Origin of the sequence: Enterobacter cloacae complex sp. ECNIH7 (assembly GCF_002208095.1) — a bacterium.
In the GTDB taxonomy this organism is placed as follows: Bacteria; Pseudomonadota; Gammaproteobacteria; order Enterobacterales; family Enterobacteriaceae; genus Enterobacter; species Enterobacter cloacae_M.
The window spans coordinates 2751397-2809067 of record NZ_CP017990.1 but is presented as its reverse complement, the minus strand read 5'-3'; the positions used below and the strand labels follow the sequence as shown (position 1 = coordinate 2809067).

The window sequence follows — 57671 nt, the reverse complement described above, 5'->3', positions numbered from 1 at the left end:
GATGGTCGCCATCAGGAGCGGCAGGCGATCCGGCCCCTCGGGCAGGCCCGTCGCATTGTAGCCGCTCACCAGGCCGCACACCGGCACGCGCGCGGAGGTATTCAGTAACGGCAGCACGGCGTCAAATACTTTCCCGCCGACGTTTTCATAATAGACGTCAATCCCGTTCGGGCAGGCGCGTTTCAGCTGTTCGGCAAAGTCGGCCGCGTGGTGATCCAGACAGAGGTCAAACCCGAGGACCTCAACGGCATGGCGGCATTTTTCAGCCCCACCGGCGACGCCGACCACCCGGCAACCTTTAATTTTACCGATCTGCCCGACGGTCGCGCCAACCGGGCCTGTCGCCGCGGCGACCACCAGCGTTTCGCCCGCTTTTGGCTGCCCGATATCCAGCAATCCCATATAGGCGGTAAAACCCGGCATGCCCAGAATACCCAGCGCCCAGGAAGGATGTGACGGATTTTCGCCCAGCTTCACCAGGCCGCTGCCGTCCGAGAGTTCATATTCCTGCCAGCCGCTGTAGCCCAGCACCCACTCCCCGGCTTTGAAGTCGGGATGATTTGACTGCTCAACGCGGCTAACCGTTCCCCCCACCATCACCGCGCCCAGCTCAACCGGTGGTGAATAGGATGGCGCATCGCTCATGCGCCCCCGCATGTAAGGGTCCAGCGACAGCCAGACGGTGCGCAGCAAAAGCTGTCCCTCAGCCGGGGCGGGAACAGGCTGCGTTTCGAGACGAAAATTTTCCGCGACCGGCGCACCCTGAGGACGAGAGGCCAGCACCCAGCGGCGATTTTGCGAAACAGGTTGATTCATCGGGATCTCCTTCTGGTACAAATGTCATTACAGCCTGGCTCACGATCGGCGTTATCGCATTAGCATTACGAGGCAGACTGGTTAAGCCGTACAACCAGATAGATGCAGGTTTCATTCGTTTCGTTGATGAACCTGCAGTCATTTGGCGGCCCCAGCTCGAGACAGTCTCCGGCGTGCATTTCATGGCGCGTATCGCCCTCCAGAAACACCAGCTCGCCGGACTGGAGCCAGATAAGCTGACGTGCCAGCGCATAAGAAGAGGCAGGCATCGGAACATCGCTGCCCGCGGGCAGTTCAACCTGAACAAGGTCGATGGGCAGATCGGTGCGGGGAGAAACATGGCGGCGGAGATAGTGCGTCTGCGGATCTCGCCAGACGGGCTGGTTTGCAAGGCGCAGCAGCTTGCCCTCCTGCATTTCGGCCCGGGCAATAAGCGTTGACATGCTGATGCCAAACGCGCCGGACAGGCGAGCAAGCAAGGTGGCTGTCGGGCTGCTGTCTCCGCGTTCAATCTTGTGGATCATCGCGCGCGAGACCCCTGCCCGGTCAGCAAGCTCGCTCAGGGACCATCCGCGAGACTCGCGTTCAAGGCGAATTCTTGCGCTAATCCGTTGATTCATCGTGTCTGTTATGGTGTTCATGACGTCATACTATAGTGTATGAAAGGCATTTCAATGGGCTTTTGATAACAAAAAAATATGGCTTATGCCGTAGCGTTCGGGCTATACGGTTGTGTAATATCGTAGGAATAACGTAACACTATAGTGAACAACACACAGAGGGTTAATCATGATCGTTCGTCATGCCTGCAAGGAAGACTGCGCTGCGATAGGCGAAATCTACAACCACGCGGTGCTGCATACTGCCGCGATCTGGAACGATAAAACCGTCGATACCGATAACCGAATCGCCTGGTTTGAGGCGCGCACGCTCGCGGGTTACCCGGTTCTGGTGAGTGAAGAGGACGGTGCGATCACCGGTTACGCCTCTTTCGGCGACTGGCGCGCCTTCGACGGTTTCCGTCATACGGTTGAGCATTCGGTCTACGTCCACCCGGACCATCAGGGCAAAGGCATTGGCCGCACGCTGATGATCGCGCTGATAAACGAGGCCCGCGCCATCGGTAAACACGTAATGGTGGCCGGCATTGAAGCGCAAAACCATGCCTCGATTCATCTCCATGAAACGCTTGGTTTTGTCACCACGGGGCAGATGCCGCAGGTGGGAACCAAGTTTGGCCGCTGGCTGGACTTGACCTTTATGCAGCTGCAGCTGGACGAGCGCAGCGATCCGGACGCTATCCCATGAATCAGTCACTGACGCTGGCGTTTCTGGTGGCGGCGGGAATTGGACTGGTATTGCAAAATACCTTAATGGTGCGTATCACCCAGTCCTCCTCCACCATTCTTATCGCGATGCTGCTGAACTCTCTGGTCGGCATTGTGCTGTTTGTCAGCATTCTGCTGCTGAAACAGGGCGTCGCCGGATTCAGCGAGCTGGCCGCAACGGTACGCTGGTGGACGCTTATTCCGGGGCTGCTGGGGTCGTTTTTCGTGTTTGCCAGCATCAGCGGGTATCAGAACGTTGGCGCGGCGACGACTATCGCCGTGCTGGTGGCAAGCCAGCTGATTGGCGGGCTGGTGATGGACGTGCTGAGGAGCAACGGCATTCCGCTCCGCGCCCTCATTGGCCCGGCGTGCGGCGCGGTGATGCTGGTCGTCGGGGCCTGGCTGGTGGCGCGACGCCAGTTTTGATCGTTACAGTATGGTGCCGCCTTTGGTCAGCTGTTCCTCACGCGCGTCCAACTCCTCTTTATGCTGCTTACCGTGGTGCGAAATCGCGGTACGCAGACGCTGCTGCTGGGTGTAGCGTTCTTCACGGCTGAGATCTGCGTCATCGCTTAATTCGATCAGCAGTTCATTCATGTGGGTAATCACGCTCTCTTCGATGGCGGCATCGACACGGGTGGTAACTTCGCTTAAATGTGACATTGTCACTCCTTGTCATGTGCCCGGTGGCGCTACGCTTGCCGGGCCTACGGGTGCCAAATGTAGGCCGGGTAAGGCGTAGCCGCCACCCGGCGATAAAACGCTTAGTTCAGCTTCGCTTTGGAGAAATCGCTGCCCATCAGGCTCACGCTGTATCCGGTCACGTTGCTGCGGGTTGCATAGAACGTTTTCCCGTTTGCCAGTGCGATCCACGGCGCCTGCTGGTAGAAGATCTCCTGCGCCTGGCCGTAGAGTTTCGCGCGCTCGGCCGGGTTGCTGGTCAGCTTCGCTTTTTGCACCAGAGCATCATAACCCTTATCGCACCAGCGCGCGGCGTTTGATCCGGTTTTAATGCTGTTGCAGCCCAGCAGCACGTCGGCAAAGTTATCAGGGTCACCGTTATCGGACATCCAGCCAAACAGCGCGGAGTCATGTTCGCCTTTACGCATTCCGGAGAGATATTCACCCCACTCGTAAGAGACAATTTTGGCCTTCACGCCGACTTTCGCCCAGTCGCTCTGGATCATCTCTGCGATACGGCGCGAGTTCGGGTTATAAGGACGCTGAACCGGCATTGACCACAGCGTGACTTCCGCCCCCTTCTCCAGCCCCGCCTGCTTCAGCAGCGCTTTCGCTTTTTCAGGATCGTAGCTGTAGTCCTTCAGGTCTTTATTAAAGCCCAGCATATTTGGCGGGATCGGCGATTTTGCCACCGTACCGGATCCCATAAAGACCGCATTGACGATCGCCTTCTTGTCGGTCGCGTAGTTAAGCGCCTGGCGCACCAGCACGTTATCAAACGGTTTTTTCTCGGTGTTGAACGCCAGATAGCCGACGTTCAGCGCATCGACCGAGTGCAGCGTCAGGTCTTTGTTGTTCTTGATGGCGTCAAACTGAACCGGGGACGGTGCAGGAATGATCTGGCACTCGTTGGTCTGCAGCTTCGCCAGGCGGGTTTCCACATTCGGCGTAATGGAGAAGATGAGATGCTTCGTCGGCACCTCGCCTTCCCAGTAGTTCGGATTAGCGACATAGCGGATCAGCGAATCCACCTTGTACTGCTGCAGCACATAAGGCCCGGTGCCAATCGGCCAGGTGTCTACGTTTTCAGGCGTGCCTTTTTTCAGCATCGCGTCGGCGTATTCGGCGGAAAGAATTGAGGCGAAATCCATCCCCCAGTCGGCCAGAAACGCGGCGTTGGGCTCGCTGAGGGTGAACTGAACGTGATAATCGTCGACCTTTTTCACGTCCTGAATCAGCTTATCGAGCCCGACATCGTTAAAGTATTCGTAGTTGCCCTGCGACACGTTGTGATACGGGTGTTTAGGGTCTTTCTGACGCAGAACAGAGAAAATAACGTCATCGGCGTTAAAGTCGCGCGTCGGTTTGAAGTATTTATTGCTGTTGAACTTCACCCCTTTGCGCAGGGCAAAGGTATACGTCTTACCGTCCGGCGAAATCGTCCAGGACTCCGCCAGCGACGGAACCGGTGTGTTTTTCACCGGGTCGAAATTGATCAGGCGGTTGTACAGTACCTGAGAGCTGGCCACAAAAGACGGGCCAGAGCTGGCGATTTGCGGGTTGAAGGACTCGGGAGACGCTTCAGAACAGTAAATAAGGGTGTCGTTTTTTGCCGCCCATGCGGCACCGGCTGGTAACAGCGCGCTCAGCGCAAGGGCGAGCAGTGTTTTCCCTGTAGACATGGTTATAACCCTGACAGTTTTATTATATAAGACAGTAATAACAGCACAGGCGATATGACCTGGCAAATAACGAAACACTATCAGGTTATTCTAAAGCCGCGTTTTTTGCTGTTTTAACAGCCAGCACCCCAAAAGGTGATTTGCCTTAAGGGCCATTATTCGTCAAGCACAACCGTCACTTTCTATGCCGCAAGAAATCGGTCCTTTTAGCGTCTCTTCCCCCGTTTGGTTGCTTCCTCGTTTCGTTAAAGTAACGGTGTGAAGAAGTATATGGGATCAAATCGTGGCAAAAACTCTTTTACGCAGCGGTAACCTGGATGACTTTCAGGCCGTTGGCGGCGGCGGACAAGCCGTTTTTGAATCAGCGTTACAAATCCGGGAAGCGCTCCGGTTGCGCAAACAACAGGCCATCGTCGACTGTCTGGCTATTCCTCAGGTCAACGACAGCGGTGACCGCGTGGACTGGTATTCCCCCGTCGAAGGGAGCGTAACCAGCTGGAAAGCGGCCGATGAAGATGACCGTTATCGCGCCCTGCGCTATCTGGAAAACACGCTCGCCAGCGTTGAGTCGTTAAGCAAGAAATGCCTCCAGTCGCCCAAAACCGCACAGCAGCTTTTTGGTTCTCTGCTGTCAAAGGCGTTTCAGTTCCCGGGTGAAAACTTCCTGTTCCTGGTGGACGGAAAGCCGGTCATCAGCTTCTGGGGGTTTGTAAACCTGAACGAAAATGCGCGCGAAGATGTCCTCGACTGCCTGCGTGAATCGCTGGTCCCTGAGCCCGCCCCCGTTGTGATTGAAGATCCTGAACCCGAGCCTGAGCCAGAACCGGTTGTGGCCTTCGAACACGCCGACGAGCCGCTGATCGCCCCTTCCACGGTGGTGCGCATCACGCCGGAGGAACTGTATGAGCCCGAACCGACCCCCGTCGTTGCGCAACCCGTTCAGGAACCGGCTGTGCCGATCGTCGCGAAAAAGCGCCGCGTTCCCCTGTGGACGCTGCCGGTTGCCGCGGTGATCGTTGCCGCCGTTGCCGCCCCGCTGCTGTGGCCAAAACAGTCGCCTTCCGCTGAGCCCGCCCCGGTGCCCGCCCCTCAGCCCGTAGAGATTGCGCCAAAGCCGATCAAAGCGGTTGAGCCGCTGGCCATGAAATTACCGCTGCATCAGGCAGAGGTCCTGGCAAGCAAAGAAAAAGAGCCTGCTCCCGTTCCTGCACCACAGCCCGCCCCGGTGGTGATTGTCGCCATCCCGAAAGACGCCATGGTGATGGAAGCGAATCAGGTGAAAGCGGGATCGACGCGTTTCCTGAACGGTACCTGGCGTGCGGTTCTGGACGTGAAAGATCCGGTCACCGGCAAGCCGCCGTCAATGCGCTATCAGATCCAGAACAATAAAGGCTTCGCCCGGGTTGTCCATGGCGACAACGTTGTCTGCCGCGCGGAGGTCTTCTCCGGCCTGCACAGCAACGGCGAGCTGATGATTAAAAGTCGCGGTACTGCCCGCTGCACCGACGGCTCCCGCTACCCGATGCCGGAGGTTGCCTGTAAAGCAGGCGCCAGCGATATCGCAGAATGTCGCGCCCGTTATGATGCCAATACCGTCGTTCCCCTGACGTTCAAGAAAGCAGGTGCCTGATCCTATGCTGGTTAATCTTTGCGACTATAAACAAAGCGTCACGCTTATTGCCAACAGCGGCGTACAGTTCCTTGATTTCGGTCTGACGCCGCAGGACACCGCCAGCAACGGGCGCTTCGTACGTAAAACCGCGAACGGTCCGCTTTTGCGCCTCGATTTCGACCTGGTCAACGGGCGCTATACCCTCCCGGGCACGAACGGCGGGCAGCCTGAAGTGGTCAAACCGGAAACCACCCTCCCGCTGCATCAGTCTCTGACGGTGCTGGACGGCGTCTGGCTTCCTGTTCCGTTCCTGCGCTTCAACCCACCGCGAACCTTTGTTGAGGGGCCTGATAACTGGGCCCGCGTTCAGGTGCGCAGGCTGGATACACCCGATACGGCGGGCAATACGCACCGCGTCACGCTCGCCCTTGACAGCCAGATTGCAGAACACGCCACGTCCGCCCTGTCCCCGGTTGAAAACGATATTCTCAACGGGACCCGATTCGCGCTGGCCTGGCGAGACAACGAAGTTGAAAGTTTCCTCGACCAGACCTGGATTGACGGCTGGCTGCGCGAGGCGTTTACCCAGTATGCCGACGGCGTTGAGAACCGCTCTGAACGCGACCTGCAGCAGGCGATGCGCAGTTTTGAATATCAGGCCCACTGGCTTAACCTGCTGACCATGCTCGGTGAACAGCTCACCGTACCGGAAGTGAAATTTGTCACCCATACGCTCAGCACGCCAGCCATTCCGGTCGACCTGATCCTCGACGTGGGCAATACCCACACCTGCGGCGTCATTATTGAAGACCACGGCGACGCCAACGATGGCCTGCGCCAGACCGCCGAGCTGCAGGTCCGCTCGCTAAGCGAGCCGCAGTTCCTGAATGCGCCCCTGTTCACCAGCCGCCTTGAGTTTTCGGAAGCGCGCTTTGGCAAGCAGCACTTCTCGGTTGAAAGCGGTCGCGAAGATGCCTTTGTCTGGCCGTCAATTGTTCGCGTGGGCGATGAAGCCCGCAAGCTGGCGATGCAGCGTCTGGGGACCGAAGGCAACAGCGGCATCTCCAGCCCGCGTCGCTACCTGTGGGATGAAACGCCGGTTGTGCAGGACTGGCGCTTTAGCCAGATGAACAGCAAAACCCAGCGTGAGCCGCTTGCCACCGCGTTTCCGCTGATGAACCTGATGAACGACGACGGCGAGCCGCTCTTCACGCTGCCGCAGGACGAGCGGCTGCCGGTCTTCTCGCCGCAGTACAGCCGCAGTACGCTGATGACGCACATGCTGTGCGAGCTGCTGGCGCAGGCGCTGGGGCAGATCAACAGTGTCGCCACGCGCCTGCGTCTGGGCTTCCCGGCGTCGCCGCGCCAGCTGCGCACCCTGATCCTGACCCTGCCCTCGGCCATGCCCAAGCAGGAGCGCGAAATTTTCCGTCGCCGCATGTTTGAAGCCATCGCCATCGTCTGGAAAGCGATGGGCTGGCACCCGCAGGATGAGGATTTCGTCACCCGCAAACAGCAGGATAAAAGCGTGGTGCCGGTTCCTGAAATCCAGATGGAGTGGGATGAAGCCAGCTGCGGTCAGCTGGTCTGGCTGTATAACGAAGCGATCTCCCGCTTTGGCGGTCAGACCGAAGCCTTCTTCGCCTCCCTGGCCCGCCCGGACCGTGAGCCTGAGCCGGGTAGCCAGCCGGGCCGCGCACTGCGCGTCGCGTCCATCGACATCGGCGGCGGCACAACGGATATGGCGATCACCCATTATCAGCTAGATGACGGCTCCGGCAATAACGTCAAAATCACCCCGCAGCTGCTGTTCCGTGAAGGCTTTAAAGTCGCGGGCGACGACACGCTTCTGGACGTGATTCAGCGCTACGTGTTGCCCGCGCTGCAAACGCAGCTGCAGAAATCCGGTATCGCGGACGCTTCGCTGCTGATGGCGTCGCTGTTCGGCGACTCCGGGCGCATCGATACCCAGGCGGTACTCCGTCAGCAGACGGCGCTTCAGCTCTTTATGCCGATTGGCCACGCTATTCTTGCCGCGTGGGAATCGAGCGACGTTGACGATCCGCTGGCCGGTCTGCATGCCACCTTTGGCGATCTCCTGCCGCAGAAACCGACCCGCAACGTAATGAATTATCTGCAGCAGGCGATCGACCATGCCCTGCCTGCGGGTTCAGACGCGTTTGACCTGTTCGCGGTGCCGCTGCATGTGAACTTCCGCGAAATGCAGGATGCAATGCTGGCCGGGCAGTTTACGCTGGCCTCGCCGCTTCACGCGGTGTGCGAGGCGATATCCCATTACAGCTGCGATATTCTGCTGATCACCGGACGCCCCGGCTGCCTGCCTGGCGTTCAGGCGCTGATTCGTCATCTGCAGCCGGTGCCGGTAAACCGTATCGTCTGGCTGGATAAATACCAGGTGCACGAGTGGTATCCGTTCAGCCAGCAGGGGCGCATTGGCAACCCGAAATCGACGGCCGCCGTGGGGGCCATGCTCTGCAGCCTGGCGCTGGACCTGCGTCTGCCGCGCTTCAACTTTAAAGCCGCGGACATTGGCGCGTATTCAACCGTGCGGTATCTCGGCGTGCTGGATAACACTGTTAATACCCTGCGCGAGGAAAACGTATGGTATCAGGATATCGACCTCGATAAGCCGGGCGCGAAGCTCGACGCGCGTCTGCACTTCCCGCTGCGCGGTAACGTTACCCTCGGCTTTCGCCAGCTGGCGAACGCGCGCTGGCCCGCCACGCCGCTCTACACGCTCAGCATCAACTCGGCTGAACTGGCGAAAGCCATTGCCGGTGACGGCGTGCTGAACGTGCGGCTGAAGCTCTGCGGCGGCAGCAAGCAGGAAGGCCCTGAGGCCTTCGAGCTGAGCGATGCCTGGCTGCAGGACGGCACGCCGGTTGCCCCTGACGCATTAACCTTCAAACTGAATACCCTGGCCGATCGCCGACACAGCGGTAGCCACTACTGGATCGACAGCGGGAGCGTATACCTGAAATGACAGCGACGACGACCACCACTCAGGCCTTAATCGGGTGGATTAATGAGACGCGCCTGAACGCCCCTGTGCTGGATAACGATGCTGACGCCCTGCTTGCTCGCATCAACTCGGCGCAGGCGCGGGAGCAGGCCATTGAATGCGCCATGACGCGCCAGAGCAGCATTGGGCTTTACGGTCATTCGCAGAGCGCGAAAGCCCATCTGCTGTTATCCCTGTGCGGCAGCGGTAATGGACGCCTGAACGTGACGCCGGGCCAGCGCACCTTTGACTATTTTTCGCATATCAATCCGGGACATGCCCTGACCAACATGGCCGTCCGCTTCACCCGGGAAAGCCCGGAGGTGGCGGATGAGGCGTTCCCGCTGCGTCTAAGCCTGGTCACCGAGGCCGAGCTGGTACAGATGTTTATTGCCCGCTCGACGCTGCATCCGCAGATGCGCGCGGTAGATAAGGCGGTCATTGAGACACGTCTGGAGAAATGGCGCGGGCTGCGCCAGCCGCAGGGCGTGCCCGGCATCACGGCTCAGGAAGTGGGTGCGATAGCCCGCTTCTGGCAAAGCACCGTACCCGCCGCTAAACAACAAATTGATGATGCCCTGTGGCATGAGTTCGCCCGGCTGGTGCCTTCTCTCGATCTCAGCACGCGGGCCAGCGTCTGGTCGCTGCTGTGGGGCGAGCAGCAGGAGTTGACCCAGCAGTGGTTAAAACTGGCCCATGTGCTGCACCAGACCAGCCATGCCGGCGAGCTTGCTGCCCCGCTTAGCCTGCTGGTGGACAGCTTTGGCCTGCCGGGTGAAGGGTTCCTGACGCACGACGGCACGTTAGATCTTCAGGACGCGCAGGAGACGCTGCTTCATCCGCTGAATAGCGGTGAAATGCTAAACGCCATCAGCATCCCCGTCGACGTGCTGGCCTTCCTGACCCGCGAGCTGGTGCTGCCGGTTGAGAACGGCGCGCTGGATAACGTCGATATTATTGATATTCCGGTTTTTGAAGATAACCGTGCCGACCCGCTAAGCCAGGCGAAGTCCCAGTGGCTGCTCGAGCATTACCGTCAACAGCTTCAGCCGGATGTGCTGGTGATTTGCAACGCGACGGCGCAGCACGAACACACGGCAAAAAAAGCAAAAGTGTTGATGAACTGGGTCAAGGAGACGCAGCCTGCTGAAGAATCGGCCCTGCCGGGGCTGGTGTGGGCGATTACCCCTCACGACGCCCGTTTTACCACCCGACAGAATCTCGATGAAGCCGTACAGCATCTGCTTGGAAAGCCGGGTTTACGCTGGGGCACGCTGCAGGCGCTGGACAGCCACAGCATGCAGCGCGTCATTGAGTGGCTCTCTCAGGCCACGCTGCCCGCGCAGCGACAGAAGCGTCTCGGCACGCTGAAAGGCTTGCTGCGACAGGAGCTCTCATCGCTGATGCAGAGCTATCTGGCACCGCTGGTTGAAGAGCCGGGGACAAGACGCGCTCAGGCCGAAAACATGGTGCGCACGCTGCAAAGCAGCGCCGCCCGCCACGGCGAACTGCTTGAAGGCCTGCTGCCGCCGCTGAAAGCCTTTGAAACGCTGCTCGCCGTTCAGCAGCCGCGCGAGGAGCAGGTGAACGGGCTGTTTACGGACACTATTGATCTGTTTGCCGAGAATACCCAGGAAAGCAGCGGCCTGTTCCAGACAAAAGACAAAGCGCGTCTGGCGCACAGAGTCTGGATAAATCATCTGCGTCAGTGGAGCCGCAATGAGGCCACGGCCGCGCGCCTTGGGCTGGAGCCTTCGGTATTACAGCAAATCGCGGATGTGCTGGTGGTCACCAGCTACCGGCTTGATCTGCCTCAACAGCTTCAGCGTATCGTCGAAGCGGATAAAAGCAGCGCGGCACAGCTGCATGCCGTGATGGGCAATTTCATTGGCTGGCTGGGTTACGACCAGACGCCTGTGGCAACACGTCCGGCAAGCCGCATCCGCAAGGGGCAGGCCATCTTCGTTACGCCAGTGGTCAGCAGCGCCGAGCCTCGCTTGACGCGACTGGGAGAACAGCCTGTGCATGCGGCCACCGCGTACGTATACGACTGGCTGGTCGCACTCTATAGCCGCGCGATAGAGAACATTGATTACCAGCATCCGCATGATGTTCAGCCCGGTGCGCGTCAGGCCTTGCACGCGTTATTGCGCTGAACGCTGATTAACAATGTAGCCGCATTTCTTGCCGGGTGGCGCTGCCGCTTACCCGGCCTACATTCTTCTCGTTGTTGGCCCGTGCAAGCGTAGCGCCGCCGGGCGAAACTTTTGCGCACATCACTCCGTCATACACCTGGCTAACGTCTGTGCCAGTGCAGGCGGATTCTCCCACGACATCGAGTGCCCCGCCGCAGGGATAATTTTTACCTCAACGCCCTTTTGCTTCAGACTTTCCACATCGTCATCCGGCAGAGACAGCTCGCCGAAAATCAACGTTACCGGGCAAGGAAGTGACAGAAACTGCGCTTCCCATTCCGGTTCAACGCCCGCCACCAGGCTCGATGCCCCCCGCCAGACGGCATACGGCGCATTGCTCTGCAGGCACCCGGCCCACGCCGTTTTTTCCGCGCTGAGCATGGCGTCATAGCCCTGCGTCAGAAACTGCTGCTCGGTTTGCGCCGCAATAGACCGGCTGAACATGCCCCCGCCCGCGTGAAAATTAGGCTCTGACACCATCAGCCCCTTCACGCGCGACGCCAGCAGCCCCGCCGTTTCGATAGCAATGCTGCCGCCCATGCTGTGGCCGTATAACCAAAAGGACTCCAGCTCTAGATGGTCAATCAGTTCCGCCACAACGTGCGCCTGGTCGGTGGTTTTATAGCTGTAGTGCTCAGGCTTGTCGCTGTAGCCGCTGCCGGGCAAATCGATGAGAATCGCTCTACGCGCGCCGAACAGCGGGTCATGAACGACACGGGGATATTCATAGGAAGAGGCGCAGCCCAGCCCGTGAATGAACACCACGGGATCGCCGGTGCCGGGCAGGTCATGCCAGCGCACGGTACAACCGGCCTGCTGCGAGTAAAAACTGTTCATAAGCACTCCTTTTACGATTCACTGTGTATTTATACAGTTACCGTATCTGGAATGCCATATTCATCTTTTAAAAATGGAAGCGTGCTTCAGAAAAGCGAGACCAGCAGCGCAACGGGAAAGCTCATTGGCCAGGTTGACCCCACCAGAAAAGCGCTGAGCAGGCGGATACGTTTGCGGTCTTTAGAAAGGAACCAGGTAATTAATGCGCAGATGGAAGCCATGATTGCGTAAAAAACCAACATCTTTTGATACAACGTCATTCTGTATACCAGAGCCGAAAAAATAACCGCACGCAATATGCGTCATATGTTGATACAGATCAAGTTTTTTCGTAACAGAATAACCACTTAAAGATTGCGGATAATAACAATTGAGTATCTTACGTAACACTCATGGCGGGCGCGGGGAACGCCTGGCCGCGCATGCGGCCAGGCGTGGCGGGCTTAGTGTTTGATCATCACATGCCGCACGACCGTATAATCCTCAAGCCCGTAGACCGACATATCTTTGCCGTAGCCGGATAATTTCATGCCGCCGTGCGGCATTTCGCTCACCAGCATAAAATGGGTATTCACCCAGGTGCAGCCGTACTGCAGGCGCGCGCTCAGGCGATGGGCGCGGCCAACGTCTTTGGTCCAGACCGATGACGCCAGGCCATACTGCGAATCGTTCGCCCAGGCCAGCACCTGCGCCTCGTCGTCAAACTCGGTGACGCTCACCACCGGGCCAAAAACCTCCCGCTGAACGATGGCGTCGTCCTGCTTTGCCCCCGCCAGCAGGGTTGGCTGGAAGTAGTAGCCCGCCCCCTCTTTTTTGCTCCCGCCCGTGACAACGCGGATGTGGCCGAGCGCTTTCGCCTCATCGACCGCCTGACAGATGCGTGAAAGATGGGCGGCCGAGCTGAGCGGTCCCAGTTCGGTAGAGTCATCCTCCGGCGCCCCCATTTTGAGGCTGGCGACCGCTGCGCCCAGCTTTTCCACCAGCGCGGCATAAATGCCCTTCTGGGCATAAATCCGGCACGCCGCCGTACAGTCCTGTCCGGCATTGTAGAAACCAAACGTCCGCACCCCTTCGACAACCGCATCCAGGTCGGCATCATCAAAGACGATAACCGGCGCTTTGCCGCCCAGCTCCATGTGGGTGCGTTTAATGGAGGACGCGGTATGGCCGATGATATGTTCCCCGGTAGCAATCGAACCGGTCAGCGAGACCATACGGACTTTTTCATGCCCGGTAAGCGGATCGCCCACCGTTTTCCCCCGGCCAAACAGGACGTTTAGCACACCTGCCGGGAAGATATCTTTTGCCAGCTCTCCCAGCTTCAGCGCGGTCAGGGGCGTGATCTCTGAGGGCTTAATCACCACGCAGTTCCCTGCCGCCAGCGCGGGCGCCAGCTTCCAGGCCGCCATCATCAGCGGATAGTTCCATGGGGCAATAGAGGCAACCACGCCCACCGGATCGCGGCGGATCATCGACGTGTGGCCGTCAAGGTACTCCCCGGCGGCCAGCCCGTTCAGACAGCGGGCGGCTCCGGCAAAGAAACGGAAAACGTCGACCACCGCCGGAATTTCATCACCCAGAGCACAGTGCAGCGGCTTGCCGCAGTTGAGGGATTCGAGCCGGGCAAAGTCCTCCCCATGCGCTTCAATCGCATCCGCCAGCTTCAGCAGGCACTCGGCACGGGTTTTCGGCGTGGTTTGCCCCCACTCCGCGAAAGCACGGTCGGCCGCCTGAACCGCCGCGTCCACCTGAGCCGCTGACGCCTCGGCAATCTCCAGCAGGAGTTCTCCAGTGGCCGGGTTATAGACCGGCTGTTTTTCTCCCTCTCCGGTTACCAGTTTTCCCTCTATCAGCAGTTGTGTTTGCATAGCATTTTCCTGTTGAATTCACTGTTATTTCCCGCTGCCGGCGATGTTCTCACCGTCGCGGGTTAGCCACCAGGCTCCCAGAATGGGGATAGTTGTCACCAGCATCACCAGCAGTGCTACGACGTTGGTGACCGGAACGTCGCGCGGACGACCAAGCTGATTGAGCAACCACAGCGGTAACGTGCGCTCGTGTCCCGCCGTAAACGTTGTGACGATTATCTCGTCAAACGACAGGGCAAACGCCAGCATTCCCCCGGCCAGCAGCGCTGAACCCAGATTGGGCAGCACCACATAGCGGAAGGTTTGCCATCCGTCAGCCCCGAGATCCATCGACGCTTCCACCAGGCTCCAGGAGGTGCGTCTGAACCGGGCAATCACGTTGTTAAACACCACCACCACGCAAAAGGTGGCGTGTCCGACCACGATGGTGAAAAACCCAGGCTCAAGGTCGATCGTTTTGAAGGCCGTCAGCAGCGCCAGACCGGTGATGATCCCCGGCAATGCAATCGGCAAAAGCAGCAGCAGCGAGATCGCATTCTTGCCAAAAAACTCGCTTCGCCACAGCGCCGCTGCAGCAAGCGTGCCAAGCACGAGGGCAATCGCGGTGGAGAGCGCGGCAATCTGAAGTGACAACGTCACGGATTCAATAATATCGCCGCGCCCCGCCGCCACGCTGAACCACTTCAGCGTCAGCCCCTGCGGCGGAAAGCTGAAGGCAGCGTCTTCGGTATTAAAGGCATAGGTCGCGATAATCAGCAGCGGGAAGTGCAGGAAGATAACGCCTCCCCACGCTGCCACTTTCAGGAACAGCGGTGCGCGTTCAGAGTGCATCGAATGCTCCCAGACGTTTCACGAACGCCAGATAGAGTGAAATCAGCACGATGGGCACCAGCGTGAACGCGGCGGCCATGGGCATATTGCCAATGGCGCCCTGCTGTGAGTAGACCATGTTACCGATGAAGTAGCCCGGCGGCCCCACCAGCTGCGGAACGATGAAATCCCCCAGCGTCAGGGAAAAGGTGAATATTGAGCCCGCGGCAATACCCGGGATCGCCAGCGGCAGAACGACGTAGCGAAAGGTCTGGCGAGGGCGCGCGCCGAGGTCGGCTGAGGCCTGCAGTAGCGAGGCCGGCAGGCGTTCCAGAGCCGCCTGGACGGGCAGAATCATAAACGGCAGCCAGATATAGACGAAGACCAGAAACCGTCCCAGCCCGGAGGTGGACAAGGTGTTGCCGCCAATCGCCGGGAGCGTAAGGAGTGAGGTCAGGATCGGCTCCAGCCCCATATGGTTGAGAAACCACTGCGCCACCCCATCCTTCGCCAGCAGCAGCGTCCAGGCGTAGGCTTTGACGATGTAGCTCGCCCACATTGGCAGCATCACAGCGATATAGAAAAACGCTTTCCACTTGCCGCGGGTGTATCGCGCCATGTACCAGGCCATCGGGAAGGCCAGGATGGCGCTGGCAATCGTCACCGCAATCGCCATGGTTAACGTGCGCAGGATAATGTCGTAGTTTGCCGGGTTGAAAAGCGCCTGAATGTTCGCCAGGGTCAGATCCGGCGTGACGGCCATGGTGAAATCGTCAAAGGTGTAAAATCCTTGCCACAGCAGGGTCAGAAGCGATCCTAAATAGACGATGCCAAACCACATGAGCGGCGCGAGCAGAAGCAGGAACAGGCCGAGCGACGGTTTACGCCAGAACAGCGCCGTCATCCGGCTTAAGCGGCCGTGCGAGGCGGGAGGATGCGCGACACTCATAGACATTTCACCTCTCCTCGTGCAGGCGAATCATCGCCTCGCGTGACCACGACGCCATCACCGCCTGCCCCGGCGCAATGCCGCTCAGCGACGAGGTTTCACTGAGATTGGCCTGGCTCACCAGCAGTTTGGCACCATCGGCAAGTTTCAGCTCCAGCCGCGTGGCCGCCCCCTGATACTGAACGGCCTGCACGATGCCCTGAACCTGAACGTCTCCGCCCTCATTAAGGCGAATATGTTCCGGGCGCAGGGAATAGCTGCCTTCCATGCCGCATATTTTCTGCGCAAGGCCCGCATCAAAGACGTTGGACGTGCCGACAAAACCGGCGACAAACGGCGTGCGCGGACGCATGTAGAGATCGCGCGGAGTATCCACCTGCTCGATGCGCCCGTTATTGAACACCGCCACCCGGTCTGACATGGACAGGGCTTCGCCCTGATCGTGGGTGATAAAAATAAAGGTGATGCCGAGTTCCTGCTGAAGCTTCTTTAGCTCGAACTGCATCTGTTCACGCAGTTTGAGATCGAGCGCACCTAAGGGTTCATCCAGCAGCAGGACGCGCGGCTCATTGACCAGCGCCCGGGCGATGGCAACACGCTGCCGCTGGCCGCCGGAAAGTTGTGAAGGTTTGCGGGCAATGGCAAAGCTCAGGCCCACTTTTTCCAGGGCATCGCGAGCCTGCGCATGGCGTTTTTTCTTGTCGATGCCTTTGACCATTAGCCCGTAGGCAACATTGTCGAGGATCGACATATGCGGGAACAGCGCGTAGTCCTGAAAGACGGTATTCACATCCCGCTCCCAGGGAGGCAGTTCGCTCGCCTCTTTGCCGAATATAGAAATTGTGCCGCCTGACAGCTGTTCAAAACCCGCGATCAGACGCAGGCAGGTGGTTTTGCCGGAGCCCGAAGGCCCCAGCATGGAGAAAAATTCTCCGTCACGAATAGCAATGGTGACCCCATCCACCGCCCGTACGTCGCCGTACAGACGGGAAACGTTGTTAAACTCTACCGCGTACGTCATGTTCTGCTCCCGGGCAATTAACGACCGCCCATGATGGCGATGTAATCCTGCGTCCAGCGGCTGTAAGGGACAAATTTGCCGCCTTCGGCGATGGGGGTTTTCCAGAACATGATTTTGTTGAACTCGTTATAACCGTTCGTTTCGCAGCCTTTATCACCCAGCAGCGTGCTGGCCTTACACCCTTCAGCAACCACGGGCAGGGAGCCAAACCAGGCCGCCAGATCGCCCTGCACTTTCGGCGTCAGCGACCAGTTCATCCATTTGTAGGCGCACATCGGGTGTTTTGCCTGCGCGTGCAGCATTGTGGTGTCCGCCCAGCCTGTCACCCCCTCTTTCGGGAAGACGGTGGCAATGGGCTGGTTCTCGGCCTTCAGGGCATTCGCCTGATACGGCCAGGCGCTGGAGGCCACGACGCCTTCATTTTTGAAATCGCTCATCTGAACCGTGGTGTCATGCCAGTAGCGGTGGATCAGCGCGTGCTGGTCGCGCAGCACTTTCAGCACGGCGGCATACTGTGCTTCGGTAAGCTGGTAAGGGTCTTTGATCCCCAGCTGCGGCTGGGTAGCTTTGACGAAGAGCGCCGCATCGGCGATATAAATCGGGCCGTCATAGGCCTGAACGCGTCCCTGATTGGTTTTACCGTCCGGCAGATCCTGTTTGGTAAAGACCACGCTCCAGCTGTCCGGCGGCGTCGGGAAGGTTTTGGTGTTGTACATCAGCAGGTTTGGCCCCCACTGATACGGCGTGCCGTAGACTTTCCCGCCGACGTTAAACCATTCCCCTTTCACAATCCGCGCGTCGAGGGTTTTCCAGTTGGGGATGAGGTCGGGGTTAATGGGCTGAACGCGTTTCCCCATGATCAGGCGCAGGGAGGCGTCACCCGAGGCGGTGACCAGGTCATATCCCCCTTTCGCCATCAGGCTGACCATTTCATCCGACGTGGCCGCCGTCTTGACGTTGACCGCACATCCGGTCTCTTTTTCAAACTGGGTGACCCAGTCGTAGTTTTTATCCGTCTGTCCGCGTTCGATGTATCCCGGCCAGGCGATAATATCCAGTCGACCTTCCCCGTCGCCGATGGCCTTTGGTGGTTCTGCGGCTTGCGCTGTCATGATAGTCATGCCGAGCGCGCACAGGCTGCTGCGGGCAAATTTTTTGCTCATAAGGGTTACTCCTGTCGCAATGAAATTTAGCGGCAGCCGTGCCGTAAAAATATCTCCCTTATTAAACGTAGACCGCGCAAATGCGCCGCACCGTACGGCTTCAGGAAATTTCATCAAGGTGTGACCGAGGGCGCATTCCCTGTTAACTGGATTATAGACAAGGAGTTAGCCGCGAGAGACGGTATGCAGATTTCCTATGACAGGGCACCGCGAAATATTCGCAGCGCCGTCATCAGGATAAGAATTGATTATTTAAATAACGGAGAAAAGTTTATTCCAGCATCGTGCTAATTAATTTTCCTAACTGAATGACCGCCTGCTCTTCTCGCTCTCCCCACGCCCAGGAGGTATTAAACCGGAAGAACGGTGTCCACGCGTCGGAGGTGGAAAACATCTTTCCGGGCGCAATGCTGATGTGGTGCGTTAAGGCTTTTTCGCTGAGCAGCCCCGCATCCAGCTGCGCCGGAAGCTCCAGCCATAAAAAGTAGCCGCTGTCGTTATGGTGGATTTTGACGCCGGCAGGCATATGGCGCAAAAGGGACTGCCAGGCCTGCTGTTTTCGCTCGGCGAGCGTACGCCGCAGCCGGCGCAGATGGGCGTCGTAGCGTTTCGTCGCCAGGTAATCCACCAGCGCCAGCTGCACGGGTGAGCTGGTGGAGAGCGTGCTCATCAGCTGTAGCTGCTGAATGCGTCTCGCGTGTTTTCCTGCCGCAACCCAGCCGATGCGAAAACCGGCTACCAGACATTTTGAAAAGGACGAGCAGTGAAGCGTCATGTCCTGGCGATCCCATGCTTTCGCCGGGAGCGGCTTTTCGCGGCCAAAATAGAGCTCGCTGTAGACATCGTCTTCAATCAGGGGGACGTTGTGTTGCGTTAACAGCGCGACAAGCTGCGCTTTTTTCTCCGCGCTCAGCGTGAAGCCAAGCGGGTTTTGACTGTTGGTCATGATCCAGCAGGCTTTAACCGGGTACTCCTTCAGCGCCTGTTCAAGGGCATTCAGGTCAATCCCCTCGCGCACATCCGTCGCAATCGACAACGCTTTGAGCTTCAGGCGTTCCAGCGCCTGCAGCGCGCCGTAAAAACACGGGTTTTCGACTATCACCCAGTCGCCCGGCTCGGTTACCGCCTGCAGGCTGAGATTGAGCGCTTCAAGCGCGCCTGCGGTGATCACGATCTCTTCCGGGGAGATATTCATCCCCTGCTGCGCGTAGCGACGGGCAATGGCGTGGCGGAGATCGACGTTACCCGGGGGCAGGTTCTCAATCACGCTCATCGCCGTCGCGGTTTTGCTGACGTTCGCCAGCGAGCGGTTGAGCTGCTGCAGCGGGAAAAGTCGGGGATCGGGAAACGCGGAGGCAAAAGGAACAACGGACGGGTCGCGGCTGGCCTGTAAGACGTCGAAGATGTAGGTATTAATATCCACCACTTCGTCACGCATCACCTGGGCAGGTGGAGCAGGCTGATGTGCGGTCGGGCGCGAGGCAACGTAATAGCCCGACTGCGGTCTGGCGACAATGCGCCCCTGACTTTCCAGCATCTGATACGCGTGGCCAACGGTCATAAAACTCATGCCGCTGCTCGCCACCTGCTCTCGCAGCGAAGGCAGCTTATCTCCCGGCAGCCATACGCCAAGCTCAATCTGCGAGATAATTTGTTGCGCCAGACTCTGGTATTTTTTCATCAAATTCTCCTTGTGACCGACAGTGTATATCAGCAGGAGAAAAAGAGAAGATTTAGCTAACTGTTATGGTTCTTGAAACGAATTACTTACGGTACTCGGTAATGTGGCTTTGCGCCTGGCGCGCGGCTGCCAGGTGATCGAGCGTAATCATCGACGATTTGCAAAAGATGCATTTCGCGCCGAGTGGGTTTTTCTCGGACATATCAAAGACTGAGGTACGGTACTGCGAGCCATGACAGCATGGGCAGCGGAAATGAATATAAGAAGTCATAGGATTCTCCTGTGAACGTAAAAACGTAAATTACTAATGGGCCGATTGGGCAATAATGGTTTTAAACAAAACGAATCGGAAAGTAGATAAAGACCCAAGAGAGGCTGCGGAGAGGCACAACGTGATGAGAACTGCTTTATAAAACTACGTCAGATATTTATTTGGACTCAAAACCAGATGGCCATTAACGCACGGCGCAGACGATAAAGCAAGCAGTTTTATGCGTAAAATTCATAAAAAGACGGTTTTTATTCCTCACGCGGGTAGTGTTCAGAATTCTGTGTCATTTCATTAAACTACGACAAAAAGAGATGACACATGACCAAACCATCCTTCGATATCGAAGCTGCATTGCAAGCCTTGCGTGACGGTAAAGACCTGACTGGCAAAGACGGCATTCTTACCCCGCTTATCAAGCAATTGACCGAAGCGGCCATGCAGGCCGAACTTGAGCAGCACCTCGCCCAAGATGAAACGCCCAATCGCAAAAACGGCTCAACATCCAAGACCATCAAAAGCATCGCTGGGCGCTTTGAACTCAATACGCCTCGTGATCGGGCCGGTACCTTTGAGCCGCAAATCATCAAAAAACACCAGACCCAGTTGACTGACGAGCTGGAGCGCAAAATCATCGCCCTGTTTGCGCTTGGAACTAGCTACCAGGATATCCGGGCGCATATCGAAGAGTTGTACGGCATCCATCTGTCCAACGGTACGCTCAACGCCGTGACTGACAAGCTGCTGCCTGAGTTACAAGCCTGGCGTGACCGTGAGCTGGATGCGATTTATCCGGTGATGTGGCTCGATGCCATTCACTACAAGATCAAGGAAAATGGCCGCTATATCACCAAAGCTGTTTACACCATTCTGGGCCTGAATGTCGAAGGTAAAAAAGAGCTGCTCGGTCTTTATCTGTCAGAGCATGAAGGGGCCCATCACTGGTTAAGCGTGCTGACCGATCTGCATAACCGGGGTGTCAAAGACATACTGATTGCCTGTGTGGATGGCTTGAAGGGCTTCCCTGAGGCCATCGCAAGTATCTATCCTCGAACGGAAGTTCAGCACTGCGTCATCCACCAGATCCGCAACTCATTGAAATATGTTGCCAGCAAGAACCAGAAAGCCTTCATGGTGGATCTGAAGTGCGTGTACAAAGCGGCTACCCTGAGTGCGGCTGAATCGGCGCTGGATGAGTTGGAGGCCAAGTGGGGCGAGAAATACCCAGTCGTCATTAAATCCTGGCGCAATAAATGGGAGACGCTGTCGGCCTATTTTAAATACCCGGAATACGTCAGAACCGCCATCTACACGACCAATGCGGTCGAGGCGGTACACCGGCAGTTCCGCAAACTGACGAAAACCAAAGGCGGTTTCGCCAATGAAAACAGTTTGCTCAAGCTGTTATACGCCGGTATGTTGCAGGCATCAGAACGCTGGACGCTCCCCATCCAGAATTGGAATCTGACGCTGTCGCAGCTATCGATCCATTTCCCCGGCAGATTGGATGATCATATTGACCTATGATCGGCTGACACAGAATATTGAACACCCTCCTCACGCGAGGTATATCAGATGGTTAAAGCATGAGTTTTAAGCCAACTGTTATGGTTAAAAATCACTTTTCTGCGTCTGATAGTCCGAACGTTGCCCCTATACCATAACAGCACACCGTTTGACATTGAGGCTGTGCATGTTTGGTTTAGATGCTTTTCACCTTGCACGGATACAGTTTGCCTTTACCGTATCCTTTCACATTATTTTCCCGGCGATCACCATCGGCCTGGCAAGCTATCTTGCCGTACTCGAAGGGCTGTGGCTGAAAACCAAAAATCCGGTCTGGCGCTCGCTGTACCATTTCTGGTCAAAGATTTTTGCCGTCAACTTTGGCATGGGCGTGGTCTCCGGGCTGGTGATGGCCTACCAGTTCGGCACCAACTGGAGCGGATTTTCACAGTTTGCGGGCAGCATTACCGGCCCGCTGCTGACGTATGAAGTGCTGACCGCCTTCTTCCTCGAAGCCGGGTTCCTCGGCGTGATGCTGTTCGGCTGGAACAAAGTCGGGCCGGGACTGCACTTCTTCTCCACCTGCATGGTGGCGTTGGGCACAATTATTTCCACCTTCTGGATCCTCTCGTCGAACAGCTGGATGCAGACCCCGCAGGGCTATGAGATCGTCAACGGTCAGGTCGTGCCGGTGGACTGGTTCGCCGTGGTGTTTAACCCCTCCTTCCCTTACCGCCTGCTGCATATGTCGATAGCCGCATTCCTGAGCAGCGCCCTGTTTGTGGGCGCATCCGCGGCATGGCATCTGCTGCGCGGGAATAATACCCCTGCCATACGGGCAATGTTTTCGATGGCGCTGTGGATGACGCTGATTGTCGCCCCCATCCAGGCCATGGTTGGCGATATGCACGGTTTGAACACCTTAAAGCATCAGCCCGCCAAGATTGCCGCCATTGAAGGCCACTGGGAAAACCCGCCGGGTGAGCCTACCCCGCTGCTGCTGTTTGGCTGGCCGGATATGGAACAGGAGCGCACCCGATTTGGGCTGGAGATCCCGGCGCTGGGGAGTCTTATCCTGACGCACAGTCTGGATAAACAGGTTCCGGCCCTCAAAGAGTTCCCGAAGGAAGACCGTCCGAATTCCACCATCGTCTTCTGGTCATTCCGCATTATGGCGGGCCTGGGCATGCTGATGCTGCTGCTCGGGGTAACGGCACTCTGGATGCGCTACAAAAAACGCGTGTATTCGTCGCGCCCCTTCCTGTGGTTTGCGCTGCTGATGGGGCCAACCGGGCTGATTGCCATCCTGGCCGGGTGGATCACCACCGAAGTGGGTCGCCAGCCGTGGGTGGTCTACGGACTCCAGCGAACGAAGGATGCGGTATCTGCCCACGGTGACCTGCATATGAGCGTGAGCCTGCTGGCCTTCTTCGTCGTCTATACCTCGGTATTCGGCGTGGGTTACAGCTATATGGTGCGCCTCATCCGAAAAGGCCCGCAACCGCATGAATCTTTCGCCACCGAGTCCGACGGACGTCCGGCGCGCCCGCTTTCTGCCGTCACAACTGAACATAAGGAGCAGCCATAATGGGTATCGATCTTTCCATTATCTGGTTTGTCATCATCGTCTTCGCCACGCTGATGTATATCGTGATGGACGGTTTTGATCTGGGGATCGGTATTCTGTTCCCGGCCACGCAGAACGCCGACGATCGCGACGTGATGGTCAACAGCGTCGCGCCGGTCTGGGACGGAAATGAAACCTGGCTGGTGCTTGGCGGTGCCGCCCTGTTCGGCGCATTCCCGCTGGCCTATGCGGTGATCGTTGATGCCCTGACCATTCCGCTAACATTAATGCTGATCGGACTTATTTTCCGCGGGGTGGCTTTTGAGTTTCGCTTTAAAGCCACGCCGGCCCACCGCCCTTTCTGGGATAAGGCGTTTATAGGCGGTTCCATTCTGGCAACATTCACCCAGGGCGTGACGGTAGGCGCCGTTATTAACGGCTTTACCGTCACCGGCCGGGCCTATACCGGCGGCCCCTTTGACTGGTTTACCGCGTTTAACCTGTTTTGCGGCGCGGGGCTGGTGGTGGCTTATGCGCTGTTAGGCTCTACCTGGCTGGTGATGAAAAGCGAAAACGCGCTGCAGGAGCGGATGCGTGAGGTGTCGAAAACGCTGTTAATCGTGCTGCTGGCGTTTATTGCGGCGATCAGCCTCTGGACGCCGCTGGCGCAACCGGCCATCGCTGCGCGCTGGTTCACGCTGCCGAATCTGTTTTACCTGCTGCCGGTCCCTGCTCTGGTGGTGATTTTTAGCCTGTACCAGTGGCGCTGCCTGAATAATCCCGCCAGCCATAGCCGTCCGTTTATTCTGACGCTGGGGCTGATATTCCTCGGCTTTAGCGGGCTTGGGATCAGCATCTGGCCGCATATTATTCCACCGTCGATCACCCTGTGGCAGGCCGCCGCCCCGACGCAAAGCCAGGGCTTTATGCTGGTGGGCGCGCTGTTGATCATTCCCGTTATTCTGGTCTACACCTTCTGGAGCTACTACGTGTTTCGCGGCAAAGTTCAGCATGGGGAGGGTTATCACTGATGCAACAACCGGTATGGAAAAGATTACTGTGGCTGGCCATTATCTGGGGCGGCAGCGTACTGGCGCTGGCTGCTGTCAGTATGCTCTTCCGCATGCTAATGACGGCGGCAGGATTTAAATCGCATTAACGTCATTCCGGGCAACCGCTGCGTTGCCCGGTACTTCTCCCCCGCACTTTCAGATAAACCCCATTAACGCACGGCAGAGTATCGTTACACTGGAAAAAGATTCACGGTATTTATAGTTTGAGAAGAAAAATGAAAAAGCTCATTGCGTTAAGCGTTATTAGTTTTGTCCTTACCGGCTGCGTTAATCCGGGTAAAGCCTCCGTACAGCCGGAGCAACTTAAAAACCACCGCTTTGTGCTGGAAAACGTAAACGGTAAGGCCGTGAAGACCGCGACAACGCAACCTGAGATCGGTTTTAGCGCGCTGCCAGATATCAGCCTGGTTAATAACATCAGCGTTTCTGGCCAGATGTGTAACCGCTTCAACGGACAGGGGAAATTGTCCGAAGGCGAGCTTAAGGTTAAAACGCTCGCCATGACGCGTAAGCTCTGTACCGAGCCGCAGCTGAATGAGCTGGATCAGGCCATCGGCGACATGCTGAGCAAAGGGGCGCAGGTCGACCTGACTGAGGACCAGTTAACGCTGGCGACAGCCGATAAAACGCTGATGTTTAAGCGTGTAGAATAATCAGTAGTTACCGCAGCTTCCAACGGCAAGCGACTGTTCGCTACAGCGTTTGCCGTTTGGCAAGGCGCACATCCCAATAGCAGAACCATCAAGCTGGCGGGCGACAGACAGCGAACCGCCAATCATCGCGCAGTTGGCCTGACCTGAACTGGACATTGCCGCTTTCATTCCCGGCGCCACGTGGGCTGCCGTTGCCTGCTGGACTGGCTCACTGCTACATGCCGACAACAATAACGCGGCACACCCTACCCAAAATGCTGAACGCATGCTCTCTCCCCCATGAATAATGCGAAACCTATGCATAATAGGCATCACATCCCGTGTCGTCGAGAGCGGAAGTGCGTATTTATGCGCTTCAGAAACAATTTCTCGCAATTTTTTCGACAAAAGTTTGATCTACTCATTGATGGCAAGAATACCAAGGACACAAAAGCGAAAATCGTAAAATCCCCCGTTTGCTAGAATACACAGATAATATTCAGGGTTTGTTGCCGTAATACAGACCCCTATTTTTTGCGCAATGTAAGGGTGTTGTCCTATGCAAACTATTGACGGTAATGGTGCAGTTGCCTCAGTCGCGTTTCGCACCAGTGAAGTTATCGCCATCTACCCGATTACGCCAAGTTCTACCATGGCCGAGCAGGCGGATGCCTGGGCGGGTAACGGGTTAAAAAACGTCTGGGGCGATGTCCCGAGAGTGGTTGAGATGCAGTCCGAAGCCGGTGCGATTGCCACGGTACACGGCGCCCTTCAGACTGGCGCGCTTTCCACGTCGTTTACCTCCTCACAGGGATTGCTGTTAATGATCCCTACGCTTTACAAACTCGCCGGTCAGCTGACGCCATTCGTTCTGCACGTTGCCGCGCGTACCGTTGCCACCCACGCGCTCTCTATCTTTGGCGACCACTCCGACGTGATGGCCGTGCGCCAGACCGGCTGCGCGATGCTGTGCGCCAGCAGCGTTCAGGAAGCCCAGGATTTTGCCTTAATTTCGCATATCGCCACGCTCAAAAGCCGCGTGCCGTTTATTCACTTCTTTGATGGTTTCCGCACCTCTCACGAAATTAATAAAATCGTCCCGCTGGCTGACGATACTATCCTGAATCTGCTACCGCAGGCGGAAATCGACGCGCATCGCGCCCGGGCTCTTAATCCTGAACACCCGGTTATTCGCGGGACATCGGCGAACCCGGATACCTATTTCCAGTCCCGCGAGGCCACGAACCCCTGGTACAACGCGGTTTACGACCAGGTTGAACAGGCAATGAATGACTTTGCCGCCGCAACCGGCCGGGAGTACAAACCGTTTGAGTACTACGGACATCCGCAGGCGGAACGGGTGATCGTGCTGATGGGGTCAGCCATTGGTACCTGTGAAGAGGTGGTTGACGAGCTGCTGACGCGCGGCGAAAAAGTTGGCGTGCTTAAGGTGCGTCTCTATCGTCCGTTCTCGGCCAAACATCTGCTTTCGGCTCTCCCTGAAAGCGCCCGAGCTGTGGCGGTGCTCGACCGTACCAAAGAGCCGGGCGCGCAGGCGGAACCCCTCTATCTGGACGTAATGACCGCCCTGGCAGAAGCCTTTAATCAGGGCGAACGTGAAACGCTGCCGCGCGTTATCGGGGGGCGATATGGTTTGTCCTCTAAGGAGTTTGGGCCGGACTGCGTGCTGGCGGTATTCAACGAGTTAAGCGAAGCGAAACCCAGGCCGCGCTTTACCGTCGGCATTTATGATGATGTGACTAACCTGTCCCTGTCGCTGCCGGAAAATACCCTGTCCTCGACGGCTAAACTTGAGGCGCTGTTCTATGGTCTGGGCAGCGACGGCAGCGTCTCCGCGACCAAAAACAACATCAAAATCATTGGTAACTCAACGCCGTGGTACGCCCAGGGGTACTTCGTTTACGACTCCAAAAAAGCAGGCGGCCTGACCGTTTCCCACCTGCGCGTGAGCGAGCAGCCCATCCGCTCCGCGTATCTTATTTCTCAGGCTGATTTTGTTGGCTGCCACCAGCTGCAGTTTATCGATAAATACCAGATGGCCGAGCGCCTGAAGCCCGGCGGTATTTTCCTCCTCAATACGCCGTACAGCGCAGACGAAGTCTGGGGGCGCCTGCCGCAGGAAGTTCAGGCGGTGCTGAACCAGAAAAAAGCCCGTTTCTACGTGGTCAACGCCGCAAAAATTGCCCGCGAATGTGGCCTGGCTGCGCGTATTAATACCGTTATGCAGATGGCCTTCTTCCATCTGACCAACATCCTACCGGGCGACAGCGCGCTGGCGGAACTGCAGGGCGCGATTGCCAAAAGCTACAGCAGCAAGGGCCAGGAGCTGGTCGAACGCAACTGGCAGGCGCTGGCGCTGGCACGCGAATCGTTGTTTGAGGTTCCGCTGCAGCCGGTGAATGCGACAAGCCCGAACCGCCCTCCGGTGGTGTCCGATGCGGCGCCTGATTTCGTGAAGACCGTGACGGCGGCGATGCTGGCCGGTCTGGGCGATGCCCTGCCCGTCTCTGCGCTACCGCCGGATGGTACCTGGCCGATGGGCACCACGCGCTGGGAAAAACGCAACATTGCCGAAGCGATCCCCATCTGGAAAGAAGAGCTGTGTACCCAGTGCAACCACTGCGTTGCGGCCTGCCCGCACTCTGCCATTCGAGCCAAAGTGGTATCACCGGAAGAGATGGACGCCGCGCCGGCCAGCCTGCATTCGCTGGATGTGAAATCTCGCGATATGCGCGGACAGAAATACGTTCTGCAGGTCGCGCCGGAAGATTGCACCGGCTGTAACCTGTGCGTCGAGGTCTGTCCGGCGAAAGACAGGCAGGATCCGGAGATCAAAGCCATCAATATGATGTCGCGTCTGGAGCACGTTGAAGAGGAGAAGGTCAACTATGACTTCTTCCTGAATTTGCCGGAAATCGATCGCAGCAAACTGGAACGTATTGATATTCGTACGTCACAGCTGATTACGCCGCTGTTTGAGTACTCTGGCGCCTGCTCCGGCTGCGGTGAAACGCCGTATATCAAGCTGCTTACCCAGCTGTACGGTGATCGGATGCTGATTGCCAACGCTACCGGCTGTTCGTCCATCTACGGGGGCAATTTGCCTTCTACGCCGTACACCACCGACGCGAATGGGCGCGGTCCGGCGTGGGCAAACTCGCTATTCGAGGACAACGCCGAATTTGGCCTGGGCTTCCGCCTGACAGTCGACCAGCACCGCGCGCGCGTGATGCGCCTGCTGGAGCAGTTTGCCGGACAGATCCCCGCGGAGCTCAATGACGCGCTTCACGCGGACGCGACGCCAGAAGAACGTCGTGAGCAGGTTGCTGAGCTGCGCCGCGCGCTGCAGGGGGTGACGGGGGCTGAACAGCTGCTGACCGACGCTGACGCCCTGGTCGAAAAATCAATCTGGCTGATTGGCGGCGACGGCTGGGCTTACGATATTGGCTTTGGCGGGCTCGATCACGTGTTGAGCCTGACCGAAAACGTCAACATCCTGGTTCTGGATACGCAGTGTTATTCCAATACCGGCGGCCAGGCGTCGAAAGCGACGCCGTTAGGCGCGGTAACGAAATTCGGCGAACACGGTAAACGCAAGGCGCGCAAAGATCTCGGCGTGAGCATGATGATGTACGGTCACGTTTACGTCGCGCAAATCTCGCTGGGTGCCCAGCTTAACCAGACGGTGAAAGCGATTCAGGAAGCGGAAGCGTATCCTGGCCCGTCGCTGATCATTGCCTACAGCCCTTGTGAAGAGCATGGCTACGATCTGGCCCTCAGCCACGACCAGATGCGTCAGCTGACAGCGACCGGCTTCTGGCCGCTGTACCGGTTCGACCCGCGTCGTGCTGACGAGGGTAAATTACCGCTGGCGCTGGATTCGCGTCCGCCTTCGGACGCACTGGCCGAGACGTTAATGCAGGAACAGCGATTCCGTCGCCTTAACGCCCAGCAGCCGGAAGTGGCTGAACAGCTCTGGAAAGATGCCGCTGCTGATCTGCAAAAACGCTATGACTTCCTGGCGCAGATGGCGGGTAAAGCCGAAAAACCGACCAGAGACTAGTTACCCTGCCCGGCTTGTCCGGGCATTTTTTTGCCATAAAAAAAGCCCGGCGTATTCACACCGGGCGAATCCAGATAATCATTGAATATCTATTTAGTTTCCTTAATAGCATTCACGTTAATTATGGATGAATCATCTTACAGGCATATAACGCCGGCTAGATTAGCTTAATTAACGCCTGATTTATAATTTAAATTTAATATAGTTACTTTTAAATTATTCATCAAACCAATGACCATTTCCGCCGTTTTATTCGGTTTAGATTTTACTTAGCTCGTAACAATTATATTTTATTACTCTTACACGGGAGTGATTTAGCATGAGACAACTTTCTCATTTTGAAAGTTCAACAGGTAATTAAATAAAAACAACTGCAAAGGAATATCACAATGCAAAGAAAAGTACTGGCTCTGATGATTCCGGCTCTGTTAATGGCTGGTTCTGCACATGCAGCAGAAATTTATAATAAAGACGGTAACAAATTAGATCTGTATGGAAAAGTAGATGGTCTGCACTATTTCTCCGACGATAAAGGCGCTGACGGGGATCAAACCTATATGCGTCTGGGCTTTAAGGGCGAAACCCAGATCAACGATATGATGACCGGCTACGCGCAGTGGGAATACAACATTCAGGCTAATAATACGGAAGGGTCTGATAATCAGTCCTGGACGCGTCTTGCCTTCGCCGGTGTCAAAGTGGGCGACTACGGCTCCTTCGATTACGGTCGTAACTACGGTGTCCTGTACGACGTGGAAGGCTGGACCGATATGCTGCCTGAGTTCGGTGGCGACTCCTACACCAAAGCCGACAACTTCATGACCGGCCGAGCCAACGGTGTGGCAACCTACCGTAACACCGACTTCTATGGTCTGGTGCAGGGCCTGAACTTTGCGCTGCAGTACCAGGGCAAAAATGAAGACGCCAGCAACAACCAGGAAGGCACCAACAACGGTCGCGACACGCGTCACGAGAATGGTGACGGCTTCGGTATTTCTACCACCTATGACTTCGGCATGGGGATTACTGCAGGGGCCGCGTATACCTCTTCTGACCGCACCAACGAGCAGGTCATGAATACCACAGCAGGTGGAGACAAGGCGGATGCCTGGACGGCGGGCCTGAAGTATGACGCCAATAACATCTATCTGGCGGCAATGTATTCTGAAACCCGCAATATGACACCGTATGGTGATAATACCGACGCCGTGGCGAACAAAACCCAGAACTTCGAAGTGACCGCGCAGTACCAGTTCGACTTCGGCCTGCGTCCGTCCCTTTCCTACCTGCAGTCGAAAGGTAAGAACCTGGGCAACGGCCAGGGCGACCAGGATCTGGTTAAATACGCAGACGTAGGGGTCACCTATTACTTCAACAAAAACATGTCCACCTACGTTGATTACAAAATCAACCTGCTGGATGAAGATGACAGCTTCTACAAAGACAACGGCATCAGCACCGATGATGTTGTAGCGTTAGGCCTGGTTTACCAGTTCTGATGGTCAGAGCCCGCATAATCATGCGGGCTCGCTTGTTTTTTGAAGTTCGTCACAATAGACAGCTTAAGAAAGGGGTTGGTTGAGGGAAAGTTGAAAGTAAGCTGGTTAAACTGCGGTGATAGCCCTTTTATCACTAAGGATAACAACGTTGTTTGGTCGTGTATCCCTTGCCGTACTTACCCTTTTAGCATTGCTGTGGATGGCGTTAATTTTTGATTTTGGTGATATCGTCGGGCATCTCGGCGCGCTGTTAAACCATCTGGATGGCAGTTAACAGGGTTGCCTGGGAAATAAAAAGCCACCAGCAGTGCCGGTGGCGGGTAAACGCGTATGTCGCGTTATTTTTTCACAGGTTGAGGCTTTTTATCACCTGATTCAGGGGCCTCACGCGGATCGTCTTTTTCAACACAGAGCATAGTTTCTCCTGTTTCAGTTACCCACTGCCTACTATAGCCGGAGGAGTAAAAGAGTGGCCAGGCGGCAATCATGCCTGCTCTTCACCTTTCTCGCGAAAAGAAAGATATCCAAATACCCCACTTTCCCCATCCATGGGATGGTTGACGCCGTCCATCACCTTCACCTCTGGAAAATTAAAAGGTGAAACGTTTTCAAAACAGGCGACATTAACGCCATATTCGTTTGGGTTAGAACGTCGCTGATGGAACGTGTAAATCCCGCACACCGAGCAGAAGAAATGCCGTGCCGTTCCCGTGTTAAAGCGGTACTCGGTGAGCTTATCTTCACCTTTGGTCACCTTAATGCCTGACAACGGCGCAGAAACGACGACCGCGCCCCGCATACGACAAAAGGAACAGCTGCAGCGCCGGGCGGTTTTCAGCCCATCGGTAAGCTCAACGGTGAACGCCACCGCGCCGCAATGGCACTTCGCATTTCGTCTTTCAGACATGGGCTATACCCCTTTTCTCACCAGCTCGGCAGCCTTAACGAAAACCTCATCTTCTACGCCATCGCCTTTTTGCCTGCCGAGCCTGACCAGTTCATCGACAATGCTGTTGCGATGGATCGGTTTTTGCGCTGAAACCAGCCCAATAACGGCGGCCCCAATCGCCAGCCCCACTAATCCGGTTTGTTCATCTTTGTTTTTCATATTCATGCTCCTGGTACAACAAACAAGCGTAGCAGGAATACGGTAAAACGGAATGCGGGACGCATGCTCTGTGAATGTTATTTAAACAGTTCAGAGAGGTACGACTTCCAGAATCGACAGATACGAACGGGTGTCTATTATTTTGTTCAGCTTAAGATTGGTCTGTTCAAACAAGGCCTGATACTCAGACTCTGTTCGTGCTCGTCCTCCATCAAAGCTTGTTAACAGAAGAAGGTCAATTTCAAATCGTCCCTGTTCATTATTTTCTTTTTTAATAAGCGGTTCAAAAATTAATAAGCGGGAGTTATCTTTCATTGCATTTCTGCAGCACTGAAGTATCTGTACCGCCTTCTCATCAGGCCAGTCCATGAGGATATACTTAAGCAGATAAATGTCCGCTGCAGGACAGGCTTCAAAAAAGCTCCCATTAACGGTTTCCCATCGACGATTATCATTTAACAGGTGCAGTCGATTTCGCTCAAGCACATCTTTTTGATCAAAAAGGATCCCCGTCAGGGTCGGATTTCGACGTAAAACAGCCAGCAATAAGTTACCCAGCCCGCCGGCGATATCGGCAACCACGGCGTTTTGCGGGAACGAATAGCTATCTGCGATGATTTCATTTTCTACGGATGACATAGAGGCCATACCCGCATGAAAAACGTTGCTGTCAGTCATCGTGTCGTCATGCTGCCAGTATTCGTAAAAAGGCTTGCCAAACAAATCATTAAAAACAGGCTTGCCGTGCAATATCTCATCCATTTTAGCCGCTGGCTGCCAGAATGTTGGGTCTGTCAGCATGAGCACCGCCGCACGCAAGGAAAATTCATGCTCAGAACAGAGGAATTGCGCTGAATGGCTAAGACTGTATTCAGCTTCAGATAATTCGTTGAAAACGCCACGAGAGGACAATAAGCGCATGATTCGATGAAGATAGTTAACGTCTACATTCAACTCCTTCGCCAGTTGCTTGACGGATTTTTTTCCTTCAACCAGACGATCTGCGACGCCTAATACCGCGACGGCTCGAAGTGCTGCCTGCCAGACAAAACCCATGCTTTGCTCTAACAGACACATTCCTTCTTTACGGCTTAGTAAATCCAGACTATTACGTTGCGACATTTTCTGCTCCTTACCAGTAAAGATGTGTTGAACAACTAAAACGCCGCTAGCAAGCGTAAGTCTGGTAATGAGCTTTATCCATAACGTCAGAAAGGATTATTTATGCTGTTTTGTACCGTTTAGCATACAGTCCGTTTAAATACGTAAAAAACCAAGGCCACTTAACTTTAATATTTAATAGTAATGCATTACAACTATTAACTTAAAAATGATTGCGTTACATCCTAAAAAAATGCCTGTCGTAATACAGGCATTTCATAGTTAGAATCTCGGCGCCAGTCCGTATTTTGGTGTTTTAATGTTTGCAGCCCAAATCTTGATATCGTTTTGCAGGAGAATAGTGAAATCAGATCTCAGGTGCATCACCATGCCATTGACGCTTTCCGCGTCCACCACTGAAAAATGTTCAATTCTGTTCTGTCCTACCTGAACACAATAATATTTGGCGGGCAGTACTTTACCGTTCACATTAAGCGGCAGATTATTCTCACCACAGCGGCCTTCAGTAATATAGGACACCAGTAAATTAGCGGATTTTCTCCCAGGCTGGGAGACGCTCACCATGACAGGGAAACCTTCCGATGTCTGTGTCATATCATAAAGGACCGCATTTTTTATATACCAGGTATTATATTCCCGCTCCTGAAAAGCAGACCAGGAAGGCGCAGAAAAGAGCACCAGCACTGCCAGGATAAGAGATTCTATTTTCATGGGATGTTGTCGTCCGTGTTGTTGCACGTATTATTCAGATTGTGCAAAAAACAGCAACCACTTAAGGATAGTCCTACTACTATTGGCAGTGATGAAGGAATGAATTAAAGATATGCCTTACCGTCAACGGTCCCTGCCAACGCTCATAAAAGAGAATAAGAAGAAAAATGATAAACGGCTGCCATCATGACGATGCTGACGACGACGCTGATGAAAAAGTAGCTTTTGAAGGGCTGCTTTTGGGTTTTATGGCGAAAGAGCTGTTGACCGACAATGGCGCCAGGCCAGCCACCTGTCACGCCAAATACCAGCATTGTCGCTTCCGGAACCCTGCGCATCCCCTTCCGCGCCGCCATTTTATCGGCGCCATACATGACCAACGTCATCACGTTGATCGCCAGAAACCACATGAATAGAGGATGGGTGGTAAGAAGGCTGCCGATCGCAGCGAAAATCAGGAGTAAATAACAAAAGCGATTAAGGGTCATAGCACCAGTCACGGGGTGTTTACAGTTTGGATAACGCATTATACGCTAGCTGACGAAAATCTCAGAGTGAGACGGCTATTATAAAAGCAAACTGCGCCCCGGGCCTTTACTGGTTAACATTTAAACAGTGGTAATAAGTAAGCATTATTTCATTTTGCTTTAGCAGTCAGCATTTTTTTCTTAAAAAATTAACCTGAAACATCTCACGTCGAAAACACAGCGTAAGCGCATTGTTTTAACAAAACAACAAGTATTGCATCCATTAATCTAAAGAGGGGTGCGACAATATTGATTAGAATCAAATTAAACGTTAGGCAGCTAATATTCAAGCTCGCCCATCCGCTTCATGTTTTCAAAAACAATGTTGAAAACAATTAATTTGACCATTCGGTCAACGCATAACAAAATATTGCCGTAGTTAAAGCAATAATGGTCTGCATTTTTTGGGGGATGATGTCCCCCCTTTTTATTTTCTCAGAAACAACTAAACAAACATTATTCCACCCTGATCTTAACTTTTGGCTTCGACAAGAGAACTTTGACCAGTTCCTTGAAAGGAAGAGGTTTGTAAAAGAAAAAACCCTGTAAAAACCGGATATGATTGCGTGTGAGGTAATCGAGCTGCTCTTCTGTTTCAACGCCTTCCGCCACGATGCTAATTGAGAGTTTTTTGGCCAACTCCAGTACCGAATCAAGGATTAGCGTTGAGTCCTCATTCGCGTTAACCCTGGCAACAAAGCTCTGGTCGATTTTAATGTAATCAATATGCAGATCCTGCAGATAGGACAGGCCGGAATAACCCGTACCAAAGTCATCCAGCGCAATGGCAAATCCATTGTTATGTAACTCATTCAATGTATTAACGAGATGTGCATCAATGTCGAGTGGTTCACGCTCCGTCACTTCAACGACAAGGTTAAGATCCTGTTGAGTAAAGCTGCGCTTGTAGTGGAGACACTCTTCAACAAAGGTGGACGCAACGATATGAGAAGCGCTGAAGTTAATCCCTACGTGAAACCCTTCAGGCAGCAATGTCGCAATAGCATTCATGTGTATTGCAACCTGCCTCATTAAGCTCTGGGTCAAAGGAATAATTAAACCGGACTTCTCAGCAAGAGGAATGAAGGACGCGGGAGAAATAAACCCTGATTGAGGATGCTTCCATCTGGCCAGCACTTCCACACCCCGTAAGGTTCCCTCTTTGCCGCTCACAACGGGTTGGTAATACGGAATAATTTCATTTCTGTAAATGGCGATGCGCAGTGACTCTTCGGGTGAGACATCCTTAGAAATATAGCGTTGAAGAATATAAGCAGAGAGAGACGATATTATCAGCAGGAATAGCACCACGCCTCCGGCTCGATTGAATAATCTCTTAAGGCTAAAAAGAGGTGGAGAGTTAAATTGAACCGAGAATGGATAACCAGAGGCTTTTACCGTTAATACCTGTTTCTTCGTAGGGTCTGCCGTCGTAACATCGCCTGTCAGGCCTAAAAGGTTATTGCCTACTCTCAGGGAATATTCAACGCCATTTAATGGCATATCCAGCGCATCACGGATATGGCTATCGCTGATGCTAACGATGATTCGGCTTCCGGCGTGAATTGTCTGGTATAAGAGAACCGGAAGACCGTTGACGGTACTGGCCGAAGGGACGAGGAGCAATGATGACTCAGGCAGGATTGAGCTGTTGACCAACAATACGCGGTTTCCCGGTAACGAGGAGCACCAGACCGCATCATTTTTCAGAATAACGATCGTTCTCAGGTGAGGCTGTAATGCCGCCTCGGTGCCCAGCCGATATTGCCCTTCAGCATCACACTCATTCTCGGCAAGTTGCATTGCCATCTCAGTCGCATGACGGGCTTCTTTAAGAATCACATTCATGTTCCGCACGACGTAGTGCGCCTCTGCCAGGCTATCAGCCCGTGCAGAATACCAGACCTGTAAATTGATGATAAAAACGCCGAGCAAGAACATTGTTGTGGCTGCAGCTACGGGGATAGATGCATGGCGCATTTAGGCTTCTCGATTTAAGTGAAGTAGCCGCTTCAACGATGGTGAAGTGATTGAATTGTCATTGTCTTAAGCATGGTCGATAACGTAATAATTACCATGCCAGGCGTCAGAAATGTTCTTGCCAGCCTGATTGAGGGGAAACAAAAGGCCGCCGAACGGCAGCCCTGGTGGATAAATGTCTATTAATATCGCTTTATTGTATTGATCGGGGTTCTTTCTGACCAGTCTGGTCTTTCGCCGGCCATGATTGCACGCTGTTGCGTTGGCGTCACAGACTGGGTTATTTCAGGCATTGACTTGTATTCGGGTTGTTTAGGTGGACTGAGAACCAGATCGGAGCTACAGCCTGACAGCAGGAAAATAGCCAGTAGAGATGAGCTAAGCTTGAACACGTTAAACCCTTCCAATGGGATAAAATTTTAAGAAAAAGCGTGGTGCTGAACATACATAGCCTAATCCAAATATATTCACAAGATCAATGCGCACAACCCTTTTTCCTGCCCCGGACTCGCAGAGGCGAACATCAAGCCGACGACTTTTTATCGAAAATTGACAGCAGATTCAACGTGACCGGAAATGCGCCGCGAAAGCCATCCGGATGGCTAAAATAACGTTTGCTTATCAACTCAGTCCGTGCCTTAATGATTTAGTTGGTTCGATGTAATACCGAATACAATATTTTACCACGCAGTCCTCATAACCAGGCGCTATCGCTGATATCCCCTCCTTTTGAGTCCATACGTTTTAGTCATTTCTTATCATTTAAAGTGTCTTTAAAGGAGTATTTATGCCTTCACGAATTCAAGGTCTGGTTAAGTGGTTTAATGAAGATAAAGGCTTTGGCTTTATCTCCCCCCTTGATGGCAGTTAGGCATCTCCTGATTTTACGGAGTGCCACCATACACTTTAAAGCTAAACAATGCTTGCTTTAGTTTTGGAAAGATCTCAAAAACACAGGGTGGTTTATGAAGAATGTAATCGTTTTTTTCAATGGGAAACCAGATAAAGTTGTCACAGTGCAACAAGCAACTACGTCCGTAAGACAAGAATATCCGGACGGTGAAGAAATACACCTTCAGATTATGTCTGCCGGTTTCCCGTCTTTAACCGGCGATCGCAGCTTTGTCTACGTTGCCTCTGATAGAGAACTCACCTCTCAGAAGATACTTGATGCCGCAAAAATCCATTTGTAATCAGCATTTCCGGCTAGTTCTCTGTACTTCACAAAAGGAAAGATAAAACCTCAGTAAAATCACCAGTATTTTCAGTGAGCGTTTTTAGGCTTTATCTATTGAATTTAAAAAACAAAAATGCCTTACTATTAAAACCTGCTAAATGCAGGCGTTTTTTTATAAAACCTGCAAATATAACCCTCTCGTCTTTATTTAAACAATACTGACTAAAACTCGACACTTCTTTTCATTAAGATTTTGCTTTTTGCAGGAACTAATGCAAAAGAAATGAGTCAAATGAAGACCCTTACCAGAAAAGATTATTTTATGACATCTTATATTGTAATAACCACTGTTGCCGTTGTGATGGGGTTGATAACGTTGAGTCTGATTAAAGTTTGGATTAGCACATCGAACAATCCTGACAATCTGTGACCTTATCGCAAGCCGCTTAAAGCGAGGCCACTTCCGTTTCTGGTAAATCAATGATAACCAGTGTACCAAAACTGCCTGTTTCTACAGTATGGGGAGTGCCAGCTTTAGCGATATAGAGCTGTCCAGCCGTTACAGAGATTTTTTTACCTTTCACGCCCAGCTCCAGACGTCCATCAATGACCAGTAACCCCTCGTCATACTCATGTACCTCTTCAATCACTGAGCGTTCATCCATTCGTAAAACTTTAAGATTTGCAGTTCCAGTGCGGCCCAATACACGAGAGTGCCAGGTCTCCGGTAAGGCAAGTGCTTCTGTTTTGAGGTCATAAAGCGACATAAAGTCATTCCTTTTTATGTTCATTTAACGCTCTTATGCCATATAAGTTCCCCTCGGTCATATAACAAATATGGAAAACTAACACGAGTAAAATGCTATATGAGGTCCTTAAATCACACCGCACGCTAACGGCGTTGCTGCGCCAGTTATAACCCCGCAGTAAAACGTGCTGGCATTCGCCGCCGGAATCCGTACCATACGCGGCATACAATGTTTGCCCCTGCTGGCTCCGAAGGTAGTACTAAATGCAAGAGAATCAAGAGATTAACAAAAAAGAGCAATACAACCTGAATAAACTGCAAAAGCGACTGCGCCGTAACGTGGGCGAAGCCATTGCAGACTTCAACATGATTGAAGAAGGTGACCGCATCATGGTCTGCCTGTCAGGGGGTAAAGACAGCTATACCATGCTGGAGATCCTGCGTAATCTTCAGCAAAGCGCACCGGTGAAATTTTCCCTGGTAGCGGTCAACCTTGACCAGAAACAGCCGGGCTTCCCGGAGCACATTCTGCCGGAATACCTCGAGAAGCTGGGCGTTGAGTATAAAATCGTCGAAGAAAATACCTACGGTATTGTGAAAGAGAAAATCCCGGAAGGGAAAACCACCTGCTCACTCTGCTCTCGCCTGCGCCGCGGCATTTTGTATCGTACCGCGACGGAGCTGGGCGCGACCAAAATTGCGCTGGGCCATCACCGCGACGATATCCTGCAAACGCTGTTCCTCAATATGTTCTACGGCGGCAAGATGAAAGGCATGCCGCCTAAGCTGATGAGCGATGACGGCAAGCACATTGTGATCCGCCCTCTCGCCTACTGCCGCGAAAAAGACATTGAGCGTTTTTCTCAGGCTAAAGGTTTCCCGATCATTCCATGTAACCTGTGCGGCTCTCAGCCGAACCTGCAGCGTCAGGTAATTGGCGACATGCTGCGCGACTGGGATAAGCGTTATCCGGGGCGTATCGAAACCATGTTCAGCGCGATGCAGAACGTCGTCCCTTCCCATCTCGCGGATGTGGAGCTGTTCGACTTTAAAGGCATCAACCACGAGTCAGAAGTCGTGAACGGCGGGGACCTGGCGTTTGATCGGGAAGATATTCCCATGCAGCCAGCGGGCTGGCAGCCGGAAGAAGATGACAATCAGTTTGAAGAGCTGCGTCTCAACGTGCTTGAAGTGAAGTAAGCGATTAGCGTCTCAGAAACACCGTCTGAGACGCTTCATTCTTTATTTCAGCAGACGTACGCGACAGGTTTTACCCTTAATTTTCCCGTTTTGCAGCTGCTTCCATGCCTTATGGGCAACCGCCTGGCGAACCGCTACGTAGACATGCGCCGGATGGACCGCAATCTTGCCGATATCCGCCCCGTCCAGACCTACATCCCCGGTCAGCGCCCCTAATACGTCACCTGGACGCATCTTGGCTTTTTTACCGCCATCAATGCACAGCGTCGCCATTTCAGCCTCCAGCGGCACTACGCTGACGCTGGCCGGTGCATTCATCCAGTTCAGCTTAATCTGCAGCATCTCAGAGAGAATGTTGGCGCGCTGCGCCTCTTCCGGCGCGCAGAAGCTGATCGCCAGACCGCTGTTTCCCGCGCGCGCGGTACGACCAATACGGTGCACGTGCACTTCAGGGTCCCACGCCAGCTCAAAGTTCACCACCAGCTCAAGGGATTTAATGTCCAGACCGCGCGCAGCGACGTCGGTTGCAACAAGAACGCGGGCGCTGCCGTTAGCGAAGCGGACCAGCGTCTGATCGCGATCGCGCTGCTCCAGATCGCCATGCAGAGACAATGCGCTCTGGCCGGCAGCATTCAGGGTGTCACAGACCGACTGACAGTCTTTTTTGGTATTACAGAACACCACGCAGGACGCAGGCTGATGCTGGCTAAGCAGTTTCTGCAGGAGCGAAATTTTCCCCTGCTGCGAGGTTTCAAAGAACTGCTGCTCGATAGCGGGCAGCGCATCTACGCTGTCGATTTCAATGGTGAGCGGATTTTTCTGCACGCGCCCGCTGATGGCGGCGATGGCCTCCGGCCAGGTCGCGGAGAACAGCAGCGTCTGACGATCGGCCGGGGCGAAACGGATCACCTCGTCAATCGCATCGCTGAAGCCCATATCCAGCATCCTGTCTGCCTCGTCCATCACCAGCGTTTGTAACGCATCCAGCGAGACGGTGCCTTTTTGCAGGTGATCCAGCAGGCGGCCGGGCGTTGCGACAATAATGTGCGGCGCATGCTGAAGTGAATCACGCTGCGCGCCGAACGGCTGTCCGCCACAGAGGGTTAAAATCTTGGTGTTTGGCAGGAAACGCGCCAGGCGACGCAGTTCACCCGCGACCTGGTCCGCCAGTTCGCGGGTCGGGCACAGCACCAGAGACTGGGTCTGAAAAAGCGCCGCATCGATATGCTGCAACAGGCCAAGGCCAAATGCCGCCGTTTTCCCACTGCCCGTTTTCGCCTGCACGCGCACGTCACGGCCCTCAAGGATGGCGGGCAACGCGGCCGCCTGAACAGGCGTCATCGTGAGGTAACCCAACTCGTTGAGGTTATCGAGCTGGGCGGCGGGCAGAACATTCAGGGTAGAAAAAGCGGTCACAGTAGTCTCTCGTGGTCATCTTTGCGGTCAGATGGCGCGTATCCTCGCAGATCTCGCGGTTCGATGCGACAATTTAATCGGTTCTTGATCTGGCGGCGGGTCGGGCATCGGCTGCGGACGCGGGATGGGATCGGGCATTGGCACCGGATCGGTGGGGATGGGATCGGATTGACGCGATTGTTGCAGTAGCAGAGCGTTCAGGATGCTCATCATTCCCTCCAGAATTTGCTGTCGTCCCTTTTAGGGTAGACGCTGAGAATCAGGAGGCAAAAAAAAGCCGACTATGAAGTCGGCGTCGTACGAATCAATTGTGCTATGCAGTAATTCAAAAAAGGAAGTAAGACAATATGGAGCGCAACGCCCATCGCTTGACGTTGCATTCACCTGCGGGAGTAATATTGCACCTTACGGGGTAGATGTTTATTGACTTCGCTCAATTAAAAGAGCGTTTTGATCCCGTTAAAAGCTGAAAAAAGCGTAAATTTACAGCCATTTACTACGATGCAACCACCATGCAACACCACCAATCAAAACAACTAACATCACGCAAAACGCGGTAAAGCCGTAGCGATAAGCGCCACCCGGAATTCCCCCCAGGTTCACGCCAAACAGCCCGGTAAGAAACGTGCTGGGTAAAAACACCATCGCCATCAGAGACATCGTATAGGTTCTTCTCGCCAGCGACTCCTGCATCACCTGCGCGATTTCGTCCGCCATCACCGCCGTTCTGGCAATACAGGAATCAATCTCGTCCAGCCCGCGCCCCAGCCTGTCGGCAATATCCTGCATTCTGCGCCGCTGATCGTCATTCATCCAGGCGAGCCTTTCGCTGGCAAGACGCGCATACACATCGCGCTGCGGCGTCATGTAGCGGCGCATCACAATCAACTGCTTACGCAATAAGGCCAGAAAACCGCGGGGCGGGATCTGCTGATCGAGCAGGTTATCTTCCAGGTCGATGATTTTGTCGTGCAGCTCTTCGATAAACTCGCTCGCATGATCGGTAAGCGCGTCGCAGACGTCCACCAGCCAGCTGCCGCAGTCGACCGGCCCGGTGCCTTCTTTCAGATCGTTGACGATGTCATCCAGCGCCAGAACTTTTCGCTGCCGGGTCGACACAATGAGCCCGTCGTCCATGTAGACACGCATCGCAACCAGCTGATCCGGGCGTTCATCCGTGCTGCCGTTAATGCAGCGCAGGGTGATTAGCGTCCCGTCACCCATTCGGCTCACGCGGGGCCGCAGGCTTTCACCCGCCAGGGCATCGCGCACGTTATTGGGCAACAGCGGCGTCGAGGCCAGCCAGTCAGCGCTGTCCGGGTGGGTGTAGTTCAGATGTAGCCAGCAGGGATGCGCACTATCGATCGCATCATTATCTTCCAGCGGTCGCGCACCGCCGCGGCCATCCAGCACCCACGCAAAAACTGCGTCTGGAACGTTTAGTTCAGATCCTTTAATGCTTTCCACAGCGCCTCCACCTTTTTACCTCTTTCGGTGTCAGTCTAGCTTTCATCAGGTGTTAAGCAACAACTATGTATCCCATCGCGCTGAAATCGCTCAGGAATTGTACATTCTGGCCGGGGGCATTAAAAAAGCCTGGCATGCCAGGCTTTACGGTACTGTCAGAGAGAGTGTTCTGGCCGCTGAAGGAAGGATGGCGAGCCGCCTGATAATAAGGAAGGAGAGCCCTGGTCAAGTCTGAAATTACGCGTTCGGGTCTGCAGCTCAATCACCTGATTACGCAGTACGTCCGAGGAACCATTGAGCTCCTCTGCCATTGCCACGTTACTTTGCGTGACCCGCTCCAGCTCCGATAGCGCCAGGGTAATCTGAGAAATACCTTTCTCCTGCTCTGACGTTGACGAGGAAATTTCGTCCATTAAGCGGCTGACATTCCCCGAGCCCGTCACGATTTCATGCATATTTTTCTCTGCCTGTGACACAACGCTGGCTCCCTGCGTGACGTTACTGCTGGTGACTTCAATCAGCGTTTTGATATTCTTCGCGGCCTCTGCGCTGCGGTGTGCCAGGTTTCTTACCTCTTCCGCGACGACAGAAAACCCCTTTCCCTGATCGCCCGCCCTTGCCGCCTCAACGGCCGCGTTGAGCGCCAGGATATTCGTCTGGAACGCAATGCCGTCAATCAACGAAATAATCTCCGTCATCTGCTGCGCGCATTCGGTAATGGACTGCATATTGCTGGCGACCTGCCCCATGAGCTCACCGCCCTTGCGCGCCTGTAACGTCGCCACATTTGCCTGCTCGCTCGCCAGGCGGGTGTTATCGGCATTGTTTTTGGTGCTCGCGGCCATTTGCTCCATGCTGGCTGCGGTTTGCACCAAAGACGCAGACTGCTGCTCGGTTTTCACCGATAGCTGAGCGCTACGTGCCGAAAGTTGGTCCGATAAGGTCATGGCGGTTTGCGATGACGCCCTGATCTCCCGCACCAGCGTCGCAATATTACCGGAAAGGCTGTTTATACCGGGGATGAGTCGTCCCGCGCAGTTATTGCCAAATTCAGGGATAGATACGCCAAGGTTACCTGCGGTCACCTCCTCAATACTCCTCTTCACCGTATTGATCGGCGTCACAAGATACTTCGTCATATAGACCCAGAGCAAAAATAGCGCAACGAAATTGATGACATTAAGCGAAATAAAGAGAGACGTATTGCTGGAAAATAGAACAACGACACCCGCACTTACCAAAAAAAGAGAGAAAAGGAACCCGATAATAAAGGTCCTGACACTAATATTTTTTAGCATGATAATACCCACGTTTTATATTTTGGTCGGCACTTAGACTTATAGCATTGGCCCGGAAGTTTTTCATCGCAAACAACGCTTGTTTTTTGTTTCGCCGTTAGCATCCTGGGATTTGTCTTAAGTCAGATAAAAAAAGCGTATTAGTGAAAATGTTTTGCTCAGCATGCTGTGATACTGGTTTCCCGCCATCTTAAGCGATAGTATCACCCGCGGTAAGACGATACGATCGCCTTCCTATTTAAGGAGCTTTGCTACTGTTATTCGTTCTTGTTTAGCAATGCTTAATATATTAACAAGAGAATATATTTTATATTCTTAATAAGTTTTAGAGTATTAATATGACTGGTCATTTTTCACGATAAATAACTAATATGGTTTGAATGCGCATGTTCGTTGCCCGATAAAGATGTACCCGGCAGGCGAAATCGGTAACCCTCTCAGGCGTGGGACTGCATAATGCTCAATATATCGTGGGACCCTGTGTTAATCGCTATCTCTTATCTGGTGGCGTTTATCGCCTCCTTTGTGGCGCTGGACAGCGCCGGAAAGATCCCCCTCTCCAGCCGAAAGGCTGCCCTCTTCTGGCGTATTGCCGGCGGGGTCACGCTGGGCATTGGCATTTGGTCGATGCACTTTATCGGCATGCTGTCGATGCAAATGCCCATGATGATGAGCTACGACCTCTGGTTAACCCTTGCGTCACTGGGCGTCGCGGTGGTTGCATCGGCCACGGCACTTAATATTGCCGTCGCGGGCAAAAAACTTTCTCCCTTTCGACTGATCTTTGCCACGGCGATCCTGAGCGCTGGCGTGGTGTCGATGCACTACATCGGTATGGCGGCCCTGATGCTGGATGGCAGCATCATCTGGGATAGCCGCCTCGTGGGGTTGTCCGTGGTTATTGCCGTTGTTGCCTCCGGCACGGCGCTGTGGCTGGCTTTCCGTCTGCGGGATAAACACAAAGGCGTTTTTATCGATCGCATTATCGCGGCTTTCGTCATGGCTGCCGCGATTTGTGCGATGCACTATACCGGCATGAGTGCCGCGCAGTTTCAGGAAATGGCGCATACCCTCCCGGGCGGGATCGGCGAGCTGGGGTTATCCATCTGGGTTTCAGTCACCACGCTCTGCCTGCTCGGGGTGATGTTAATCATCTCACTTATCGATTCCCACCGGCGCACCAGCCGGCTGACGGATAATCTGCATCAGCTCAACCGCCAGCTTGAGCTACAGGCGCGGTTTGACGCGCTCACCGGGCTCGCAAACCGCCACCAGATGGATCTCCGCATGCAGGATTGTCTGCGCAGCGCGCTGCTGAGCAAAAAGCCCTTTGCGGTTATTTTCCTGAACGTCGATCACTTCAAACGCGTTAACGATACGTGGGGTCACAGCGTCGGTGATGAGTTATTGATCGCGGTCGCGCAGCGCATCACGGCCCGGCTCACGCGTGAGATGACCCTGGCAAGGCTGGGAGGCGACGCCTTTATCCTGCTGGTGCCGGAATGTGACGACGACAGGCTCAACGCCCTGGTCACCGCGCTGCTTGAAGACGTGCGACGCCCTCTGTCTGTCTGTGGGCACACGCTAAGCACAACGATCAGCGCGGGCGTAAGCCTCTATCCTCAGGATGGCGAAACGCTGCACGAGCTAAAGCTCAAGGCGGATGCAGCCCTACATCGCGTCAAAGAAGAGGGCCGCAACGGCTGGGCGATTTACCGGGCCGAGATGTCAACGGCGATCCCGGCGAAACCCGGTTTCCTGCAGGAGCTTTCGCAGGCGCTTGAACGCGATCAGTTTGAGCTGTGGTACCAGCCAACCTGGCATGCGGGAGATAAAACCATTCACGGTTTTGAAGCCCTTCTGCGCTGGCGGCATCCTGAGCAAGGGGTTGTACTGCCCAATCTGTTTATCCCCTCCCTGGAGCAAACGGGTTTAATTATTCCGGTAGGTAACTGGGCCATTGAAGCGGCATGCCGACAGCTTCATTTCTGGACTGAGCAAGGTTTCAGCCAGTGGACGCTGTCGCTCAACCTATCCCCCATCCAGTTTGAACAGCCGGATATTTTCCAGATCGTTTCGTCGATGCTGGAAAAATATAGCCTGTCTCCGTCCCGGCTGATCCTGGAGGTAACGGAAAGCACCGCGCTTAAAAATCTCGACCGCAGCATTGAGTTGCTCAATGCGTTTAATCACGCGGGGATCGTTGTCTCGATTGATGATTTTGGGACGGGCTATTCCAACCTTCTGATGCTGAGCGTGCTTCCGGCAAAAGAGCTCAAAATCGACAGAAGCTTTGTCACGTCGATGCTGGAAAATGAAAAAAGCTACAAGCTGGTTGAAACCATTATCAGTATCGCCCGGACCATGGAGATGAACGTGGTGGCAGAAGGGATCGAAACGGAAGAACAGCAGGCGGTTCTCACCCGTCTCGGCTGCGATTACCTGCAGGGTTACCTTTTCTCCCGGCCCTTACCTGCCGAGCAGGTACCGTGGCTACTGCTGCAGATAAACTCAGACAAACAGATTATACCCATTAATAAAATTCAAACGGACCCCGCATTTATTTCTCAAAAAAATCATGCCTGACGGGGTTAAGTGGAGTATGTTTCAAGGGAGTACACGCGAGTCAATTCTGTCATGATTGTCAGACACATGTTGTCGATGAACAGGAAACGCCTATGTCGCAACCTTGTTTTGATGCGTTAAATGTAATTAAAACACCCGTGTGGCTCGTTTTACCCGTGTCGGAAAAGATCATTTTTGCGAATGTGTCCGCAACGCAGATCATGGGGGATAAAACGCTCGATGACCTGCGCAAAGGGATCTACTCTGCCAGTGCGCAAACCGTCCTGTCGATGTATGTATCTGAACTGAAAACAGAGCAGGAGATCGTCGAAATCTGGACAACGAGCCGGGATGGACAGGATACGCCGTTAAGCTGTCGCCTCTCGCTTGCCCACTACGCGCCCTGGGGCGATGTGATTGTTTTCGAGGGCATCTCCCAGCAAATACTCTCAGGATTGAAGGCCAGCCGTTCCGCTACCTACCGGCGGAAAAAGCAGGGTTTTTATGCGCGCTTTTTTCTGACCAACAGCGCCCCGATGCTGTTAATCGATCCGGCCCGCGACGGTCAAATCGTCGATGCGAATCTGGCCGCGCTCAATTTTTATGGTTATTCACATGATGACATGTGCAGTAAGCATACCTGGGAAATCAATACGCTGGGGCGAGATGTGATGCCCATTATGACTGCGATTGCCGCGCTGCCCGGTGGTCATAAGCCGCTCAATTTTGTTCACCGCCTTGCCGATGGATCCACCCGCCACGTTCAGACGTATGCCGGGCCCATTGAGATCTACGGTGACAAGCTGATGCTGTGCATCATCCACGATATCACCGAGCAAAAAAGGCTGGAGCAGGAGCTGGAACATGCGGCGTTACGTGACTCCATGACCGGGCTACTCAACAGGCGCCAGTTCTACGCGATAACCGATCAAAGCAACCTGAATACACTTCCCGCGCAGCAGCAATTTAGCCTGCTGCTGGTGGATACCGACCATTTCAAAAACATTAATGACCTGTTCGGCCATCTGAAAGGCGATGAGGTGCTTATCGCCCTTTCCCGGATGCTGGAAGCCTGTAGTCGGGAGGGCGATATGGTCTTCCGCTGGGGTGGCGAAGAGTTCGTTATCCTGCTGCCCCGCACCTCTCTCGATACCGCGATGCAGATTGCCGAGTCAGTCCGCGCAGCCGTTGCCCGCATTACGATCCCCGGCCTGCCGCGGTTTACCGTCAGCATTGGCGTGGCGCGGCACAATCATGGTGAGAGTATTGACGAGCTGTTTAAGCGTGTGGACGATGCGCTGTATCGCGCTAAAAATGACGGACGCAATAAAGTGCTTGCGGCATGAAACTGGAGTATCCGGAAAAGCCCCGCTACAATGCCCACCTCGAATCAATTAGCGTCAGGTGGGTAAAAGCCGCAATGGGAAAAACAGAAATAATACTCACCTTAATTATTTTACTCCTTATTATATTTGGCTTCTGGTTTATTTTTAGCGGTGAGATCTGGCATCTCGTCGAATTTCTTGAAAATAGCCTTTACCCGACCTTTGACGCACCGTAACGCACGTTTAATCGCTTGTTTCACCTACCGAATATGTCAGCTATCTGCTTCCCTTACAGCCGCGTAAAATACGCGGCGTTATCCTCCAACAACGTTGATAACGAATCACTTATTCATTTGCTTATGTTGCCCGTGCTCTGACGGGCTTTTTTATTTCCGGCAATTCAGCCACGCCAGGCTATATCTTAATCATCTTTATTGATAGAGGTGAGGAAAGATGAGCAAGAAGATCCTGATGCTGGTTGGCGATTACGCCGAAGATTACGAAACCATGGTGCCTTTTCAGGCGTTGCAGATGATTGGCCATCAGGTGGATGCGGTCTGCCCTGACAAACCGAAAGGTGATTACATCATGACGGCAATCCATGACTTTGACGGCGCCCAGACCTACAGCGAAAAGCCCGGTCACCGCTTTACCCTCAACGCCGATTTTTCAGCCGTAAAGGAGCAGGACTACGACGCGCTGCTCATCCCCGGCGGGAGAGCCCCCGAGTATCTGCGGTTAAATGAGGACGTCTTAAAGCTGGTACAGGCATTTGACGCCGCGCGTAAGCCGATTGCCGCAGTGTGCCACGGCCCACAGCTGCTTGCTGCCGCGGGGATCCTGAAAGGACGAACCTGTAGCGCCTACCCGGCCTGCGCGCCTGAAGTCCGTCTCAGCGGCGGACACTACGCCGCTATCGGCATCGATCAGGCCCATGTAGACGGCAATCTGGTGACGGCTCCCGCCTGGCCCGCGCATCCGCAGTGGCTGGCGAAGTTTAATGCGCTATTAGAATAACAGAGACCCGGCATTGGGCCACGCATAGCGGATGAAACCGTACCGCGTATTGCAGACCTGGCGCATTCCCGCGCCGGGTCTCATAAAACATCAGTGCTTCTCGATATACATCGTCCGGCTATACGCCACGTCTTCCGGGTTATTAATAGGGTAGCCTTTCACCCAGGGCTTAATCAGACGACCATTGGTGTACTGGTAAATGGGCGCGATAGGCGCTTTCTCCATGAGGATTTTCTCCGCCATGTTGTAGTCCGTATTACGCGCTTTCGCCGTGGTTTCCAGCGTTGCCTGGTGGATAATTTTATCGTAGGCCGGGTCATTGAAACGCGAGATATTACCGCTGTGGGTTGAGGTCAGCAGGGACAGGAAGGTCGACGGCTCGTTGTAATCGCCTACCCATGACGCGCGGATCACGTCAAAATTGCCGGTATTACGGCTGTCGATATAGGTTTTCCACTCCTGGTTTTGCAGTTTGACGTCCACACCGAGATTTTTCTTCCACATGGACGCCACCGCAATGGCGATTTTCTGATGGTTTTCCGAGGTGTTATACAACAGTGTCAACTTCAGCGGACGCTGAGGACCGTAACCTGCGGCCTGGAGCAACGTTTTCGCCTGAGCGTTAAGCTCCTGCTGGGACATCTGCTCGAACGGTGAAGGCTCTGGGGTGAAACCCGCCGTCACGTCAGGGGTGAAATGCCAGGCCGGCTTCTCGCCTGTACCTAATACCTTTTCTGCCATAATGCGGCGATCGATAGTCATGCTCAGCGCAAGACGAACCCGGGCATCGGCCGTCGGGCCCTTTTGCGTGTTAAACGCGTAGTAATAGGTTCCGAGCTGAGGCGGCGTATACACCTGTCCCGGAATGTCCTTCAGGAGCTTCTGATACATGTTTTTCGGGAACGATTCGGTGATATCAATATCCCCCGCCAGATAGCGCTTAGTGGCGGACGATTCCTGATTAATCGGAATGAAGGTCACTTTTTGCAGGACAGTTTTCGCGTTGTCCCAGTAGTGCGTATTCGGCACGACAACCAGTTTTTCATTCACCACGCGGTCGTTCAGGACGTACGCGCCGTTACCCACCAGGGCGCCCGGACGCGTCCACTCTTTCCCGCTTTCAACGTTCGCTTTTTGCACCGGATAGAAGGCGAAGTTCGCCGTCAGGTTGCTAAACCACGGGAGCGGTTTGTCCAGCTGGACGCGTAAGGTTCTGGCATCCACCGCCGTCACGCCCAGGGTATCTGGCGCCGCTTTGCCATCGATAATGGCCTGCGCGTTGTTGATGCCTGCCAGCGCCGCAAACCAGGCAAACGGAGACGTGGTTTTCGGGTCAACCAGACGCTGCCAGCTGTAGACAAAATCCTGCGCGGTGACGGGCGTACCGTCTGACCATTTCGCGTTATCGCGCAGGGTAAACGTCCAGATACGGTTATCGTTGCTCTGCCAGCGCGTCGCCACGCCCGGGGTCAGCTCCCCTTTCTCGTTCTGATTCACCAGCCCTTCGAAAAGATCGCGAATCACCTGAATCTCGGGTAATCCCACAGCTTTTGCCGGGTCGAGCGAAGCCGGCTCGTCTTTAATATGCCTGACCAGCTCCTGTTTTTGCGCCAGTACCGTGCCCTGGGGCACATCAGCAGCGTACGAGAGTGTAGAGAGTCCGCACAAGTACAGTGCAGCGCAGAGACGCGAAACAGGATGCTTCATAAGATCCCCTTTGATGAATTCAGGTAACAAGCAGATGCGTAATTATTTGTTTCGAAACAGAGAAATGCAAATATCTTCGTCAGGAATAGTGATTTGAGGCAATTCTCAACCGTTACGGAAACTATTTGATTAACAGCGAGTTTTGCACAACACTGCCAGTAGAGACTTATTTATCAGGATTTCGTATGGCAATCACCCGACCACGAGCGGAGCGCGGAGCCTTTCCGCCGGGCGCTGAGCAATATGGCCGCTCATTTTTAGGCGCATCGCTGATCTGGTTCCCGGCGCCCGATGCCGATCGCAGCAGCGGTTTGATCATTGCCGGCACGCACGGAGATGAGAACTCGTCCATCGTCACGCTTTCCTGCGCGCTGCGGACGCTGACGCCTTCATTGCGACGTCACCACGTGATTCTTGCCGTCAATCCGGACGGCTGTCAGCTTGGTTTACGGGCGAATGCGAGGGGAGTCGACCTGAACCGTAATTTCCCGGCGGCAAACTGGCGCGCCGGCGAAACGGTTTATCGCTGGAACAGCTCCGCCGAGGAGCGGGACGTGGTGCTGCTGACGGGAGACAAGCCCGGCTCCGAGCCGGAAACGCAGGCGCTGTGCCAGCTTATCCATAAGATCCACCCCGCATGGGTTGTCTCCTTCCACGATCCGCTGGCCTGCATTGAAGATCCGCGTCACTCCGACCTGAGCGCGTGGCTGGCGCAGGCTTTCGCCCTGCCGCTCGTCACCAGCGTGGGCTATGAAACACCCGGATCGTTCGGTAGCTGGTGCGCCGATTTGAGCCTGCCCTGCATCACCGCTGAATTCCCGCCGATTTCCTCAGACGAAGCCAGCGAAAAATACTTAAACGCGATGATGGAGCTTCTGCGCTGGCAGCCTCAGAGATGAAGCACGCCGCTGGTAAAATTAAGCGCCGGTGAAACGTCAACCGCCAGCCACGTCGGGCCATCCAGATCGGCGAAACGGACCTGATTGACCAGCGGCAGCGCCGCGCCGATCGCCCGGGATGTGCAGAGCATGCATCCCAGCATCAGGGAAAAGCCCTGCGCCTGCGCTTCCGCCGCCAGGGCCAGCGCCTCTGTCAGCCCGCCGGTCTTGTCGAGCTTGATATTGACCATCTCATAGCAGCCCTTTAGCGCGCTCAAATTCTCGCGGGTATGACAGCTTTCATCCGCGCAGACGGGCAGCGGATGGATAAAATTCTTCAGCGCCGCATCATCCTTCGCTGGCAGAGGCTGCTCCAGCATCGCCACGCCCAGGTCAGCCAGCAGCTGGCATCGGGCGGCAAGCCCCTCGGGATGCCACGACTCGTTGGCGTCAACAATCAGCGTGGCCGAGGGAACCGCCGAGCGAATGGCGACCATCCGCTCGCTGATCAGGCGATCGTCGAGCTTCACTTTTAACAGCGTGGCCCCGGCGTCATAGAGCGCTTTTGCGCTGGCGGCCATCTGCTCCGGCTCACCAATCACGACCGTTTGCGCCGTCACGACGGACTCCGGCAGCGCCACACCCAGCAAGGACGTCAGCGATTGCTGGTGCCTGGCGGCCTCAAGGCTCCAGAGCGCGCAGTCGATAGCATTACGTGCTGCCCCGGCGGGTAAACGCTGCTGTAACGCCTCGCGCGTGAGCCCTTTTTGCAGCTCTGGCACCAGGGTCATGATATGCGCCATCACCGAAGCAGGACTTTCTCCGTAGCGCGGGTAAGGCGTACATTCCCCAACGCCTTTAAACCCCTCTTCTTCGATTTCGACTACGACCACGCTGGCTTCACTTCGACTGCCGCGGGAGATCACAAACGGGGTATGCAATGGCCAGGCTTCTTCATAGACCTTAACGCTTCTCATCACTGACTCCTTGCAGCCCGGAAAGGCGAAAAATTTGGTTTGCCGTGTTATCCGCTGATGGCATACACTAGCCCCGACGTTAACTATATGTAAACAGGAAGATATCTATGTCACAACTCGTTCATTTCCAGGGCAACCCGGTTGCTGTTGCAGGTTCCATTCCGCAGGCTGGCAGCAAAGCGCAGGCTTTTACTCTGGTGGCTAAAGATCTGTCTGACGTCACACTGGCTCAGTTTGCGGGTAAACGCAAAGTACTGAACATTTTCCCAAGCATTGATACCGGCGTTTGTGCCGCGTCCGTGCGTAAATTCAACCAGCTGGCGACTGAAATGGACAACACCGTTGTGCTGTGCATTTCCGCTGACCTGCCGTTTGCCCAGTCCCGTTTCTGCGGTGCCGAAGGCCTGAGCAACGTTATTACCCTCTCCACCCTGCGCAGCGCAGATTTCCTCGAGAAATACGGCGTCAGCATCGCGGAAGGCCCACTGAAAGGTCTGGCAGCACGTGCCGTACTGGTTCTGGATGAAAACGACACCGTTGTCTTCAGCGAACTGGTTAACGAAATCACCACCGAGCCGGACTACACTGCCGCGCTGGACGTGCTGAAAGCATAATAAGTACTTAGCATTCTATACAACTTAATCTCAACCTCGCCGCGGCGGGGTTTTTTATTATCTCAAAGCTGAATCGTTAAAGCATAAATATTCACAAATCACATTATTCATGCAATAAAAACGGCGACGCGTAACATTAACGTGATCAATAACGCATAATAATCTTTAAATTCCCCTATTTTCATCCCCAGTGAAGCACATCACATTTCCCTTTTTGTCTAAACATTAGATTTGCTTACGAAAGAAAATAATCGTTTCAGCAAAAAGGATAATATATGAAGATTAAATTCGCTTTTACGCTCCTTGCGGTACTGATTTCTGGCCATGCAGCGGCTAAAACCTGGGTGCTGACAAGCGCTGAAAGCAGCGTAGAGAAAGGAAACTGGAAGATTTCCAGTGATGAGCTGAAAGTTAAAAATCAAACGTTCAGCATTGAGCAAAAAGTCTTGCATGGTGGTAAACAGGAAGGCAGCAAAGTCATCATAATTAGCAGCAAAGATGGCCTGACGATTACCCTGAGCCCGACCCGCGGGATGAACCTTCTCCATGTTGAAGGCTTTGGCACCCGACTGGGGTGGAATTCGCCCGTTAAAGAGGTTGTTAATCCGGCCTACATCAACCTTGAAAGCCGCAACGGTCTCGGCTGGCTGGATGGTTTCAACGAGATGATGGTGCGCTGTGGCTATGAGTGGACAGGACATCCGGTCACCGCTGACGGGCAAATTTACACCCTGCACGGCAGGGCCGGTAATACCCCCGTTTCGCAGGTTGAGGTTGAAATCGCCGATGCTGCTCCGCATGAGATCCGCGTTCGCGGTTTGATCAAAGAGAGCACGTTTAAAAAATCGGATCTGCAAACCATGACCGAACTGCGTTACGTTCCCGGAACCAACCAGTTCAGCCTGCATGATGTTCTGACCAACCATGCGGATTACCCTCATGATTACCAAATCATCTATCACAGCAACTTCGGCACGCCGATCCTCGAAGAAGGCGCGCGTTTCCTTGCGCCGGCGGCGAGCGTGAGCCCATTCAATGACTACGCCAAAGCGGGGGTTAACGACTGGCAAACCTATGCCGGGCCGACAAAAGGCTTTGATGAGATGGTCTTTAACATTAAACCGCTCGCGGACAATAACCACGAAACGCTTGCAGCGGTGGTCAATAAAGCCGGAGATAAAGGCGCGTCAATCCAGTTTGATACCCGCCAGCTGCCCGTGCTGACCTTGTGGAAGAACACCGACACGCTGAAGCAGGGCTACGTCACGGGCATTGAGCCGGGCACCAGCTACGCCTACCCCGTTACGATTGAACGCGAGCAGAAGCGGGTTAAGCAGCTGCAGCCCGGTGCCAGCGCGCAGTTTGACCTGACCTATACCCTGCTGCACAGCCCGCAGCAGGTGAAAGAGGTCGAAAACAGGATTGCATCGATTCAGGGAGAGACAAAAACAGAAATCGTTAACACGCCGATGGCGAAGGAATAACCATAAAGCAAAAAGCCTCTTTACAGAGGCTTTTTTGTTATTAGTCGCCTTTCTTATGATTCAAACCGTACTCGCGCAGCTTGTTGGCGATCGCGGTATGCGAGACGCCAAGACGTTTTGCCAGCTTGCGGGTGCTGGGATAGCTGCGGTACAGCTGCGTCAGCACTGAGCGCTCAAAACGGCTGGTGATATCGTCCAGCGAACCTTCCATCGCCTCTTCGCCGACCGATACCGTCCCCGCGTCGTAATCAGGCAACAGAATATCCTGCGGACGCAGTTCATAACCTTCCAGCTGGGTCAGCGCGCGATAAACGGCGTTTTTAAGCTGGCGAATGTTGCCCGGCCAGCCGTAGCGCATAAGCACCGTGCCGAGATCGGCAGACAGCTTCGGACGCGGCACCCCCTGCTCGTCGGCAAAGCGGGCAACGAACAGCTCCGTTAGCGGCATGATGTCCTGCGGACAATCGCGCAGCGGTGGAATATTCAGCGTCAGGACGTTGAGGCGGTAATAGAGATCCTCGCGGAAGATCCCTTTTTGCACCAGCTCAACCAGGTTTTTCTGGGTGGCGCAAATGACGCGCACGTCCACATGCACTTCGTGATCCTCACCGACGCGGCGGAAGGTTCCGTCATTCAGGAAACGCAGCAGCTTAGCCTGCATACGCGGCGACATTTCGCCGATTTCGTCCAGCAGCACGGAGCCGCCGTTAGCCTGCTCGAAGAACCCTTTCTTGCCTTCCGGCGCGTGGCCAAACAGCTCGCTTTCAACGGCATCTTCCGGAATAGAGGCGCAGTTAAGTGCCAGATAAGGCTTAGCCGCACGCGGGCTCGCCAGATGCACCGCGTGAGCCAGTAGGTCTTTCCCGGTGCCGGTATCCCCGGTAATCAGCAGCGGTGCGGTCAGGCTTGCGAGCTTGCGCGCCTGATCAACCACATGGCGCATTTTCGGGCTGACGGCAATAATCTGGCTGAACGCGCCGACATCCTGACTGGAGAGGTTTTGCAGCTGGCGACCCATGCGTAACGTCGAGCGCAGCATGATCACCGCCCCGGTCAACACGCGGGTATTCCCTTCCCCTTTCAGATAGACCGGCGTGATCTCCATCAGGAAATTCTGCCCGTTAATCACCACATGCTCGCTAAGCGTGTTCTGCGGATTGCTGTCCAGCCAGCGCTGGAAGTTAAAGCCGGGGATCAGCTGCGCGGCGTTATGATTGCTGAGCTTCTCCTGGCTCTGCGCGAAAAGCTGGCAGCTCGCGTGGTTAACGCGCTCAACTTTGCTTTTCAAATCCAGGGAGAGGAACGGCTCCGGCATGGCCTCCAGCAGCGCGCTCAGGGCCAGGTGCTCACGCTCAGAGGGCATCCAGGGAATGGTGCGTACATCCGTAACGCCAGCGATACGGCGGATTTCCGCCATCAGGCTGCTGAAGGTGTTAAATTCAATTTCGGCAAAATTGAGGTAAATTCGCCCGACAGGATCGATCTCAATGCCACGTAAATCAATGCTACGTAAAACAAGAAGATCGAGTAATTCGCGGGTCAGACCGAGACGGTCTTCACAGAAGACTTCAAGACGCATGGGAAATTCACCGTTTTAAGCCAATAACAGTAAAATGATATGTCAGAACACGGTGATCGGGAAGATGGCTGTCAACAAATATTGACAGCCAGCACGATAAGTGAACAAAACCTCACGGAGCGGGTTTCTTATTGAGCGTCTCTTTGAGCTGACCGATCAGTTCGCGCCTGAAATCTCCCAGACGGGGCTTATCGCCGTCAATCCACGGCAGCGGACGGCAGACCTCCATCGCTTTAATCCCCAAACGCGCCGTCAACAATCCCGCGCCGATACCCTGCGCCGCACGGGCAGAAAGACGCGCCGCCAGATCCTGCGACATCCAGTCCATGCCCACTTCGCGCACCAGCTCACTCGCTCCGGCAAACGCGATATTGAGCAGGACCAGTTTGAACAATCTGAGCCGACTGTAATAACCCAGCTCTATGCCGTAAAGGTTCGCGATACGGTTGATCAGGCGCAGGTTACGCCAGGCGATAAAGGCCATATCGACCAGCGCCAGCGGGCTGACGGCAATCATCAGGGTGGATTCCGCCGCAGAGCGGCTAATCTCGCGCCGCGCCTGGGCATCCAGCACCGGCTGAACCATATGGGAATAAAGCGTCACTACTTCCCGGTCATTCTGGGTTTCATGGATGGCGGCATACCAGCGCTGGAGCGCCGGATGCGACTGATCGATTCCGGCCTGGCTGGCCAGCTTTTCACAGAACGCGCGGCCTTTGCCGGTGCCGTGACTATGGAGCAGATCCCGCGCTTCATCACGCTCGTGCGCGCGCTGGCGCAAACGCCAGAGCCGCCGCCACTCGGTGGCAACCGACCCGATACCCGCCCCCACAATCAGCGCGCCTGCGGCACATCCGCCCAGCGCGACCCAGTCCTGAGTTTGCCAGGCATTCATCGTCCACTGCACGCCTTGACCAACCACGCTTACGCCAAACAGCGCCAGCCCGGCGGTGACCATCTTGCGCCACAGGCTGCGCTTTGGACGCAGGGCGGCTTCCACAACCGCCTCTGCCGGACCTTCCTCACCGCCGGGCTCCTCGATCAGGGCCGGGGAAAAGTTATCAGCCTGCGTGCCGCTGAAGGTCTGCGCGGTTTTAAACGCCTCCTGAGGATCCTGCTCAAGCGTTCCGGTAAAGTCTATGCGCGGTTTTAACGGTTCCGTCATCGCAATTTATCTCCAATCAAAAACTCCAGCGCCGCATCCAGACGGATGTGTGGTAATGGCCGATCGACGCTCATTGCCTGAGGGCGGAAGGCTTCAAACTGGAAGCCCTGGTTCTGCCAGAAGGCCTGACCCGGCAGCCGCGCAGGCACTTCCCCCGGATAGACGGTAAGCGGTTCACCGTCGCTGAGCCGGTTCCCGCGTAATGCCGGTATTTTCTCGCCGTTAAGATCGATCAGCCCGCTTTGCGTTGCCTGCACGGACGCAAGCCCAAGGCAATCCATGCCGATCCCTTCGAAGGCGGCGTTTTGCCAGGCGTCCTGAACCAGCTGCTGCAGCAGCGATACCATATTGGCATGCTGATCGACCGTGACGTGATCGGCCTTTGTGGCCGCAAAAAGCAGTTTGTCGATCACCGGAGAGAACAGACGGCGAAACAGCGTCCTCTGCCCGTAGTGGAAACTTTGCATCAGCTGCGTCAGGGCAAGGCGCATATCGTTGAAGGCCTGCGGCCCGCTGTTGAGCGGCTGCAGACAATCCACCAGCACAATCTGACGGTCAAATCGCAAAAAGTGGTTTTTATAGAATCCCTTAACCACTTTTTCACAGTAGTAATTGTAACGCTCGCGCAGCATCCCGGCGTTAGTGTGCCTGTCGGCCTGCGCCAGCTTCGACTCGCCCACCCCGTCCACGTCTGGCCAGGGGAAGAACTGAAGCGCAGGCGCGCCCGCTAAATCACCCGGCAGGACAAAGCGACCCGGCTGAATGAAGTGCAACCCTTCCTGCTTGCACTGATGCAAATACGCCGTCCAGGCTTCGGCAATGGCCGCCAGACGGTTTTCATCGGCCGGTGCAAGCGGGTCCAGGCCTTCGCACAGCTGTCGCCATTTGGCCGACCACCCGGCGCGCTGCCCCTGCAACAACCCCGTCATCTGGCGGGACCAGCTGAGGTAGTCCTGCGCCAGCATCGGCAGGTCGAGCAACCATTCACCGGGGTAATCGACGATTTCAAGGTACAGCGTAGAAGTATCCTTGAAGTGGCGCATCAGGGATTCATTCGAGCGAAAGCGCAGCGCGAGGCGAATCTCACTCACCCCTCGCGTCGGCGTCGGCCACGTGGGCGGATCGCCATAGAGCTGCGCCAGCCCTTCGTCATAGGTAAAGCGTGGAATACCAAAATCACGCTGAGGGACGCGCTTCACGCCCAGCAGGCGTTCTTCCCGCACCGCGCTGAGCAGCGGCAGACGCGCGCCGGCGTGCAGGTTCAGGAGCTGGTTTACCATCGCGGTGATAAACGCCGTCTTACCGCTGCGGC

At 54.8% G+C, this 57671-nt stretch carries 54 protein-coding genes and 2 pseudogenes (2 of these 56 only partly in view); 25 read left to right on the top strand and 31 right to left on the bottom strand.

What is annotated here, in order from left to right:
* A protein-coding gene (locus WM95_RS13835) for an NADP-dependent oxidoreductase (RefSeq protein ID WP_063408837.1) crosses the window boundary here: on the bottom strand, positions 1–816 show its 5' portion. 225 nt of this gene lie to the left of the window's left edge; 816 of the gene's 1041 nt are visible here — the first part of the coding sequence; the start codon lies at positions 814–816; its stop codon lies beyond the left edge, outside the window.
* A gap of 65 nt (positions 817–881) precedes the next feature.
* Complete coding sequence (locus tag WM95_RS13830; RefSeq protein WP_048977272.1) at positions 882–1457, bottom strand: helix-turn-helix domain-containing protein; 576 nt, start codon at positions 1455–1457, stop codon at positions 882–884.
* Positions 1458–1605: 148 nt separating this feature from the next.
* Between WM95_RS13830 and WM95_RS13825 the strand changes: the two genes are divergently transcribed.
* A complete protein-coding gene (locus tag WM95_RS13825; protein WP_063408838.1) occupies positions 1606–2124 on the top strand; it encodes a GNAT family N-acetyltransferase in 519 nt (172 codons plus the stop codon).
* Positions 2121–2570, top strand: coding sequence for a DMT family transporter (locus WM95_RS13820; RefSeq protein ID WP_045354169.1), 450 nt, complete (start codon positions 2121–2123; stop codon positions 2568–2570). Before WM95_RS13825 ends, WM95_RS13820 begins: the two co-directional genes overlap by 4 nt.
* A 3-nt stretch (positions 2571–2573) precedes the next feature.
* Here WM95_RS13820 and WM95_RS13815 read toward each other — a convergent pair whose 3' ends face one another.
* Positions 2574–2807, bottom strand: coding sequence for a YdcY family protein (locus tag WM95_RS13815; protein WP_063408839.1), 234 nt, complete (start codon positions 2805–2807; stop codon positions 2574–2576).
* Between the two features lie 101 nt (positions 2808–2908).
* Entirely contained in the window at positions 2909–4507 is a 1599-nt protein-coding gene (locus WM95_RS13810) for an ABC transporter substrate-binding protein (RefSeq protein ID WP_063408840.1), read from the bottom strand.
* Positions 4508–4790: 283 nt separating this feature from the next.
* Here WM95_RS13810 and WM95_RS13805 point away from each other — a divergent pair, with 283 nt between their 5' ends.
* Genes WM95_RS13805 through WM95_RS13795 form a run of 3 tightly spaced genes read left to right on the top strand, consistent with a single transcriptional unit; the run spans position 4791 to position 11297 of the window.
* Entirely contained in the window at positions 4791–6137 is a 1347-nt protein-coding gene (locus tag WM95_RS13805; RefSeq protein ID WP_063408841.1) for an SrfA family protein, read from the top strand.
* Between the two features lie 4 nt (positions 6138–6141).
* Positions 6142–9123 (top strand): virulence factor SrfB, encoded by a 2982-nt coding sequence (locus tag WM95_RS13800; protein WP_063408842.1) that lies wholly within the window; start codon positions 6142–6144, stop codon positions 9121–9123.
* The gene (locus tag WM95_RS13795) at positions 9120–11297 is read left to right on the top strand and encodes a virulence factor SrfC family protein (RefSeq protein WP_088544807.1); all 2178 of its coding nucleotides are present in this window, start codon (positions 9120–9122) and stop codon (positions 11295–11297) included. The genes WM95_RS13800 and WM95_RS13795 overlap by 4 nt, the downstream gene beginning before the upstream one ends.
* 120 nt (positions 11298–11417) lie before the next feature.
* Here WM95_RS13795 and WM95_RS13790 read toward each other — a convergent pair whose 3' ends face one another.
* The 9 genes from WM95_RS13790 to ymcF all read right to left on the bottom strand — a co-directional run bounded on the left by WM95_RS13790 (position 11418) and on the right by ymcF (position 19936).
* On the bottom strand, positions 11418–12173 hold the full coding sequence (locus WM95_RS13790) for an alpha/beta fold hydrolase (protein WP_063408844.1): 756 nt from the start codon (positions 12171–12173) through the stop codon (positions 11418–11420).
* Between the two features lie 86 nt (positions 12174–12259).
* Entirely contained in the window at positions 12260–12433 is a 174-nt protein-coding gene (locus tag WM95_RS13785) for a GhoT/OrtT family toxin (RefSeq protein ID WP_013096478.1), read from the bottom strand.
* A gap of 183 nt (positions 12434–12616) precedes the next feature.
* Positions 12617–14041 carry an aminobutyraldehyde dehydrogenase gene (patD, locus tag WM95_RS13780; protein WP_063408845.1) on the bottom strand — a complete coding sequence of 475 codons (1425 nt, stop codon included), beginning with the start codon at positions 14039–14041 and terminating at the stop codon, positions 12617–12619.
* 24 nt (positions 14042–14065) lie between these two features.
* Complete coding sequence (locus tag WM95_RS13775) at positions 14066–14872, bottom strand: ABC transporter permease (protein WP_029741505.1); 807 nt, start codon at positions 14870–14872, stop codon at positions 14066–14068.
* Complete coding sequence (locus WM95_RS13770; RefSeq protein ID WP_023311994.1) at positions 14862–15806, bottom strand: ABC transporter permease; 945 nt, start codon at positions 15804–15806, stop codon at positions 14862–14864. The genes WM95_RS13775 and WM95_RS13770 overlap by 11 nt, the downstream gene beginning before the upstream one ends.
* 1 nt (position 15807) lies before the next feature.
* Positions 15808–16821, bottom strand: coding sequence for an ABC transporter ATP-binding protein (locus WM95_RS13765; RefSeq protein WP_063408846.1), 1014 nt, complete (start codon positions 16819–16821; stop codon positions 15808–15810).
* Between the two features lie 17 nt (positions 16822–16838).
* A complete protein-coding gene (gene ydcS, locus WM95_RS13760) occupies positions 16839–17984 on the bottom strand; it encodes a putative ABC transporter substrate-binding protein YdcS (RefSeq protein WP_088544806.1) in 1146 nt (381 codons plus the stop codon).
* A gap of 271 nt (positions 17985–18255) precedes the next feature.
* The gene (locus WM95_RS13755) at positions 18256–19665 is read right to left on the bottom strand and encodes an aminotransferase-like domain-containing protein (RefSeq protein ID WP_023311997.1); all 1410 of its coding nucleotides are present in this window, start codon (positions 19663–19665) and stop codon (positions 18256–18258) included.
* Between the two features lie 82 nt (positions 19666–19747).
* Positions 19748–19936: a cold shock small protein YmcF gene (gene ymcF / locus WM95_RS13750; protein ID WP_023311998.1), complete on the bottom strand. Its 189-nt coding sequence runs from the start codon at positions 19934–19936 to the stop codon at positions 19748–19750.
* A gap of 318 nt (positions 19937–20254) precedes the next feature.
* Here ymcF and WM95_RS13745 point away from each other — a divergent pair, with 318 nt between their 5' ends.
* The 5 genes from WM95_RS13745 to hslJ all read left to right on the top strand — a co-directional run bounded on the left by WM95_RS13745 (position 20255) and on the right by hslJ (position 24732).
* A complete protein-coding gene (locus tag WM95_RS13745) occupies positions 20255–21460 on the top strand; it encodes an IS256 family transposase (RefSeq protein ID WP_088544805.1) in 1206 nt (401 codons plus the stop codon).
* A gap of 166 nt (positions 21461–21626) precedes the next feature.
* Positions 21627–23027, top strand: coding sequence for a cytochrome ubiquinol oxidase subunit I (locus tag WM95_RS13740; protein ID WP_063408848.1), 1401 nt, complete (start codon positions 21627–21629; stop codon positions 23025–23027).
* The gene (gene cydB, locus WM95_RS13735) at positions 23027–24037 is read left to right on the top strand and encodes a cytochrome d ubiquinol oxidase subunit II (RefSeq protein WP_033145694.1); all 1011 of its coding nucleotides are present in this window, start codon (positions 23027–23029) and stop codon (positions 24035–24037) included. Before WM95_RS13740 ends, cydB begins: the two co-directional genes overlap by 1 nt.
* Positions 24037–24165 (top strand): DUF2474 domain-containing protein, encoded by a 129-nt coding sequence (locus tag WM95_RS13730; RefSeq protein ID WP_008501283.1) that lies wholly within the window; start codon positions 24037–24039, stop codon positions 24163–24165. Before cydB ends, WM95_RS13730 begins: the two co-directional genes overlap by 1 nt.
* 129 nt (positions 24166–24294) lie before the next feature.
* Positions 24295–24732 carry a heat shock protein HslJ gene (gene hslJ, locus WM95_RS13725; RefSeq protein ID WP_059446757.1) on the top strand — a complete coding sequence of 146 codons (438 nt, stop codon included), beginning with the start codon at positions 24295–24297 and terminating at the stop codon, positions 24730–24732.
* Here the strand turns inward: hslJ and WM95_RS13720 are convergent, their stop codons facing one another.
* On the bottom strand, positions 24733–24999 hold the full coding sequence (locus WM95_RS13720; protein ID WP_023312003.1) for a putative hemolysin: 267 nt from the start codon (positions 24997–24999) through the stop codon (positions 24733–24735).
* A 271-nt stretch (positions 25000–25270) separates the two neighbouring features.
* Between WM95_RS13720 and nifJ the strand changes: the two genes are divergently transcribed.
* The 3 genes from nifJ to WM95_RS27720 all read left to right on the top strand — a co-directional run bounded on the left by nifJ (position 25271) and on the right by WM95_RS27720 (position 30568).
* Positions 25271–28795: a pyruvate:ferredoxin (flavodoxin) oxidoreductase gene (gene nifJ, locus WM95_RS13715; protein WP_063408849.1), complete on the top strand. Its 3525-nt coding sequence runs from the start codon at positions 25271–25273 to the stop codon at positions 28793–28795.
* Between the two features lie 389 nt (positions 28796–29184).
* A complete protein-coding gene (gene ompC, locus WM95_RS13710; RefSeq protein ID WP_063408850.1) occupies positions 29185–30294 on the top strand; it encodes a porin OmpC in 1110 nt (369 codons plus the stop codon).
* Between the two features lie 148 nt (positions 30295–30442).
* Complete coding sequence (locus tag WM95_RS27720) at positions 30443–30568, top strand: hypothetical protein (RefSeq protein ID WP_255319991.1); 126 nt, start codon at positions 30443–30445, stop codon at positions 30566–30568.
* 64 nt (positions 30569–30632) lie between these two features.
* Here WM95_RS27720 and WM95_RS27620 read toward each other — a convergent pair whose 3' ends face one another.
* From WM95_RS27620 to WM95_RS13680, 7 genes are all read right to left on the bottom strand, one after another.
* Positions 30633–30710 carry a hypothetical protein gene (locus WM95_RS27620; protein ID WP_223239581.1) on the bottom strand — a complete coding sequence of 26 codons (78 nt, stop codon included), beginning with the start codon at positions 30708–30710 and terminating at the stop codon, positions 30633–30635.
* A 68-nt stretch (positions 30711–30778) separates the two neighbouring features.
* Complete coding sequence (locus WM95_RS13705) at positions 30779–31201, bottom strand: GFA family protein (RefSeq protein WP_063408851.1); 423 nt, start codon at positions 31199–31201, stop codon at positions 30779–30781.
* 3 nt (positions 31202–31204) lie between these two features.
* Positions 31205–31402 carry a hypothetical protein gene (locus WM95_RS13700; RefSeq protein WP_023312007.1) on the bottom strand — a complete coding sequence of 66 codons (198 nt, stop codon included), beginning with the start codon at positions 31400–31402 and terminating at the stop codon, positions 31205–31207.
* Between the two features lie 90 nt (positions 31403–31492).
* Entirely contained in the window at positions 31493–32524 is a 1032-nt protein-coding gene (locus WM95_RS13695) for a methyltransferase (RefSeq protein ID WP_063408852.1), read from the bottom strand.
* A 261-nt stretch (positions 32525–32785) separates the two neighbouring features.
* Complete coding sequence (locus tag WM95_RS13690) at positions 32786–33235, bottom strand: hypothetical protein (protein ID WP_063408853.1); 450 nt, start codon at positions 33233–33235, stop codon at positions 32786–32788.
* Positions 33236–33378: 143 nt separating this feature from the next.
* Complete coding sequence (locus tag WM95_RS13685) at positions 33379–33723, bottom strand: DUF1294 domain-containing protein (protein ID WP_063408854.1); 345 nt, start codon at positions 33721–33723, stop codon at positions 33379–33381.
* Positions 33724–34218: 495 nt separating this feature from the next.
* Positions 34219–35742: an EAL domain-containing protein gene (locus WM95_RS13680; protein ID WP_063408855.1), complete on the bottom strand. Its 1524-nt coding sequence runs from the start codon at positions 35740–35742 to the stop codon at positions 34219–34221.
* A 787-nt stretch (positions 35743–36529) separates the two neighbouring features.
* Here WM95_RS13680 and WM95_RS13675 point away from each other — a divergent pair.
* The 3 genes and pseudogenes from WM95_RS13675 to WM95_RS27880 all read left to right on the top strand — a co-directional run.
* Positions 36530–36610 (top strand): annotated as a pseudogene (locus tag WM95_RS13675) (cold shock domain-containing protein); the annotation flags it as partial.
* Positions 36611–36707: 97 nt separating this feature from the next.
* Positions 36708–36935 (top strand): hypothetical protein, encoded by a 228-nt coding sequence (locus tag WM95_RS13670; protein ID WP_063408856.1) that lies wholly within the window; start codon positions 36708–36710, stop codon positions 36933–36935.
* Between the two features lie 267 nt (positions 36936–37202).
* The gene (locus tag WM95_RS27880) at positions 37203–37349 is read left to right on the top strand and encodes a YnaM/YnfT family protein (RefSeq protein ID WP_369880915.1); all 147 of its coding nucleotides are present in this window, start codon (positions 37203–37205) and stop codon (positions 37347–37349) included.
* A gap of 16 nt (positions 37350–37365) precedes the next feature.
* Here the strand turns inward: WM95_RS27880 and WM95_RS13665 are convergent, their stop codons facing one another.
* Positions 37366–37686, bottom strand: coding sequence for a cupin domain-containing protein (locus tag WM95_RS13665; protein ID WP_063408857.1), 321 nt, complete (start codon positions 37684–37686; stop codon positions 37366–37368).
* A 141-nt stretch (positions 37687–37827) separates the two neighbouring features.
* Between WM95_RS13665 and WM95_RS27875 the strand changes: the two are divergent.
* Positions 37828–37896 (top strand): annotated as a pseudogene (locus WM95_RS27875) (hypothetical protein); the annotation flags it as partial.
* Between the two features lie 35 nt (positions 37897–37931).
* A complete protein-coding gene (ttcA, locus tag WM95_RS13660) occupies positions 37932–38867 on the top strand; it encodes a tRNA 2-thiocytidine(32) synthetase TtcA (protein WP_023312015.1) in 936 nt (311 codons plus the stop codon).
* Between the two features lie 42 nt (positions 38868–38909).
* Here the strand turns inward: ttcA and dbpA are convergent, their stop codons facing one another.
* From dbpA to WM95_RS27870, 4 genes are all read right to left on the bottom strand, one after another.
* On the bottom strand, positions 38910–40283 hold the full coding sequence (gene dbpA, locus WM95_RS13655) for an ATP-dependent RNA helicase DbpA (RefSeq protein ID WP_063408858.1): 1374 nt from the start codon (positions 40281–40283) through the stop codon (positions 38910–38912).
* 27 nt (positions 40284–40310) lie between these two features.
* A complete protein-coding gene (ynaL, locus tag WM95_RS27760; protein ID WP_071789387.1) occupies positions 40311–40493 on the bottom strand; it encodes a proline-rich small protein YnaL in 183 nt (60 codons plus the stop codon).
* A gap of 273 nt (positions 40494–40766) precedes the next feature.
* Complete coding sequence (gene zntB / locus WM95_RS13645; RefSeq protein ID WP_023312017.1) at positions 40767–41750, bottom strand: zinc transporter ZntB; 984 nt, start codon at positions 41748–41750, stop codon at positions 40767–40769.
* Positions 41751–41905: 155 nt separating this feature from the next.
* Positions 41906–42595 carry a methyl-accepting chemotaxis protein gene (locus WM95_RS27870; protein WP_442876233.1) on the bottom strand — a complete coding sequence of 230 codons (690 nt, stop codon included), beginning with the start codon at positions 42593–42595 and terminating at the stop codon, positions 41906–41908.
* A gap of 909 nt (positions 42596–43504) precedes the next feature.
* Between WM95_RS27870 and WM95_RS13635 the strand changes: the two genes are divergently transcribed.
* From WM95_RS13635 to WM95_RS13620, 4 genes are all read left to right on the top strand, one after another.
* A complete protein-coding gene (locus WM95_RS13635; protein WP_088544803.1) occupies positions 43505–45634 on the top strand; it encodes a putative bifunctional diguanylate cyclase/phosphodiesterase in 2130 nt (709 codons plus the stop codon).
* A 92-nt stretch (positions 45635–45726) separates the two neighbouring features.
* Positions 45727–46959: a sensor domain-containing diguanylate cyclase gene (locus WM95_RS13630; RefSeq protein ID WP_063408860.1), complete on the top strand. Its 1233-nt coding sequence runs from the start codon at positions 45727–45729 to the stop codon at positions 46957–46959.
* Between the two features lie 74 nt (positions 46960–47033).
* Positions 47034–47174, top strand: coding sequence for an Ecr family regulatory small membrane protein (locus WM95_RS27200; protein WP_032668497.1), 141 nt, complete (start codon positions 47034–47036; stop codon positions 47172–47174).
* Between the two features lie 217 nt (positions 47175–47391).
* On the top strand, positions 47392–47955 hold the full coding sequence (locus WM95_RS13620) for a DJ-1/PfpI family protein (protein ID WP_033145709.1): 564 nt from the start codon (positions 47392–47394) through the stop codon (positions 47953–47955).
* Between the two features lie 90 nt (positions 47956–48045).
* Here the strand turns inward: WM95_RS13620 and WM95_RS13615 are convergent, their stop codons facing one another.
* A complete protein-coding gene (locus WM95_RS13615; RefSeq protein WP_047741805.1) occupies positions 48046–49662 on the bottom strand; it encodes a peptide ABC transporter substrate-binding protein in 1617 nt (538 codons plus the stop codon).
* Between the two features lie 185 nt (positions 49663–49847).
* Here WM95_RS13615 and mpaA point away from each other — a divergent pair, with 185 nt between their 5' ends.
* On the top strand, positions 49848–50561 hold the full coding sequence (gene mpaA / locus WM95_RS13610; RefSeq protein ID WP_063408861.1) for a murein tripeptide amidase MpaA: 714 nt from the start codon (positions 49848–49850) through the stop codon (positions 50559–50561).
* Here the strand turns inward: mpaA and ycjG are convergent.
* The gene (gene ycjG, locus WM95_RS13605; protein ID WP_063408862.1) at positions 50552–51517 is read right to left on the bottom strand and encodes an L-Ala-D/L-Glu epimerase; all 966 of its coding nucleotides are present in this window, start codon (positions 51515–51517) and stop codon (positions 50552–50554) included. The genes mpaA and ycjG overlap by 10 nt on opposite strands.
* 107 nt (positions 51518–51624) lie before the next feature.
* Between ycjG and tpx the strand changes: the two genes are divergently transcribed.
* Both tpx and WM95_RS13595 read left to right on the top strand, forming a co-directional pair.
* Entirely contained in the window at positions 51625–52131 is a 507-nt protein-coding gene (gene tpx, locus WM95_RS13600) for a thiol peroxidase (protein WP_023335907.1), read from the top strand.
* Between the two features lie 275 nt (positions 52132–52406).
* On the top strand, positions 52407–53615 hold the full coding sequence (locus tag WM95_RS13595) for an aldose 1-epimerase family protein (RefSeq protein WP_063408863.1): 1209 nt from the start codon (positions 52407–52409) through the stop codon (positions 53613–53615).
* A 40-nt stretch (positions 53616–53655) separates the two neighbouring features.
* Here WM95_RS13595 and tyrR read toward each other — a convergent pair whose 3' ends face one another.
* The 3 genes from tyrR to WM95_RS13580 form a co-directional block, all read right to left on the bottom strand.
* Complete coding sequence (tyrR, locus tag WM95_RS13590; RefSeq protein ID WP_088544802.1) at positions 53656–55194, bottom strand: transcriptional regulator TyrR; 1539 nt, start codon at positions 55192–55194, stop codon at positions 53656–53658.
* A 112-nt stretch (positions 55195–55306) separates the two neighbouring features.
* Positions 55307–56359: a YcjF family protein gene (locus tag WM95_RS13585; protein WP_047741802.1), complete on the bottom strand. Its 1053-nt coding sequence runs from the start codon at positions 56357–56359 to the stop codon at positions 55307–55309.
* Positions 56356–57671, bottom strand: partial view of a YcjX family protein gene (locus WM95_RS13580; protein WP_023312030.1) — the 3' portion only. The gene runs 82 nt beyond the window's last position; 1316 of the gene's 1398 nt are visible here — the last part of the coding sequence; its start codon lies off the right edge, out of view; the stop codon is at positions 56356–56358. The genes WM95_RS13585 and WM95_RS13580 overlap by 4 nt, the downstream gene beginning before the upstream one ends.

Coding starts and splice junctions, on each gene's coding strand:
- WM95_RS13830 (WP_048977272.1), bottom strand. CDS start 1,457: ATGAACACCATAACAGACACGATGAATCAACGGATTAGCGCAAGAATT.
- WM95_RS13825 (WP_063408838.1), top strand. CDS start 1,606: ATGATCGTTCGTCATGCCTGCAAGGAAGACTGCGCTGCGATAGGCGAA.
- WM95_RS13820 (WP_045354169.1), top strand. CDS start 2,121: ATGAATCAGTCACTGACGCTGGCGTTTCTGGTGGCGGCGGGAATTGGA.
- WM95_RS13815 (WP_063408839.1), bottom strand. CDS start 2,807: ATGTCACATTTAAGCGAAGTTACCACCCGTGTCGATGCCGCCATCGAA.
- WM95_RS13810 (WP_063408840.1), bottom strand. CDS start 4,507: ATGTCTACAGGGAAAACACTGCTCGCCCTTGCGCTGAGCGCGCTGTTA.
- WM95_RS13800 (WP_063408842.1), top strand. CDS start 6,142: ATGCTGGTTAATCTTTGCGACTATAAACAAAGCGTCACGCTTATTGCC.
- WM95_RS13795 (WP_088544807.1), top strand. CDS start 9,120: ATGACAGCGACGACGACCACCACTCAGGCCTTAATCGGGTGGATTAAT.
- WM95_RS13790 (WP_063408844.1), bottom strand. CDS start 12,173: ATGAACAGTTTTTACTCGCAGCAGGCCGGTTGTACCGTGCGCTGGCAT.
- WM95_RS13785 (WP_013096478.1), bottom strand. CDS start 12,433: ATGACGTTGTATCAAAAGATGTTGGTTTTTTACGCAATCATGGCTTCC.
- patD (WP_063408845.1), bottom strand. CDS start 14,041: ATGCAAACACAACTGCTGATAGAGGGAAAACTGGTAACCGGAGAGGGA.
- WM95_RS13775 (WP_029741505.1), bottom strand. CDS start 14,872: ATGCACTCTGAACGCGCACCGCTGTTCCTGAAAGTGGCAGCGTGGGGA.
- WM95_RS13770 (WP_023311994.1), bottom strand. CDS start 15,806: ATGTCTATGAGTGTCGCGCATCCTCCCGCCTCGCACGGCCGCTTAAGC.
- WM95_RS13765 (WP_063408846.1), bottom strand. CDS start 16,821: ATGACGTACGCGGTAGAGTTTAACAACGTTTCCCGTCTGTACGGCGAC.
- ydcS (WP_088544806.1), bottom strand. CDS start 17,984: ATGAGCAAAAAATTTGCCCGCAGCAGCCTGTGCGCGCTCGGCATGACT.
- WM95_RS13755 (WP_023311997.1), bottom strand. CDS start 19,665: ATGAAAAAATACCAGAGTCTGGCGCAACAAATTATCTCGCAGATTGAG.
- ymcF (WP_023311998.1), bottom strand. CDS start 19,936: ATGACTTCTTATATTCATTTCCGCTGCCCATGCTGTCATGGCTCGCAG.
- WM95_RS13745 (WP_088544805.1), top strand. CDS start 20,255: ATGACCAAACCATCCTTCGATATCGAAGCTGCATTGCAAGCCTTGCGT.
- WM95_RS13740 (WP_063408848.1), top strand. CDS start 21,627: ATGTTTGGTTTAGATGCTTTTCACCTTGCACGGATACAGTTTGCCTTT.
- cydB (WP_033145694.1), top strand. CDS start 23,027: ATGGGTATCGATCTTTCCATTATCTGGTTTGTCATCATCGTCTTCGCC.
- WM95_RS13730 (WP_008501283.1), top strand. CDS start 24,037: ATGCAACAACCGGTATGGAAAAGATTACTGTGGCTGGCCATTATCTGG.
- hslJ (WP_059446757.1), top strand. CDS start 24,295: ATGAAAAAGCTCATTGCGTTAAGCGTTATTAGTTTTGTCCTTACCGGC.
- WM95_RS13720 (WP_023312003.1), bottom strand. CDS start 24,999: ATGCGTTCAGCATTTTGGGTAGGGTGTGCCGCGTTATTGTTGTCGGCA.
- nifJ (WP_063408849.1), top strand. CDS start 25,271: ATGCAAACTATTGACGGTAATGGTGCAGTTGCCTCAGTCGCGTTTCGC.
- ompC (WP_063408850.1), top strand. CDS start 29,185: ATGCAAAGAAAAGTACTGGCTCTGATGATTCCGGCTCTGTTAATGGCT.
- WM95_RS27620 (WP_223239581.1), bottom strand. CDS start 30,710: ATGCTCTGTGTTGAAAAAGACGATCCGCGTGAGGCCCCTGAATCAGGT.
- WM95_RS13705 (WP_063408851.1), bottom strand. CDS start 31,201: ATGTCTGAAAGACGAAATGCGAAGTGCCATTGCGGCGCGGTGGCGTTC.
- WM95_RS13700 (WP_023312007.1), bottom strand. CDS start 31,402: ATGAAAAACAAAGATGAACAAACCGGATTAGTGGGGCTGGCGATTGGG.
- WM95_RS13695 (WP_063408852.1), bottom strand. CDS start 32,524: ATGTCGCAACGTAATAGTCTGGATTTACTAAGCCGTAAAGAAGGAATG.
- WM95_RS13690 (WP_063408853.1), bottom strand. CDS start 33,235: ATGAAAATAGAATCTCTTATCCTGGCAGTGCTGGTGCTCTTTTCTGCG.
- WM95_RS13685 (WP_063408854.1), bottom strand. CDS start 33,723: ATGACCCTTAATCGCTTTTGTTATTTACTCCTGATTTTCGCTGCGATC.
- WM95_RS13680 (WP_063408855.1), bottom strand. CDS start 35,742: ATGCGCCATGCATCTATCCCCGTAGCTGCAGCCACAACAATGTTCTTG.
- WM95_RS13670 (WP_063408856.1), top strand. CDS start 36,708: ATGAAGAATGTAATCGTTTTTTTCAATGGGAAACCAGATAAAGTTGTC.
- WM95_RS27880 (WP_369880915.1), top strand. CDS start 37,203: ATGAGTCAAATGAAGACCCTTACCAGAAAAGATTATTTTATGACATCT.
- WM95_RS13665 (WP_063408857.1), bottom strand. CDS start 37,686: ATGTCGCTTTATGACCTCAAAACAGAAGCACTTGCCTTACCGGAGACC.
- ttcA (WP_023312015.1), top strand. CDS start 37,932: ATGCAAGAGAATCAAGAGATTAACAAAAAAGAGCAATACAACCTGAAT.
- ynaL (WP_071789387.1), bottom strand. CDS start 40,493: ATGAGCATCCTGAACGCTCTGCTACTGCAACAATCGCGTCAATCCGAT.
- WM95_RS27870 (WP_442876233.1), bottom strand. CDS start 42,595: ATGGCCGCGAGCACCAAAAACAATGCCGATAACACCCGCCTGGCGAGC.
- WM95_RS13635 (WP_088544803.1), top strand. CDS start 43,505: ATGCTCAATATATCGTGGGACCCTGTGTTAATCGCTATCTCTTATCTG.
- WM95_RS13630 (WP_063408860.1), top strand. CDS start 45,727: ATGTCGCAACCTTGTTTTGATGCGTTAAATGTAATTAAAACACCCGTG.
- WM95_RS27200 (WP_032668497.1), top strand. CDS start 47,034: ATGGGAAAAACAGAAATAATACTCACCTTAATTATTTTACTCCTTATT.
- WM95_RS13620 (WP_033145709.1), top strand. CDS start 47,392: ATGAGCAAGAAGATCCTGATGCTGGTTGGCGATTACGCCGAAGATTAC.
- WM95_RS13615 (WP_047741805.1), bottom strand. CDS start 49,662: ATGAAGCATCCTGTTTCGCGTCTCTGCGCTGCACTGTACTTGTGCGGA.
- mpaA (WP_063408861.1), top strand. CDS start 49,848: ATGGCAATCACCCGACCACGAGCGGAGCGCGGAGCCTTTCCGCCGGGC.
- ycjG (WP_063408862.1), bottom strand. CDS start 51,517: ATGAGAAGCGTTAAGGTCTATGAAGAAGCCTGGCCATTGCATACCCCG.
- tpx (WP_023335907.1), top strand. CDS start 51,625: ATGTCACAACTCGTTCATTTCCAGGGCAACCCGGTTGCTGTTGCAGGT.
- WM95_RS13595 (WP_063408863.1), top strand. CDS start 52,407: ATGAAGATTAAATTCGCTTTTACGCTCCTTGCGGTACTGATTTCTGGC.
- tyrR (WP_088544802.1), bottom strand. CDS start 55,194: ATGCGTCTTGAAGTCTTCTGTGAAGACCGTCTCGGTCTGACCCGCGAA.
- WM95_RS13585 (WP_047741802.1), bottom strand. CDS start 56,359: ATGACGGAACCGTTAAAACCGCGCATAGACTTTACCGGAACGCTTGAG.